This is a genomic window from Actinoplanes flavus (genome assembly GCF_017592555.1).
Taxonomy (GTDB): domain Bacteria; phylum Actinomycetota; class Actinomycetes; order Mycobacteriales; family Micromonosporaceae; genus Actinoplanes; species Actinoplanes flavus.
Genome location: NZ_JAGFNS010000014.1, coordinates 173,014 through 229,891 on the forward strand (window position 1 = coordinate 173,014; position 56,878 = coordinate 229,891).

General features: G+C 70.6%; 53 protein-coding genes (2 of these 53 running past the window's edge). 25 read left to right on the forward strand and 28 right to left on the reverse strand.

The genetic code is table 11. The annotated features are described in order from the left end of the window. Positions 1–205 carry the 5' end (the start) of a hypothetical protein gene (locus J5X75_RS22315; RefSeq protein WP_208469421.1) on the reverse strand. The gene continues 437 nt to the left of window position 1, outside the view, so 205 of the gene's 642 nt are visible here — the first part of the coding sequence; it begins with the start codon at positions 203–205; its stop codon lies off the left edge, out of view. Between the two features lie 115 nt (positions 206–320). Here J5X75_RS22315 and J5X75_RS22320 point away from each other — a divergent pair, with 115 nt between their 5' ends. Both J5X75_RS22320 and lon read left to right on the forward strand, forming a co-directional pair. Then, on the forward strand, positions 321–1,256 hold the full coding sequence (locus J5X75_RS22320; RefSeq protein ID WP_372450928.1) for a TAXI family TRAP transporter solute-binding subunit: 936 nt from the start codon (positions 321–323) through the stop codon (positions 1,254–1,256). Positions 1,257–1,339: 83 nt separating this feature from the next. Further along, complete coding sequence (lon, locus tag J5X75_RS22325) at positions 1,340–3,649, forward strand: endopeptidase La (protein WP_307798204.1); 2,310 nt, start codon at positions 1,340–1,342, stop codon at positions 3,647–3,649. A 49-nt stretch (positions 3,650–3,698) separates the two neighbouring features. Here lon and J5X75_RS22330 read toward each other — a convergent pair whose 3' ends face one another. Both J5X75_RS22330 and J5X75_RS22335 read right to left on the reverse strand, forming a co-directional pair. Continuing rightward, entirely contained in the window at positions 3,699–5,228 is a 1,530-nt protein-coding gene (locus tag J5X75_RS22330) for a ricin-type beta-trefoil lectin domain protein (RefSeq protein ID WP_208469422.1), read from the reverse strand. A 90-nt stretch (positions 5,229–5,318) separates the two neighbouring features. Next, positions 5,319–6,677 (reverse strand): HAMP domain-containing sensor histidine kinase, encoded by a 1,359-nt coding sequence (locus J5X75_RS22335; protein WP_208469423.1) that lies wholly within the window; start codon positions 6,675–6,677, stop codon positions 5,319–5,321. A 185-nt stretch (positions 6,678–6,862) separates the two neighbouring features. Between J5X75_RS22335 and J5X75_RS22340 the strand changes: the two genes are divergently transcribed. Both J5X75_RS22340 and J5X75_RS22345 read left to right on the forward strand, forming a co-directional pair. Continuing rightward, positions 6,863–7,732 carry a hypothetical protein gene (locus J5X75_RS22340; RefSeq protein ID WP_208469424.1) on the forward strand — a complete coding sequence of 290 codons (870 nt, stop codon included), beginning with the start codon at positions 6,863–6,865 and terminating at the stop codon, positions 7,730–7,732. A gap of 202 nt (positions 7,733–7,934) precedes the next feature. Continuing rightward, on the forward strand, positions 7,935–11,819 hold the full coding sequence (locus J5X75_RS22345) for a tetratricopeptide repeat protein (RefSeq protein ID WP_307798210.1): 3,885 nt from the start codon (positions 7,935–7,937) through the stop codon (positions 11,817–11,819). Positions 11,820–11,890: 71 nt separating this feature from the next. Here the strand turns inward: J5X75_RS22345 and J5X75_RS22350 are convergent, their stop codons facing one another. From J5X75_RS22350 to J5X75_RS22375, 6 genes are all read right to left on the reverse strand, one after another. Continuing rightward, positions 11,891–12,550 (reverse strand): response regulator transcription factor, encoded by a 660-nt coding sequence (locus tag J5X75_RS22350; protein ID WP_208469426.1) that lies wholly within the window; start codon positions 12,548–12,550, stop codon positions 11,891–11,893. 219 nt (positions 12,551–12,769) lie between these two features. Further along, positions 12,770–13,072, reverse strand: coding sequence for a hypothetical protein (locus tag J5X75_RS22355; protein WP_208469427.1), 303 nt, complete (start codon positions 13,070–13,072; stop codon positions 12,770–12,772). Positions 13,073–13,097: 25 nt separating this feature from the next. Further along, positions 13,098–13,577 carry a (2Fe-2S)-binding protein gene (locus tag J5X75_RS22360; RefSeq protein ID WP_208469428.1) on the reverse strand — a complete coding sequence of 160 codons (480 nt, stop codon included), beginning with the start codon at positions 13,575–13,577 and terminating at the stop codon, positions 13,098–13,100. A gap of 14 nt (positions 13,578–13,591) precedes the next feature. Further along, positions 13,592–15,823, reverse strand: a complete 2,232-nt coding sequence (locus tag J5X75_RS22365) for a molybdopterin cofactor-binding domain-containing protein (protein WP_238488817.1) — start codon at positions 15,821–15,823, stop codon at positions 13,592–13,594. Then, on the reverse strand, positions 15,820–17,025 hold the full coding sequence (locus J5X75_RS22370) for an oxygenase MpaB family protein (protein ID WP_208469429.1): 1,206 nt from the start codon (positions 17,023–17,025) through the stop codon (positions 15,820–15,822). Before J5X75_RS22370 ends, J5X75_RS22365 begins: the two co-directional genes overlap by 4 nt. Further along, the gene (locus J5X75_RS22375) at positions 17,018–18,253 is read right to left on the reverse strand and encodes an oxygenase MpaB family protein (protein ID WP_208469430.1); all 1,236 of its coding nucleotides are present in this window, start codon (positions 18,251–18,253) and stop codon (positions 17,018–17,020) included. The genes J5X75_RS22370 and J5X75_RS22375 overlap by 8 nt, the downstream gene beginning before the upstream one ends. A gap of 137 nt (positions 18,254–18,390) precedes the next feature. Here J5X75_RS22375 and J5X75_RS22380 point away from each other — a divergent pair, with 137 nt between their 5' ends. Then, a complete protein-coding gene (locus J5X75_RS22380) occupies positions 18,391–19,017 on the forward strand; it encodes a TetR/AcrR family transcriptional regulator (protein ID WP_208469431.1) in 627 nt (208 codons plus the stop codon). Here J5X75_RS22380 and J5X75_RS22385 read toward each other — a convergent pair. From J5X75_RS22385 to J5X75_RS22395, 3 genes are all read right to left on the reverse strand, one after another. Then, a complete protein-coding gene (locus J5X75_RS22385) occupies positions 18,987–19,841 on the reverse strand; it encodes an FAD binding domain-containing protein (RefSeq protein ID WP_208469432.1) in 855 nt (284 codons plus the stop codon). The two genes, J5X75_RS22380 and J5X75_RS22385, sit on opposite strands and share 31 nt — an antisense overlap. 70 nt (positions 19,842–19,911) lie before the next feature. Further along, positions 19,912–20,859, reverse strand: coding sequence for an acetylxylan esterase (locus J5X75_RS22390; protein ID WP_208469433.1), 948 nt, complete (start codon positions 20,857–20,859; stop codon positions 19,912–19,914). Next, positions 20,859–21,881 (reverse strand): LacI family DNA-binding transcriptional regulator, encoded by a 1,023-nt coding sequence (locus J5X75_RS22395; protein WP_208469434.1) that lies wholly within the window; start codon positions 21,879–21,881, stop codon positions 20,859–20,861. The genes J5X75_RS22390 and J5X75_RS22395 overlap by 1 nt, the downstream gene beginning before the upstream one ends. Positions 21,882–22,094: 213 nt before the next feature. Here J5X75_RS22395 and J5X75_RS22400 point away from each other — a divergent pair, with 213 nt between their 5' ends. The 9 genes from J5X75_RS22400 to J5X75_RS22440 all read left to right on the forward strand — a co-directional run bounded on the left by J5X75_RS22400 (position 22,095) and on the right by J5X75_RS22440 (position 32,754). Further along, on the forward strand, positions 22,095–24,425 hold the full coding sequence (locus J5X75_RS22400; RefSeq protein WP_208469435.1) for a beta-xylosidase/alpha-l-arabinosidase: 2,331 nt from the start codon (positions 22,095–22,097) through the stop codon (positions 24,423–24,425). Next, entirely contained in the window at positions 24,422–25,387 is a 966-nt protein-coding gene (locus tag J5X75_RS22405; protein WP_208469436.1) for an ABC transporter permease, read from the forward strand. The genes J5X75_RS22400 and J5X75_RS22405 overlap by 4 nt, the downstream gene beginning before the upstream one ends. Then, entirely contained in the window at positions 25,384–26,253 is an 870-nt protein-coding gene (locus J5X75_RS22410) for a carbohydrate ABC transporter permease (RefSeq protein ID WP_307798205.1), read from the forward strand. The genes J5X75_RS22405 and J5X75_RS22410 overlap by 4 nt, the downstream gene beginning before the upstream one ends. 15 nt (positions 26,254–26,268) lie before the next feature. Next, entirely contained in the window at positions 26,269–27,912 is a 1,644-nt protein-coding gene (locus J5X75_RS22415) for an ABC transporter substrate-binding protein (RefSeq protein ID WP_208469438.1), read from the forward strand. Next, entirely contained in the window at positions 27,912–29,396 is a 1,485-nt protein-coding gene (locus J5X75_RS22420) for a GH39 family glycosyl hydrolase (RefSeq protein ID WP_208469439.1), read from the forward strand. The genes J5X75_RS22415 and J5X75_RS22420 overlap by 1 nt, the downstream gene beginning before the upstream one ends. Positions 29,397–29,453: 57 nt before the next feature. After that, entirely contained in the window at positions 29,454–30,125 is a 672-nt protein-coding gene (locus J5X75_RS22425) for a hypothetical protein (protein ID WP_208469440.1), read from the forward strand. After that, the gene (locus tag J5X75_RS22430; RefSeq protein WP_307798206.1) at positions 30,122–32,107 is read left to right on the forward strand and encodes a beta-galactosidase; all 1,986 of its coding nucleotides are present in this window, start codon (positions 30,122–30,124) and stop codon (positions 32,105–32,107) included. Before J5X75_RS22425 ends, J5X75_RS22430 begins: the two co-directional genes overlap by 4 nt. Before the next feature lie 72 nt (positions 32,108–32,179). Next, positions 32,180–32,359, forward strand: a complete 180-nt coding sequence (locus J5X75_RS22435) for a DUF1349 domain-containing protein (protein ID WP_307798207.1) — start codon at positions 32,180–32,182, stop codon at positions 32,357–32,359. Positions 32,360–32,382: 23 nt separating this feature from the next. Beyond that, the gene (locus J5X75_RS22440) at positions 32,383–32,754 is read left to right on the forward strand and encodes a hypothetical protein (protein WP_208469441.1); all 372 of its coding nucleotides are present in this window, start codon (positions 32,383–32,385) and stop codon (positions 32,752–32,754) included. On the opposite strand, the gene J5X75_RS22445 is transcribed toward J5X75_RS22440, so the two are convergent. Further along, positions 32,730–33,191, reverse strand: a complete 462-nt coding sequence (locus J5X75_RS22445; protein WP_208469442.1) for a MarR family winged helix-turn-helix transcriptional regulator — start codon at positions 33,189–33,191, stop codon at positions 32,730–32,732. The genes J5X75_RS22440 and J5X75_RS22445 overlap by 25 nt on opposite strands. An 83-nt stretch (positions 33,192–33,274) precedes the next feature. Between J5X75_RS22445 and J5X75_RS22450 the strand changes: the two genes are divergently transcribed. Next, positions 33,275–34,363, forward strand: a complete 1,089-nt coding sequence (locus tag J5X75_RS22450; protein WP_208469443.1) for an alkene reductase — start codon at positions 33,275–33,277, stop codon at positions 34,361–34,363. Further along, positions 34,360–34,947, forward strand: coding sequence for an NAD(P)H oxidoreductase (locus J5X75_RS22455; RefSeq protein ID WP_208469444.1), 588 nt, complete (start codon positions 34,360–34,362; stop codon positions 34,945–34,947). Before J5X75_RS22450 ends, J5X75_RS22455 begins: the two co-directional genes overlap by 4 nt. On the opposite strand, the gene map is transcribed toward J5X75_RS22455, so the two are convergent. Further along, a complete protein-coding gene (map, locus tag J5X75_RS22460) occupies positions 34,907–35,674 on the reverse strand; it encodes a type I methionyl aminopeptidase (protein ID WP_208469445.1) in 768 nt (255 codons plus the stop codon). The two genes, J5X75_RS22455 and map, sit on opposite strands and share 41 nt — an antisense overlap. Positions 35,675–35,733: 59 nt before the next feature. Between map and J5X75_RS22465 the strand changes: the two genes are divergently transcribed. Beyond that, entirely contained in the window at positions 35,734–36,000 is a 267-nt protein-coding gene (locus tag J5X75_RS22465; protein ID WP_208469446.1) for a helix-turn-helix domain-containing protein, read from the forward strand. Positions 36,001–36,052: 52 nt separating this feature from the next. Here J5X75_RS22465 and J5X75_RS22470 read toward each other — a convergent pair whose 3' ends face one another. Next, a complete protein-coding gene (locus J5X75_RS22470; RefSeq protein ID WP_208469447.1) occupies positions 36,053–36,892 on the reverse strand; it encodes an SGNH/GDSL hydrolase family protein in 840 nt (279 codons plus the stop codon). Between the two features lie 133 nt (positions 36,893–37,025). Between J5X75_RS22470 and J5X75_RS22475 the strand changes: the two genes are divergently transcribed. Then, on the forward strand, positions 37,026–38,936 hold the full coding sequence (locus J5X75_RS22475) for an alpha-glucuronidase (protein ID WP_208469448.1): 1,911 nt from the start codon (positions 37,026–37,028) through the stop codon (positions 38,934–38,936). A 4-nt stretch (positions 38,937–38,940) separates the two neighbouring features. Here the strand turns inward: J5X75_RS22475 and J5X75_RS22480 are convergent, their stop codons facing one another. Continuing rightward, the gene (locus tag J5X75_RS22480; RefSeq protein ID WP_208469449.1) at positions 38,941–39,987 is read right to left on the reverse strand and encodes a LacI family DNA-binding transcriptional regulator; all 1,047 of its coding nucleotides are present in this window, start codon (positions 39,985–39,987) and stop codon (positions 38,941–38,943) included. Between the two features lie 16 nt (positions 39,988–40,003). Here J5X75_RS22480 and J5X75_RS22485 point away from each other — a divergent pair, with 16 nt between their 5' ends. Continuing rightward, positions 40,004–41,179 (forward strand): MFS transporter, encoded by a 1,176-nt coding sequence (locus J5X75_RS22485; protein WP_208469450.1) that lies wholly within the window; start codon positions 40,004–40,006, stop codon positions 41,177–41,179. Between the two features lie 115 nt (positions 41,180–41,294). On the opposite strand, the gene J5X75_RS22490 is transcribed toward J5X75_RS22485, so the two are convergent. After that, positions 41,295–42,053, reverse strand: a complete 759-nt coding sequence (locus J5X75_RS22490; protein ID WP_208469451.1) for an MBL fold metallo-hydrolase — start codon at positions 42,051–42,053, stop codon at positions 41,295–41,297. A gap of 45 nt (positions 42,054–42,098) precedes the next feature. Here J5X75_RS22490 and J5X75_RS22495 point away from each other — a divergent pair, with 45 nt between their 5' ends. Next, positions 42,099–42,701: a CGNR zinc finger domain-containing protein gene (locus J5X75_RS22495; protein WP_238488821.1), complete on the forward strand. Its 603-nt coding sequence runs from the start codon at positions 42,099–42,101 to the stop codon at positions 42,699–42,701. 45 nt (positions 42,702–42,746) lie between these two features. Here the strand turns inward: J5X75_RS22495 and J5X75_RS22500 are convergent, their stop codons facing one another. The 4 genes from J5X75_RS22500 to J5X75_RS22515 all read right to left on the reverse strand — a co-directional run bounded on the left by J5X75_RS22500 (position 42,747) and on the right by J5X75_RS22515 (position 45,677). After that, positions 42,747–42,923, reverse strand: coding sequence for a hypothetical protein (locus J5X75_RS22500; RefSeq protein ID WP_208469452.1), 177 nt, complete (start codon positions 42,921–42,923; stop codon positions 42,747–42,749). A 247-nt stretch (positions 42,924–43,170) separates the two neighbouring features. Beyond that, positions 43,171–44,151 carry a hypothetical protein gene (locus tag J5X75_RS22505; protein WP_208469453.1) on the reverse strand — a complete coding sequence of 327 codons (981 nt, stop codon included), beginning with the start codon at positions 44,149–44,151 and terminating at the stop codon, positions 43,171–43,173. A 143-nt stretch (positions 44,152–44,294) separates the two neighbouring features. Further along, entirely contained in the window at positions 44,295–44,720 is a 426-nt protein-coding gene (locus J5X75_RS22510; protein WP_208469454.1) for an NUDIX domain-containing protein, read from the reverse strand. A 297-nt stretch (positions 44,721–45,017) separates the two neighbouring features. Further along, a complete protein-coding gene (locus tag J5X75_RS22515; RefSeq protein ID WP_208469455.1) occupies positions 45,018–45,677 on the reverse strand; it encodes a ClcB-like voltage-gated chloride channel protein in 660 nt (219 codons plus the stop codon). 213 nt (positions 45,678–45,890) lie between these two features. Here J5X75_RS22515 and J5X75_RS22520 point away from each other — a divergent pair, with 213 nt between their 5' ends. From J5X75_RS22520 to J5X75_RS22530, 3 genes are all read left to right on the forward strand, one after another. Next, a complete protein-coding gene (locus J5X75_RS22520) occupies positions 45,891–46,919 on the forward strand; it encodes a hypothetical protein (protein WP_208469456.1) in 1,029 nt (342 codons plus the stop codon). 84 nt (positions 46,920–47,003) lie between these two features. Then, positions 47,004–47,372 (forward strand): hypothetical protein, encoded by a 369-nt coding sequence (locus J5X75_RS22525; RefSeq protein ID WP_208469457.1) that lies wholly within the window; start codon positions 47,004–47,006, stop codon positions 47,370–47,372. Positions 47,373–47,740: 368 nt separating this feature from the next. After that, a complete protein-coding gene (locus J5X75_RS22530; RefSeq protein ID WP_208469458.1) occupies positions 47,741–48,511 on the forward strand; it encodes a hypothetical protein in 771 nt (256 codons plus the stop codon). A 178-nt stretch (positions 48,512–48,689) separates the two neighbouring features. Here J5X75_RS22530 and J5X75_RS22535 read toward each other — a convergent pair whose 3' ends face one another. After that, positions 48,690–49,172 (reverse strand): SMI1/KNR4 family protein, encoded by a 483-nt coding sequence (locus J5X75_RS22535; protein ID WP_208469459.1) that lies wholly within the window; start codon positions 49,170–49,172, stop codon positions 48,690–48,692. A gap of 208 nt (positions 49,173–49,380) precedes the next feature. Then, complete coding sequence (locus J5X75_RS22540; RefSeq protein ID WP_208469494.1) at positions 49,381–50,715, reverse strand: IS1380 family transposase; 1,335 nt, start codon at positions 50,713–50,715, stop codon at positions 49,381–49,383. Positions 50,716–50,729: 14 nt separating this feature from the next. Here J5X75_RS22540 and J5X75_RS22545 point away from each other — a divergent pair, with 14 nt between their 5' ends. Then, positions 50,730–50,876 (forward strand): hypothetical protein, encoded by a 147-nt coding sequence (locus J5X75_RS22545; protein WP_208469460.1) that lies wholly within the window; start codon positions 50,730–50,732, stop codon positions 50,874–50,876. Between the two features lie 63 nt (positions 50,877–50,939). Here the strand turns inward: J5X75_RS22545 and J5X75_RS22550 are convergent, their stop codons facing one another. The 5 genes from J5X75_RS22550 to J5X75_RS22570 are packed head-to-tail and all read right to left on the reverse strand — an operon-like array spanning position 50,940 to position 56,504. Beyond that, positions 50,940–52,538 (reverse strand): beta-N-acetylhexosaminidase, encoded by a 1,599-nt coding sequence (locus J5X75_RS22550; RefSeq protein ID WP_208469461.1) that lies wholly within the window; start codon positions 52,536–52,538, stop codon positions 50,940–50,942. A 5-nt stretch (positions 52,539–52,543) separates the two neighbouring features. Next, on the reverse strand, positions 52,544–53,350 hold the full coding sequence (locus J5X75_RS22555) for a carbohydrate ABC transporter permease (protein ID WP_208469462.1): 807 nt from the start codon (positions 53,348–53,350) through the stop codon (positions 52,544–52,546). Next, on the reverse strand, positions 53,347–54,252 hold the full coding sequence (locus tag J5X75_RS22560; protein WP_307798208.1) for a carbohydrate ABC transporter permease: 906 nt from the start codon (positions 54,250–54,252) through the stop codon (positions 53,347–53,349). Before J5X75_RS22560 ends, J5X75_RS22555 begins: the two co-directional genes overlap by 4 nt. Next, complete coding sequence (locus J5X75_RS22565) at positions 54,249–55,568, reverse strand: extracellular solute-binding protein (RefSeq protein WP_208469463.1); 1,320 nt, start codon at positions 55,566–55,568, stop codon at positions 54,249–54,251. Before J5X75_RS22565 ends, J5X75_RS22560 begins: the two co-directional genes overlap by 4 nt. A 12-nt stretch (positions 55,569–55,580) precedes the next feature. Then, on the reverse strand, positions 55,581–56,504 hold the full coding sequence (locus J5X75_RS22570; RefSeq protein ID WP_238488823.1) for a MurR/RpiR family transcriptional regulator: 924 nt from the start codon (positions 56,502–56,504) through the stop codon (positions 55,581–55,583). Between the two features lie 86 nt (positions 56,505–56,590). On the opposite strand from J5X75_RS22570, the gene J5X75_RS22575 reads away from it, so the two are divergent. Next, positions 56,591–56,878, forward strand: partial view of an N-acetylglucosamine kinase gene (locus J5X75_RS22575; protein ID WP_208469465.1) — the beginning only. Its footprint extends 606 nt past the window's final position; the window shows 288 of its 894 coding nt (coding positions 1–288); it begins with the start codon at positions 56,591–56,593; its stop codon lies off the right edge, out of view.

The window sequence follows — 56,878 nt, forward strand, 5'->3', positions numbered from 1 at the left end:
CCAGGTCGGTGAGCAGGAAGGCGAGCCGGTCGGCCGCCTCCGCGCGGTCGAACTCCGCCAGGGCCTCACCGGACCGCGGGACCGGCCTCAGCGGCGACGGCCGCTGCGGGCGGGCCGTGTCGACGCATTCCACGAGGCAGGCCGATTCGAAGGCGGCGGGCAGCGCACGTGCGAGTACGACCGTGCGTGTCGTCGTCTGGTCCATCGGCTTCTCCCTCCCGCGGTTATCCGACACCGTGGCCGATCCGCCCGTTCGGCCGGTACTCCCCCGGCGAAGACTTGAGGGAAACTTGCGCGGACCCCGCTCTCCCGCGTAGGGAATCAAGGTGCCTCTCCGTAGCAGCCGACGCGCGACACTCGCCGGGCTGCTCGCGCTCCTGGTGGTCACTGCCTGTGACGATGGCGCGACGCAGGATCGGCGGGTGCGGATCGCCACCGGCAGCCCGACGGCGGTCTACCACGCGATCGGCACCGCGCTGGCCGGCGTCGTCGAGCGGGAGCTGCCGGGCGCCGACGCGGAGGTGCTGGTCACGGCGGCGTCGGCGGAGAACGTCGAGAAGGTGTCGCGGGGCACCGCCGAGATCGGCTTCACCCAGGCGGATGTCCTGGTCACCGGTGGGGCGCCGGCTCCGACGGTGGTCGCTCTGGCCCGGGTGTACGACGATCTGCTGCACCTGGTGGTCCGCGCGGACAGCCCGATCGCGACCCTGGAGGGCCTCAAGGGCAAGCGGGTGTCGGTGGGCGCCCGCGGCTCGGGCACGACCGTGACGGTGGACCGGTTGCTGTCGGTGGCGGGCATGTCGCACGCGATGTACCGGCGGCAGCTCAGCCTGGACGACTCGATCCGCGCGCTGCGCGACGGCGAGATCGACGCGTTCTTCTTCTCCGGCGGGCTGCCGGTCACCGGGATCAAGCAGCTCGGCGCCGAAGTGGGCATCCGGGTGGTGGACCTGTCGAAGTGGGCGGGCGATCTGCGGCGCGCGTACAGCGACGTGTACGTGGTGCGGGACGTGCCGACGTCGGCCTATTCGGTGCCGCCGGTCGCCACCATCGCGGTGCCGAACCTGCTGGTCGCCTCCGAGTCGATGCCGGAGGACCTGGCGTACGAGCTGACCCGGCTGCTGATGGAGCGGCGTGAGGTGCTGGCGTCGGCGCACCCGGCGGCCGAACGGCTGGACCCGCGGACCGCGATCTCCACCCTGCCGGTGCCGCTGCATCCGGGCGCGGCCCGCTACTACCGGTCGGTCAAACCCTGACCCTGTTCGCCGACAGTGAACGGCGGAAGATCCTCCGGGCCGGTGAAGTTGAGTCCGTCGTACTCAACTCCCCGGAGGTAAACGTGACCGGCAAGCGACTTCCTGTGCTGTTCCTCGACGACGTCGTCCTGCTTCCGGGCATGGTGGTCCCGGTCGTCCTCGACGAGGCCGCCCAGGCCGCCGTCGACGCGGCCCGCACCTCGGCCGGCTCCGAGCTGCTGATCGCCCCGCGACTGGAGGACCGGTACGCCTCGTACGGCGTGGTGGCCGCCGTCGAGCAGGTCGGCAGATTCCGCGGCGGCTCCCCGGCCGCCGTCCTGCGCACCGGCACCCGGGCCCGCATCGGCAGCGGCGTGACCGGTCCCGGCGCGGCCCTGTGGGTGGAGGCCGAGCCCGTCCCGGCCGGCGCACCGGGCCCGCAGGTGCGGGAGCTGGCGGACGCGTACAAGAAACTGGTCGTCTCGGTGTTGCAGCGCCGCGAGGCGTGGCAGGTGATCGACTCGGTCAGCGCCATCGACGACCCCAGCGATCTGGCCGACACCGCCGGCTGGGCGCCCTATCTGTCCAACGACCGCAAGCGGGAGCTGCTCGAGACGCCCGACGTCGAGGCCCGGCTGCGGCTGCTGATCGAGTGGACCAAGGACTTCCTGGCCGAATCCGAGGTCAACGAGACGATCGAGAAGGACGTCCGGGAGAACGTCGAGAAGCGCAACCGCGAGTACCTGCTGCGCGAGCAGCTCAAGGCGATCCGCAAGGAGCTCGGCGAGGGCGAGGCGGACGGCACCGGCGACTACCGGGCCCGGATCGAGGCCGCGGACCTGCCGGAGCCGGTACGCGAGGCCGCGCTGACCGAGGCCGGCAAGCTGGAACGCGCCGGTGACCAGAACCCGGAAGCCTCCTGGATCCGGACATGGCTCGACACGGTACTGGACCTGCCGTGGAACGCCCGTACCACCGACAGCACCGACCTGGCGGCGGCCCGGGCCGTCCTCGACGCCGACCACCACGGTCTGGACGAGGTCAAGGACCGGATCGTCGAATACCTCGGCGTCCGCGCCCGGCGCGAGTCCCGTGGCCTGGCGACGGCCGGCGGCCGCGGCTCCGGAGCGGTGATCCTGCTGGCCGGCCCGCCCGGGGTCGGCAAGACGTCGCTGGGCGAGTCGGTGGCCCGCACGCTGGGCCGTAGGTTCGTCCGGGTCGCCCTGGGCGGGGTCCGCGACGAGGCGGAGATCCGCGGCCACCGGCGGACGTACGTCGGCGCGCTGCCCGGCCGCATCGTCCGGGCGATCCGGGAGGCCGGTTCGATGAACCCGGTCGTGCTGCTCGACGAGGTGGACAAGGTCGGCAGCGACTACCGCGGCGACCCGGCCGCCGCCCTGCTGGAGGTCCTCGACCCGGCGCAGAACCACACGTTCCGCGACCACTACCTGGACCTCGACCTGGACCTGTCGGACGTGCTGTTCATCGCCACCGCCAACGTGCTGGAGACGATCCCGCAGGCGCTGTTCGACCGGATGGAGCTGATCGCCATCGACGGCTACACCGCGAACGACAAGGTGGCCATCGCCCGCGACCATCTGGTGCCCCGCCAGTTGGAACGCGCCGCCCTCTCGCCCGGCGAGGTGACCGTCACCGAGGCGGCGCTGCGCGAGATCGCCGCCGATTACACCCGCGAGGCGGGCGTACGGTCGTTCGAGCGCCTGCTCGCGAAGGCGTTCCGCAAGGTGTCCCTGGGGGAACTGCCGGCCACCATCGACGCCGGTGACCTCCGGGACCTGATCGGCCGTCCCCGGTTCACGCCGGAGTCGGGCGAGCGCACCGCGGTCCCCGGCGTGGCCACCGGACTGGCGGTCACCGGGATGGGAGGCGACGTCCTCTACATCGAGGCGTCGCTGCTGCCCGGCAACACCGGCGGGCTGTCGGTGACCGGCCAGCTCGGCGACGTGATGAGGGAGTCCGCGCAGATCGCCCTCTCCTGGGTCCGGGCGCACGCCGGTGAGCTGGGCATCTCGCCGGAGCAGCTGGACCACCCGATCCACCTGCACGTGCCGGCCGGCGCGGTGCCCAAGGACGGGCCGTCGGCGGGCGTCACCATGACGACCGCGCTGGTGTCGCTGCTGCTGGGCCGCAACGTGCGCGCGGAGGTGGGGATGACCGGCGAGGTGTCGCTGACCGGCCGGGTGCTGCCGATCGGCGGGGTGAAGCAGAAGCTGCTCGCCGCCCAGCGGGCCGGGCTCACCGAGGTGTACCTGCCCGCCCGCAACGAGCCGGATCTCGACGACGTCCCGGCCGACGTGCGGGCGGCGCTGACCGTGCACATCGTCTCCGACGTACGGGAGATCCTGCGCACCGCCCTGGAGCCGGTGGGCGCCGACACGGTGGCGGTGGCCTGAGCCGCGCCGGCCGATCCCGTCGCGGTGACGGGATCGGCCGGTCGTCAGGTCAGCCGCGGCGCCACTTCTGGTTGGCGGTGCCGGCGCACTCCCAGAGCTGGATCTGGGCCCGGTCCTCGCCGTTCCAGTCCTTGATGTCGAGGCACTTGCCGGCCTGCGGGTTCACCAGGTCGCCGGCGGCGCTGAGCACCCACTGCTGGGCCGGGTTGCCGCTGCAGTTGGCGATCTGGATGATGACGCCGTTGGCGGTGGAGCCCCACGGCACGTCCAGGCACTTGTTGTTGCCCGAGCGCAGCGTGCCGTTGACCGCCTCCCACTTCTGCGCGTCGGAGCCGTTGCAGGTCCACATCTGCACCGGTACGCCGTCGGAGAAGTCGCCGCCGGGCACGTCCAGGCACCTGTTGTTCCAGTTGCTGACGATCGCGGTGCGGGTGCCGCCGCCGCTGGTGGTGAGGCTCAGGCCGTACACCTGAAGGATCTCGTTGACCGGCTGGAACCACATGGTGCCGCTGGTGGTGCAGTTGCCGGTGCCGCCCGAGGTGACCCCCTGGGCCTGGTTGCCGGAGATCCACGAGCCGCCGGAGTCGCCCGGCTGGGCGCAGGCGTTGCTGCGGCTCAGGCCGGACACCGCGCCCTGCTGGTAGTTGATCGTCTCGTTCTTGCCGAGCAGGGTGCCGCAGCGCCAGCCGGTGGTGCGCCCGGACCGGCAGATCGAACTGCCGACCGCAGCCTCCTGCGAGCCGGCGACCAGCACGTTCCCGCCGGCGTAGTTGTTGACCCACGGTTGCGGCGTCCAGTTGCCGTTGGTCCGCACCCAGGCGTAGTCGTTGCCGGGGAAGGACGATCCGGCGAACGTGCCCTGCGCCTGGTTGTTGAAGCCGAGCGTCGGGCTGCCGGCGCCGCCGCAGTGACCGGCCGTCACGAAGCCGCCGGCCACCGCGAAACCGACCGAGCAGAGCGTGTTGCCGTTGATCACGAACTGGTCGCCGCCGCGGATGTCGAACATCGGCCGGGGCGCGCCGGCGGCGGTCCGGACGGTGACCGGGCCGGCCCCGCTGTCACGGGCGAACCGCTCGGCGGCGGCCTCGGCGCCCGGTGCGACGGTGACGACGACGCTGTTGGTGGCCGGATCCACGTACCAGCTGCGGATCTCGTCACCCGCCTCGGCACTGTTGCGGTCGAGCCTGGCGCGAGCCGCGTCGAGGGCGGCCGCCGAACGGGCGACGATCTTCGGGACGGCGCCCTCCTCGCGTACGACGGTGGCGTCCGCCGGGTCGGTCACGGCGACGGTGAGGCGGCTGCCGCCGGCCGGGATCCAGGCGCCGGCGAAGTCCCGGCCCAGCCGTTTCCGCAGGCGTTGTTCGACGACCGGCGCGGCCGCCTCGGTGGTCAGCCGGTCGGCGATCTGGGTGTCGGTCAGCCCGAGGTCGCTGCGCATCGCGTCGAGCATGCCGGGCGCCAGGTCGAGCCGGACCGGGGCGGGTTCCGGGGCGGCGGGTTTCGGGGCGGCGGAACTGACGGCCGGGGTCGCCGCGACGACCGCCAAGGCCACGACCACCTGGAGGATCGGACGTTTCATGGGGATATTCCTTCTCAGCGCAAGAACGGGGAGAGCGCTCTCTGGCCGAGCTTTCTATCGACGTTCATAACTGTCAAGAAGGTTTTAAATTTATGCCGCGAACCAGATCGTCGCGGCCAGGCCGCCGGTCGCCGCGGGCGCCAGCGTGAACCGGCCACCGGACGCCTCCACCAGCACCGACACGATCGATAGGCCCAGACCGGCGCCGTCGACGTTCTGCGCGTCCGGCGCGCGCCAGAAGCGTTCGGTGGCCCGGCGCCGCTGCTCCTCGGTCATGCCGGGACCGGTGTCACGGACCGTCACCTCGGCCCCGCCGTCGCGGGCCGCGACCTCCACCTCGACCTTCCCGCCGGCCGGCGTGAACTTCAGCGCGTTGTCGATCAGCGCGTCCAGCGCCTGATCCAGCGCCGTGGCGACCATCCGCGCCGGCAGCCGCTCCTCGGGCAGGACCGCGACCAGCTCGATGTCGCGGCGCTCGGTGAGCGGCCGCCACGCCTGCACCCGGTTGCGGGTCAGCGCCACCGCGTCCACCACCTCGACCCGCTGCTGACCGCGTTCGGCCCGGGCCAGGGCGAGCAGCCCGTCCAGCACGTCCGCGAGCCGGTCGGTCTCCTCCAGGGCGATCTCGTGATCGGCGCGCAGATCCTCGTCGTCGAGACCGCCGCCCAGATCCTCGATCCGCAACCGCAGCACGGTCAGCGGATTACGCAGCTGATGGCTGGCGTGCGCCACGAACGACCGCTGCCGCTCCATCGCCTCGGCCACCGCGTCCGCCATCTCGTTGAAACTCGCCGACAACCGGCGCAACTCCGGCGGGCCGAGGCCGGGCTGCACGCGGGCCGCGCTGTCCCCCGCGGCGATCTCGTGGGCCGCCGCGTCCAGCCGGGTCACCGGCCGCAGCACCCAGCCGGCCAGCCGGTGCGCGGTCGTCAGACACGCCGCCACCGCGATCGCGCCGACCATGGCCAGAACCAGCCAGACCACCAGCACGGCGCGCCGGTTACGGTCGGTGGGCGAGACGGTCAACACCACGCCCAGTACGGCGCCGCCGTCACTGACCGGAACGGCGACCACCAGGGGCTCGGTCGTCCACGGCCACAACGTCTCGGGGCTGCCGACCTGGTGCCCGGCGAGAGCACCACGGATCGCCCCGGCCGCGGCGGCCGGCCGTCTGCCGAAGACGCTGAGCACCCGCTGATCCTGGTCGACCAGCATCGTGCCGATGCCGTACAGCTCCTGGTAGCGGCGCAGCTCGTCGGTGAGCGCGTCGAGCTCCCCGCTGCGCACGGCCGGCGCGGCCAGCGAGGCGAACCGGGTGGCGTCGGCCATCCGGTCGGCGACCGCACGGTCGGTCTCCCGGCTGGCGACGGTCACGGCGAGCGGGATGGCCAGGGCGAGCAGCACCATGCAGAGCAGCAGGAGGTAGGTGACCACCAACCGCCTGCGCACGGGCGCTCCCCCGATCTGCTCCTTACCCAGCGGGCAAACGGTAGCCGACCGCACCGGCCGCCGACACGGGTCCGTGGTCACCGAATGGTCACGCGGCGGGTCGACCTCGTCACCGGGCGACAACGACGCCCGTCACCCTGTCGAGCGACTACCCTTCATAGAGCATCTAGCCCTACGCTAACCCCATGCCCTCACAAGCGCACGAGGTCCTCATCGAGATGTTTCGGAACCGGCCGTCCCTAGCCGCCGAGCTTCTCGACGGGCCACTGCACGACCACCTCCCGCCCTTCGACGAAGCCCTCCTCACCTCCGCCGAGCTCAACGATGTCGCCCCGACCGAGTACCGCGCCGACGCCGTCGTCACCCTGAACCGGTCCGGCGCCACCGTCCTCGCCGTCGTCGTCGAAGTGCAACGCCGCATCGACGGCAGAAAACAGCGCAGCTGGCCCGCCTACGTCGCCACGCTCTACGCCCGGCTCGGCTGCCCCGTCGCCCTGCTCGTGGTCTGCCCCCATCAACCGGTCGCCGACTGGGCCGCGCAGCCGATCGCGATCGGCATGCCACCGGCGAGCATCGTCCCGATGGCGTTCGGCCCCCGGCAGATCCCCGTCATCGGCACGCGCGACGTCGCCCGCCGCCTCCCCGAACTGACCGTGCTCTCCGTCCTCGCCCACGCCGCCCACGCCGAGCCGCATCCGCTCTTCGGCGCCCTGTTCGCCGCGCTCGACGTCATCGAACCCGACACCGCCACCCTTTACCATGACTTCATCCTCACCGTGCTGCCCGCCGCGACCCGAAAGCTGCTGGAGGACTACATGACCACCACCGACTACCCCTACAAGAGCGAGTGGTCACAACGGCAGTTCGCCGCCGGCAAGGCGGAAGGCGAGACTCGGGCGGTTCTCACCTTCCTGGAGGCGCGCGGCGTGGAGATCTCCGACAAGGCCCGGGCGACGATCACCGGCTGCACCGACCTCGACCAGATCGAACAGTGGGTCCGCCGGGCAGCCACCGCCGAGCGGGTGGAAGACCTGGGCGGTCCCCTGCTCGACTGACGCCGCTTCCCGGATCGACAAGCCCCGCCACCTGACGCATCGTCGCCGCTTCGGAAGCAGGAGCCGATCGCTGTCCGCCAGATAGTGGTGACGGCTGACAGTGCTGCGGGGCTGTCGGTGCCGGGTCAGGAGGTCTGTGCGGGTGGTTACCGGTCTGGTTCTGGATGCTGCCGGGTTCGAGGTGCTGGTCGCCGGAGAGCGGGTGGGTCCTCCCCGGGCTCTGGAGACCTCTGACGTCGAGCTGCTGCGGGATGTGACGGGCCGCTATGTGGACGCGATCCACGCGCATGCCGATGACGGCGTTTTCCTCGGTCTGGGCCGGGAGCTGTTCGCGTGGCTCGACGGCGGCCGGCGGCAGTTGACCCTGCTCCTGGACCGGGCCGCGACACCGTTGACATTCGAGATTCAAGGACCGCGGGCGCCGTCCTCAGCCGGCTGGGCGATGTTGCGCGCGCCGTGGGAGGTGCTGGCCGACCAGGGTGGGTTTCTGGCCGCGGATGCGCTTCGCCGGTTCGAGGTGGTTCGCCGGCTGGGCAGGGCGGCGGCCGCTCCACCGCTCGACAGGTTCCGGCTGGGGCTGATGTTCATGGCCTCGGCTCCGGCCGGGCAGCACGAGCTGGACTTCGAGGCCGAGGAGTCGGCCATCCTGACGGCGGTCGCCGACGCGGGGGTGGACCTGGTCGTGGAGGACACCGGGGATCCCGACCAGCTGCGGTTGCGGTGGGCGAACCTCGACGGGCTCCCGGTGCTGCATCTGTCCTGCCACGGGGTGAACAACTGGCCCGCGCCCGCGGGTGGGCCCCGGGTGCCGGTGCTCATGATGGAGAACGAGGTCGGCGACGGCCGGCCCGTCACGGCGGCCGAACTGGTCGAACGGTTGTCGGTGATGCCGCGGTTGATGGTCGTCTCGGCGTGTTTGACGGCTACGCCGGCGGACGCGACCGGGTATCTCGCGCCCGGCCCCGACCATCGCTCCACGGGCACCGAGGCGGGTGCCGAGGTGGTGGTGCCGGTGGCGCATTCCCTGGCCACCGAACTGGTGACCGCCGGGATCCCGGCGGTGGTGGGCTGGGACGGGTCGGTCACCGACGGCGCCGCAACCCGGTTCGCCCAGCATCTCTACCAGCAGTTGGGGTCACGGCAGGATCTGGCGCTGGCGGTCGGTGACGCCCGCCGCAAGTTGCTGGCCTGTGATCAGCCACCGTTGCGGGCGGACTGGCATCTGGCCCGGATCTGGCTCGGCCCGGGCGGCGGCGGACCGGTCGTCGCCGGAGCCGTGAAGCGGCAGAAGGTGTCGGCCGTACACGGGACGAAGACGTTCCTCGACCTGAAACGCCAGCACGTGCCGGTGGCCTCGGCGGACATGTTCGTCGGCCGGCGGCGGGAGATGCGGCGGGCGTTGCGCGTACTGCGTGGTAGCGAGCAGGCCGGGGTGCTGCTGCACGGGCAGGGCCGGCTGGGCAAGTCGAGCCTGGCGGCCCGGCTGGCGGACCGGTTCCCTGATCGGGCGGTCGCGGTGGTCTTCGGCGACTACACCGCGCTCGGCGTGCTGGACGCGATCACGACAGCGGTGCAGGACAATCCGGATGCGCGCACCATGATCGAGGCCCGGCGAGCCGAGGTGCGGGAGCGGCCGGAGGCGCTGCGGTGGATCCTGGTCGATCTTCTGGGCGGTCCGTGCACGCAGAACGGCGAAGATCATCAGCGGCCCCTGCTGCTGATCATCGATGATCTGGAGCAGGTCCTCGAACCGCGAGCGGATGGTCCGCACCGTGTGGCCGCCGGGTTCGCGCCGGTGCTGGCGGCCGTCCTGCAGGCGTTCGATCCGGACCGAGGTGACAGCCGGCTGGTGGTCACCAGCCGGTTCGTGTTCGCGTTGGACGGGCTGGAGGCCCGGTTGACACCGGTGCAGTTGGCCCCGTTGTCGGAGGTGGCGCAGCGCAAGCTCGCGGTTCGGCAGCGGGCGGCGTCGCCGGAGGAGCTGCGGGAGACGCGGGCCGGACTGGCGGTGCGGGCGATGGCTCTCAGCGGAGGCAACCCCGGTCTCCAGGATCTGGTCGGATTGCGGCTCGTCTACAGCCCGGAGGTCACACCCGACCGTGCCGAGCAAGCCGTCACCGACATGGAGACCTACCTGAAACAGGGGGATCTGCCCAGCGACGGCGAGGTGCGGGCGTTCGTGGAGAACCTCGCCCTGGACGCCCTGATCGACCAGGCCGGGGCCGACCACATCGCCCTCCTGCGAGCGCTGACCCTGTTCGACCTGCCGATGCCGGCTCCGGTCACGGACCTGCTCGAAACCCGGACCGGCGGAACGGTCCGGCGACTGTGCGGGCTGGGGCTGGCCGACACCTTCCCCGACCCCTACAGCGAAGCGGCCACCGCCGTGGCGGTCAATGCTCTCGCCGCCGGTCGGCTCACCCCACTGACCGAGCCGGAGCAGGTAGAACTGGCGACGGCAGTGGTTGAGCCTCTGGCTGCGGCGTGGACCGACCCAAAACTCCGGAATCCGGCCCTGGACCTGCAGCTGACCCGATTGGCGGTCCTGGCAGACGATCCGACGGTGATCACCGTGAGCGCTGCGGACGCGGTGTGGACCTTGCGTTCCGGGCCCGCCGCGCAGGCTCTGGCACTCGGGCAGGCGGCCATCTCGATACTCGACCGGCACGGCAGCCCGGTACCGGCCCTACTGCTACGGCGGGTCGCCGACGCGGCGCAGGTCAGCGGCGACGGCGACGCCGCCGCCGCACTATTTGACCGGGCGGTCAAGCAAGCCACATCGGAAGGTGCCGCAGCCGACCTACTGGAACATGCTCGGGTCATCGCCGAATACGCCCGCCTGCTGGTAACCCGTGGTGAACTGGATCGGGCCGAGCAATTGTTCCATCAGGCCCGGGGCATGTTCACCACTTCCCATTCGGATCACGAAACCGCCGTAACCTGGGGAAACATCGCCGACATCCTCCACCGGCGCGGCGACTACGACGAAGCACTCCGCATCCGCCACGAAATCGAACTTCCCGTCTACCGACGCCTCGGCGACAGCCGCTCCACCGCCGTCACCTGGGGCAAAGTCGCCGACATCGTCTACCAGCGCGGCGACTACGACGAAGCACTCCGCATCCGCCACGAAACCGAACTTCCCGTCTACCGACGCCTCGGCGACAGCCGCTCCACCGCCCTCACCTGGGGCAAAGTCGCCGACATCGCCTACCAGCGCGGCGACTACGACGAAGCACTCCGCATCCGCCACGAAACCGAACTCCCGGTCTACGAACGGCTCGGCGACACCCGCGCCACCGCCATCACCTGGGGCAAAATCGCCGACATTCTCTACCGACGCGGGGACTACGACGAAGCACTCCGCATCCACCACGAACGCCAGCTACCCGTCTACCAACGCCTCGGCGACACCCGGGAAACCGCCGTCACCTGGGGAAACATCGCCGGCATTCGCTACCAGCGCGGGGACTACGACGAAGCACTCCGCATCCACCACGAACGCCAGCTACCCGTCTACCAACGCCTCGGCGACACCCGGGAAACCGCCATCACCTGGGGAAACATCGCCGACATCCTCTACCAGCGCGGCGACTACGACGAAGCACTCCGCATCCACCACGAACGCCAGCTACCCGTCTACCAACGCCTCGGCGACACCCGGGAAACCGCCATCACCTGGGGAAAGATCGCCGACATCCTCCGCCAGCGCGGCGAACACGACGAAGCTCTCCGTATCCGCCAAGAGGAGGTGCTGCCAGCTCTCGAGCGGTTGAACGACTTGGACGGCATCGCGAATGCCACCTGGGGTATCGCGGAGATCCAATTGGGCCGCCAGGAATTCGAAGCCGCGGTACCAAACCTGGTCAAAGCATTTCAGATCCTCGAACACCTGCAACGACCCGACGGTCTCGCGGTTGTCGGCAACACTCTTGGTCAGATCCTGATGGCCTATGGCGAAACGGATGCCGCGCGGCAGGTTCTGGAGACGAGCCGTGCCGCAGCCCGCAAGATCGCGGCTACCGCGCTGGAGCAGCATTTGGGCAGATTGCTGCGGAAGCTCGATCAGGATCCCGAGGAGGAGTAGATCGCTCTACTGATGACCCGGAGCCTTGGCGGCGAGGGGACAGCCAGGTCGGCCGTGATTGTCGCTTGGGGTCAGGTGGAGCGGAGGCGGTAGCCGACTCCGCGGACGGTCTGGACCAGGTCGGGGTCGCCCAGCTTGTTGCGCAGCGAGGCCACGTGCACTTCGAGGGTGTGCTTGCCGGACCACGTGGTCTGCCAGACGTCGAGCATGATGCGTTCCCGGGTGAGGGCCACGCCCGGCTGCCGGGCCAGAGAGGCCAGGATGTCGAATTCCTTGCGGGTGAGGTTGACCGGCTCGCCCGCGACCGCGACCGTGCGGGCGGCCACGTCGATGCGCAACGGCCCGACCTCGATCACCTGGGCCGGCGCGGGGGCGGAGCGCATCGTGCGCCGTAGGAGGGCCTCGATGCGGGCCTGCAACTCGGCCATCGAGAACGGCTTGACCACGTAGTCGTCGGCTCCGACGCGGAGGCCGGTGACCCGGTCGCGTTCCTCGCCCCGGGCGGTGACGGCGATGATGCCGAGGTTCTCGTTGCGGGCGCGCAGCACCCGGCACACGTCGATGCCGTCGCCGTCGGGCAGGTTGAGGTCCAGCAGCACGAGGTCGCAGGGAGCGGCCTCGAGCGCCGCGGTGGCCGTGGCGGCGTGTTCCACCGCGTAGCCGCGCCGTTGCAGCATCGAGGTCATCACCGCGCCCACCCGGCGGTCGTCCTCCACCAGCAAGATCCGCATCGGTTACCGGCCTTCCATCGTTCGAACGCCGCACGGTAGCCGCTCAACGTTACCGGCGGCCACTCGGAGGATATTGGCCCTTGACAACCGGGCGCCGGTTTTGTCGGTGACCCGGCAGCTCCGCCCGGTGGGTGCGGCACCGGGCGGACCCGGCAGTGAGCCGGGCCTGAGCTGCGGGAACGGCCGTGGTTGCGGTTGGCGACCGCGGCGTCCGTACCCCTAAGAAGTCATTCTGAGGAGTGCGTTGCCGCCGAGCATGAGCACGTCGGCGCCGGCGACGAAGGCCATGCACCGCCGGTAGAGGCGGTCGGCGAGTTCCGGGTCGGCGGTGGCGCCCCAGGCGCGAAACAGCAGGATGACGGCGCAGATCACCAGCGGGACCCCGCCGATGACCAGCAGCCAGCCCTCGCCGGGTGTGGTGCCCCGGGCCACCAGCATGGTCACCATCACTGCCGGGAGGATCCCGAAGAACACCACGGCGAGTACGGCGTACCAGCGCAGCGGTGTGATCGCGTTCGTCATGTGCCACCTTTCGGTCCGCGCGATCCTAACCGCCGGACGCGGCGGCCGCCCTGATCGCCTCCCGGATGCGGGCGTAGGTGCCGCACCGGCAGATGTTGCGGATGCCGTCCAGGTCGGCGTCGGTGATCTCCCGGCCTTCGGCGGCGACCCGGCGCACCAGATCGACGGCCGCCATGATCTGGCCAGACTGGCAGTAGCCGCACTGCACCACGTCGTGGTCGAGCCAGGCCTGCTGCATCGGATGCAGGTCGGCCCCGGCGGTGGCGGCCAGCCCCTCGATGGTGGTGATCTCGTCGTCGGGTCCCAGGTCGCGGACCGGTACGGCGCACGGGTTGAACGCCCGCCCGTTGAGATGGCTGGTGCAGGCCTTGCAGACGTTGATGCCGCAGCCGTACTTCGGGCCGGTGACGCCGAGGATGTCGCGCAGCACCCACAGCAGGCGCACGTCGCTGTCGACGGTCACGGTGACCTGCTCGCCGTTGACCCGAAAGGTGTGCTCAGGCACGCGGACCCCCTGTTTCAGCGGACATGGTCGAGTCCGTCGACCGGGGAGGCGGGAATCGGTGGGACGGTTGGTTTCGGGACGAACGACAGTGTGCCGTGGTTGATCGGGAAGGTGGTGGGCATGGTGCCGGTGGCCCGCCCGTAGGCGCAGGCGACCGCCGCCATGGCCGCCGACACGCCCAGTTCGCCGGCGCCGCCGGGCTGGTCGGAGTCGCTGGGCATGATGATGATCCGCAGGTCGGGTGGGGTGTTCCACTGCCGGGTGTAGAAGTAGTTGTCCCAGCTCGCCTCGAGGAAGTAGCCGTCACGCAGGTGCAGGCTGGAGGTGAGGGCGAGCGCGATGCCGTCCATCACGCAGCCCATCATCTGTGCCTCCAGGCCGAGCGGATTGACCGCGAGGCCGACGTCGACGGCGAAGACGGCCCGGGTCACCCGGGGTCCGGCCACGCCGTCGCGGATCGGCCGGTTCACCGTCTCCGGCCGGCAGTCGATCTCGACGAGGCAGGCGCTGACCCCCTTGTACTCGGCGTGGAAGGCGATGCCCTGCGCCACCCCGGTTGGCAATGCGCGCCCCCAGCCGCCGGTTTCGGCCACGGCGCGCAGGACGGCCCGGGAGCGGTCGCCGCGGAGCAGGTCGTGCCGGAACCGGTACGGGTCGCGGCCCATCCGGGCGGCGACCTGGTCGACGACGAGTTCCCGGGCGCAGGTGGTGTCGGGTGAGTAGACGTTGCGCATGCTGCCGGTGTTGAAACCCTTGCCGGTCTCGCTGAGCAGCCGGCTGTGCAACCCGAAGTCGTACGGCGAGGTGTGGCTGAACTGGAAGAACGTCTGGGCGAACGCCTTGTCGCCGATCGGCAGTTTCGCGGCCATCGCGGTGAACAGCTCACCGAGCCCGTGGCCGAGGTCGGTGGTGACGCTGGTGTGCCGCTGTTCGAAGCCGAGGACCAGGTTTCCGGCGTAGGCGATGCGCACGCGGGAGGTGGCCATCGGGTGGGTGCGGCCCTGCCGGGAGTCGTCGGCGCGGTGCCACATAAGTTTCACCGCCTTGCCGATCCGCTGGGACAGTTCGGCGGCTTCCAGGGCGGCGTCGAAGAACAGTTTCCGGCCGAACGAGCCGCCGCCCTCGGTGACGTGGACGGTGACGGCGCCGACCGGCAGCCCGAGGCGGGCCGCGATGCTCTGCCGGGCGACGATCGGGGATTTCAGGGCGGACCAGATCTCGGCGCGGCCGTCGCGGACGTCGGCGATCGCGCAGTTCGGCTCGAGGGCGCTGTTGCTGCGGAAGTGGAAGGTGAACCGGCCCTCCACGTACGGGGTGATGGGCCGCGGCCCGAGGGGCAGTTCGGCCGATGCCAGCTCGCGCAGCACGGTGGCGTCCGACTGTCCTTCGACGGTGCCCGGCTTCCAGGTGACGCGCAGCGCGCGGACCGCGTCGATGCACTGGCCGAACGTGTCGGCGCGGACCGCGACGCCGGTGGAGATGGTGACCACGTCGGTGACGCCCGGCATGGCGCGGACCTGGTCGAGGTTGGCGACCGTGCCGGGCTTGCCGTTGATGGTCGGTGGGCGGCACACCATGGCCGGTTTGGCGCCGGGCACCGTCACGTCCATGGCGAACCTCTTGCGCCCGGTGACGGCGTCGCGGGCGTCGACGCGGCCGTGCGGGCGGCCGATGACGGTGAAGTCGTCCTTCGCGGTCAGTTCCACCGGTACGGCGAGGGTGCGCGGGCTGGCCGCCTTGGTGGCCAGTTCACCGATGCCGATCCGGCGCCCGTCGCGGGTGCTGATCACGCCGTCGGCGAGCCGCAGGTCGCTGGAGCCGAACTCGGTGGCCGCCGCCGCGAGCAGGCGCTGGCGGGCGACCGCCGCGGCCACCCGGATCGGGGTGTACGTCGAGATCGTCGTGTTAGAGGCCCCGGTCAGCTGGTTGAACAGCAGTTCCGGGCGGGCGTCGGCCAGGGTGACCTTCACCCGGTGCAGGGGTACGGCCAGTTCCTCCGCGATGAGCATGGCCGTGGAGGTGGTGATGCCCTGGCCCACCTCCGCCCGGGGCAGGGCGAACGACACCGTGCCGTCGGCGTTGATCTCCACCGCGATCAGCCCGGAGGTGGGCAGCGCGGCGGCCGTCATGATGTCGTTGAGGTCGAGCAGCTCGGCCGCCTGTGCCTCGCCCGGGGAGGCGGCGGCCACCAGGACGGGGGCCGCCAGCACATATCCCAGGAACCGTCGCCGGGATGTCGTCATCATTCGGGCCGGTTGATCGTCGGAATCTCGATCTTGGTCTCCTTGGCCTTGGTCAGGAACAGGAGGATGTACTGCCGGGCGGCCTCGTCCAGCACCCAGGCGACCTCGGGCACCAGCGGCAGCGGGATGAGCTTCTCGCGGAACTTGACCAGCAGCGGCCAGGCGTTCGCGATCAGCGGCTCCCAGATCGGCTCCCGCTTGATCTGGTCCCAGTCGGACACCTGGTCGCCGACCAGGTAGCGGGCCAGGGCGTTGACCAGCGGCCGGCTGATGCTGGCCGGGCTGGTCTGCTCGGCCAGCTGGCTGAGCAGGATGTCGGTGAGCTCGACGCCCTCCCGGGTGGGTCCCATGTTGGGCGGCAGCACCTGGTCGGACTGGGCGTTGGCGGCCGCCCAGGTGGCCGGGATGTACTCGTCGCGCACCCCGAGCAGGTTTGCGGTGACCTGCCAGACGTGCAGGTAGGCCTGGGAGTCGGCGGCGCTGATCGGCACCTGCCACTCCCGCAGCTTGCGCATCGCGTACGTGGGCAGCGTGTGCCAGGTGACCAGGATGTCCTCCTGGCTGATCGGGACGCCCCACTTCCAGTGCGGCGACTGTTGCAGCAGGTGCCGCACCGCTGCGTGGACCAGTCGCGTCTTGACCGCCTGGACGATGCAGTCGCCGTCCGGCCGGTACGCGTTGAGCGATCCGACCGAGAAGCCGAGGAGGCTGGTCTTGGCGACCCGGTCCTCCATGTCGGCGCCGCCCTTGGAGTAGTAGACCGACCACGCCTCCTTGGGGATGGCCGTGCTCAGCATGCCGCCGCCGACACCGTTGAGCAGGTTGAGATAGAGCCCGCGTGACTTGTTGAAGGTGGCCGCCGTCTCGAGTTTGGCGCGGTCCGCCCAGGACGGCAGCTGCCGCGCCTCCTCGATGAAGTCGACGAGGTATCCGGGCAGTCCGCCGGGCAGCGGCTGGTCGTTGCGGTTCCAGTTCCACAGCAGCCGGTTGACCTCGGGGACCGCGCCGCTGTCGAGCAGCTCGGCGGAGACCGGGTCGGCCTCGGTGTCCCAGATCTGGCGCGGGTCGGCGCCGGTGCCGCTGCCGGCGATCGAGGCGGTCGGCGACCAGGTCCAGGGCGAGACCTCGCGGGACACCGGCGTGACGAGGCCGAGCGCGCCGAACGCGGTGGAGGCCAGGACCTGCCGTCTGCTGAGCTCAGCCATGTGCGGTCTCCGGGCGGTTGGTCAGCGGGATCTCGATGCTGATCGGCTTGGCCTCGGACAGGAACAGCAGGGCGGCCTTGCGCAGGAACTCGTCGAACAGCCAGTAGGCCTTCGGGGCCAACGGGAAGGGCAACAATCCTTCGCGTACGGCGATGAAGGGTCCCCACGCGGTCCGCAGCAGCGGGTCCCAGATCAGCTCGCGGGGGATCTTCAGCCAGTTGGCGATCTCGTCGCCGAGCATGAACCGGGTGAACGCGCCGAGGATCGGGGCGCTGAGGATGCCGGCGTCGATCGGGGCGCCGAGGTTGAGCAGGATGTCGGCGAGCTTGATGCCCTCGGGGGTGGGCCGCAGGATCGGGTCGAGGACCTGTTCGGCCTGTGCGTTCGCCTCGGTCCAGGAGTTGGGGATGTACTCGTCCTTGACGCCGAGCAGGTGTGCGCCGACCTGCCAGGAGTGCAGGAACGCCGCGGACTCGGCGGCCGGGATCGGCACCTTCCACTCGGTCAGCTTCCGCATGACCGTGGTGGGCAGGCTGTGCCAGGTGACCATGATGTCCGCCTGGCTGATCGGGATGTCCTCCTCGGCGACCGGCGTCCAGTACGGCGACTGCGGCAGCAGGTGGCGGACGGCGGCGTGCACGAGCCGGGTCTTGACGGCGGTCACGATCATCTCGCCGTCGGGCTTGTAGGCGTTGACCGCGCCGATGTCGTACCCCAGTTTGGCGGTCTTGGAGATGCGGTCCTTCATGTCCGCGCCGCCCTGGGAGTAGTAGACGGCCAGGGCCTCCTTCGGGATGACGGTGCTCATCATCCCGCTGGCCAGGCCGTAGAGGACGCCGAGGTAGAGGCCGCGCTTCTCGTTGAACTTCACGGCCAGGTCGAGTTTGGCCGGGTCGGCCCAGGACGGCAGCCGACGGGCGCGTTCCATGAAGTCGCGCAGGTCGGCCGGGAGCCCGGCGGGCAGCGGCTGACCGTTCTTCTTCCAGGTCCGCAGGAGGGCGTTGACCGCCGGCACATCGCCGCGCTCGATGAGGGACGCGACCAGCGGGTCGGCCTCGTCGTCCCACACCCATCGGGGGTCGGCCCCGGCGCCCGCGCCGGCCACGGATCCGGTGGGCGACCAGGTCCACAGTGACTGCGCCTGTGCCGGCGCCGCGATGCTCATGGCGCCGAGGGCGCCCAGGGCGCCGCCGGCTCTCAACATGTTGCGCCTGCTGAGTGGTTCCATGCTTCACTCCAGCCTTGATACGGTGAAACACGAACTGCTTCGGTGTATCAGCCATGAGAGCACAGGGTGACCGTATTCACAAGAGTGAATTGATACACTGATACACAACGTGTAAACACATATCGGGGAGGACGCCCATGTCGATGCTGGGACGTGCGCTGGCCGAGGCCTTCGAGCCGGACGATCCTGCCGACGAGGTCACCGCCCGGCTGCTCGACGCGGCCTACGAGCAGTTCTGCCGGATGGGCATCCGCCGTTCCACCATGGAGGACGTCGCCCGCCGCGCCGGCGTCTCCCGGATCACCGCGTACCGCCGCTTCGCCACCAAGGACCTGCTGGTGGAGCAGGTGGTCCGGCGCGAGTTCCGGCGCTACTTCGACCAGTTCCTGCTCGACATCGCCGAGGCCCGCACCGCCGCCGACCGGGTGGTGGTCGGTTTCGTCAGCTCGTTGCAGGCGTTCCGGAGCAACCCGCTGATCGGCGGCCTGATGTCCGCCGAACCCGACCTGCTGGTCCCCTCGATGATCAGCGACGGCGGCGAGACCCTGTCCACCGTCCAGCAGTTCGTCGCCGGCCAGCTACGCCGCGAGCAGGAGGCCGGCTACATCTCCGACCGTGTCGACGTGAACCTGGTGGCCGAGATGTGGACCCGCCTGTCCGCCTCGTTCCTGGCCATCCCGAGCCGGGTCGTCGACCTCGACGACACCGAGCAGCTGCGCGTCCTGGCCCGCCGCTACCTGGCCCCGATGCTCGAAGCACCCTGACAACGGTCCCGGGCCCGGGTCAGCGCCCGGCGGGTCAGCGTCTGGAAGGCCCGCCGATCGGCGGTGGTGGCGTCGGCCTCCGCGGCCGCCTCGGCGGCGGCCGAGATGGCCGCGTCCGAGAAGTCCGTCCCGGTCAGCGCCCGCTCGGCGGCCCGCCCCCGGACCGGGCACGGGCCGGCGTTGACCAGGCCGATCGACGCCGCGCTGACCACGCCGCCGGTCACCGTGACCGCGGCCATGGCGGCCGCCTGCGGATAGACGGTCGTCCGGCGGTCCTCGGCGTAGCCGATGCCGGTGCCGGTGACCAGCACCGGCAGGCGGGCCTCCAACAGCAGTTCATCCGGACGGCGTACGGTCGTGAACGGCCCGGTGAAGAACTCGCCGGCCGCTATGGTCCGGCAGCCCCGCGGCCCGATCAGCTCCAGTTGCGCGCCGACCGCCACCGCCAGCGCGGGCCACTCGGCCGCCGGATTCGCGTTCGCGAGACTCCCCAGCATCGTGCCGCGCGCGCGTATCGGCGGATGCCCGATGTGCCGCACCACGCAGCGCATCAGTTCGCCGAGCGCTCCGCCGATCATGTCCGACTCGAACTCACGGTGCCGGATCAGCGGCCCCACCCGGACGAACCCGCCGGACTCGGTGAGCATGTCCAGCCCGGCCACCTCGTTGATGTCGACCACCCGGCGGGGCGCCGCCTCCTGCGCGGTCAGCTCCAGGATGAGGCTCTGACCGCCGGCCAGCACCGCGGTCTCCCCGTCGGCCAACGCGGCCAGCACCTCCTCCAACGTGCGCGCGGCGACGTACTCGACGACCGCAGGTCTCATCGCATGTCCTCCACCGGCTCGGGCCCCGCCAGTCTTCCGAGGCCCGGGGTGGATGGGGAGCGGCGTCCTTCTATCGAGGGACAAAGTGGCGGAGCCACCGGACCTGGTCGCGTACGTGGTACGCCTCGCCGCCCTCGTGGCCGTTGAACGGGTACACCCGCATCTCACGCTCCGGGCGCCACCGGTTGTAGGCCGCGAACCCGGTGCTCGGCGGGCAGACCGTGTCACGCAGGCCGATGCCGAAGTGGGCCGGGGCGGCGGCCCGGCGGGCGAAGTGCACACCATCGAAATGCGACAGGGTGTGCCACACGGTGTCGGCGGCGTCGCGGTGCACGGACAGGTAGGTGGCGATCGCGCCGTACGGCTCGGCGCCGGTGAGGTCGACGGCACGGCGGATGTGGCAGAGGAACGGGGCCGAGGTGAGCACCGCGGTCAGGTCGGGGACGAGGCCGGCGACGGCGATCGCCAGGCCCCCGCCCTGACTGTTGCCGGCCACCACGACCCGCGCCGGGTCCACGCCGGGCAGGGCGCGGACGGCGTCGACGGCCCGGACCGCGTCGGTGATGAGCCGGCGGTAGTAGTAGTCGTACGGGTCGAGGATGCCGCGGGTGACCGGGCCGGGACCGCCGGAGGAGTACGGGCGCGGGTCCGGGGTGTCCCCGCCGCAGCCGTACTGGTCGCCCTGCCCGCGCACGTCCATCAGCAGGTGGGCGTAGCCGGCGGCGGGCCAGGTGAGCCGTTCGAACGGCAGGCCCCGGCCGCGGCCGTAGCCGACGAACTCGACCACGGCCGGCAGGTCGGCGGCGTCCCCGGCGGGCCGGGTGTACCAGGCCCGGATCGGGTCACCGCCGAACCCGCCGAAAGTCACGTCGAAACATTCGAACAGCGGCAGGTCGTCCGGCCCGGGTGTCACGTCGAGCAGCGCCGGGCCGCGGGCGGTGTCCAGGGTGGCCTTCCAGAACGCGTCGAAGCCCTCCGGTTCGGCCACGGCGGACGTCTGCGGGTCGACCGCGGCCATCACGAGCTCCGGGGCGGCGCGGTGCTCTCCCGCACGACCAGCTCGGTGACCAGGTCGATCCGGGTCATCGGGACGGGCACGCCCTGGGCCAGGTCGAGCAGCATCCGGGCGGCGGTGCCGGCCATCGTCTGCACGTGCTGGTCGACGGTGGTCAGCGCGGTGGCCGACCAGGCGGCCATCGGCACGTTGTCGTAGCCGACCACGGACAGGTCGGCCGGGACCGCCAGGCCCAGCTTCCGGGCGGCCCGGATCACGCCCATCGCCTGCATGTCGGAACCGGCGAAGATGGCGGTCGGCGGGTCCGGCCGGTCCAGCAGCTCCAGGCCGTGCTGGTAGCCGGTATGGCCGGTGAACAGGCCGTAGCGCACCAGCTCCGGATCGACCGGCAGGCCGGTTTCGTCGAGTGCCGACCGGTAGCCGGCCACCCGGGCCCGGCTGCACAGCACGTCCTGGGGCCCGGAGATGACGGCGATCCGGCGATGGCCGAGCTCCAGCAGGTGACGGGTGGCGAGCAGGCCGCCGTTGAAGTTGTTGGAGCCGACCGTGGGCACGCTGGCGGCGGTGGCGCTGTCGGTGTCCAGCACGACGAACGGGATCCGCTGCCGTTCCAGCTGGCGGCGCTGGGTGTCGGTGAGGCTGCACAGCACCAGCAGCACGCCGAGCGGGCTGCGGCCCAGCACGTCGTCGGCCCAGTGCGGGGGCGGCCGGTGCCTCCCGCCGAGCTGGGAGACCACCAGCTCGACCCGGGCCGGGGCGGTGACCGCCTCGACGCCCTGGATCACCTCCATCGCCCAGGCCGAGTCGAACTCGTGGAAGACCAGGTCGATGTGCCCGGTGACGGCCGGCAGCCGCCGGCTGCGGCGCCGGTAGCCGTGCCGCTCCAGGCTCTCCTCGACCCGGGCACGGGTCCGGGCGGCCACGTCGGCGCGGCCGTTGAGCACCTTCGACACGGTCGCCGCGGAGACGCCGACCTCGTCCGCGATGACGGCGATGGTGGCGGGCCCGGACTCCGAATCGGTCATCGAAACATCACGCCCCAGCCTCGGATTTTTCGAGATCAACTGTCGTCATCGACGAGCACGATACTCGTAGCGCATCGATGTAGTCCACATTGAGCGCCATCAGGCTTGCCAGGTCAAGGCCCTTGACATGACCGAAAACCGGGGCTTACCTTCGCCGCCATACATGCCGTAACTTCGATGAAACTTTCGGAGAATCTACCGACTTGAGGTGGCATGAGTATCACTTCCGGACTGGACGCACGCTGGCACGATCCGCGCCTCTCTCCCATCGAGCGGGCCGGGATTCTCGTGCCCCTGATGACCGTGGAGGAGAAGATCGCGCAGCTCGCCGGGGTGTGGGTGGGCGCCGACGCCGACGGCGGCGGAGTGGCCCCGCACCAGGCCGACATGACCGGCACGACACCACCGCTGGACGCGCTGATCGGCAGCGGCCTCGGGCAGCTGACCCGGCCGTTCGGCACGGTTCCGGTGGAGCCGGCGGCCGGGGCCCGGGCGCTGGCCGCGTCGCAGGAGCGGATCCAGGCGGCCAACCGGTTCGGCATCCCGGCGCAGGTGCACGAGGAGTGCCTCACCGGGCTGGCCGCCTGGAAGGCCACGGTCTACCCCTCGCCGCTGAGCTGGGGCGCGTCGTTCGACCCGGACCTGGTCGAGGAGATGACCGGGCGGATCGGCCGGAGCATGCGGGCCGCCGGCATCCACCAGGGGCTGGCCCCGGTGCTCGACGTGACCCGCGACTACCGGTGGGGCCGCACCGAGGAGACCATCGGCGAGGATCCCTACCTGGTCGGGACGATCGGGGCGGCGTACGTGCGGGGCCTCGAGGGCGCCGGTGTGGTGGCGACCCTCAAGCACTTCGCCGGGTATTCGTCGTCGCGCGGCGGCCGCAACCACGCGCCGGTGTCGATGGGCGCCCGCGAACTGGCCGACGTGGTGCTGCCGCCGTTCGAGATGGCGCTGCGCCTGGGTGGGGCCCGGTCGGTGATGAACTCGTACGCCGAGATCGACGGCCTCCCGGCGGCCGCCAGCGCCGGGCTGTTCACCGACCTGCTGCGCGACGACTGGGGTTTCGCCGGGACGGTGGTGGCCGACTACTTCGCGATCCGGTTCCTGGAACGGCTGCACCGGGTCGCCGGGGACGCCGTCGAGGCGGCCGGGATCGCCCTGGCCGCCGGGATCGACGTGGAGCTGCCGACCGTCGACACGTTCGGCGCGCCGCTGGTCGAAGCGGTTCGGGACGGGCGGATCGACGAGGCGCTGATCGACCGGGCGCTGCTGCGGGTGCTGACCCAGAAGGCCGAACTCGGGCTGCTCGACGACGACTGGAAACCGCTGCCGGACGACGCCGGCGACCTCGCCTTCGACGACGCCGACAGCCGGGACCTGGCGCTGCGCCTGGCCCGCGAGTCGGTGGCCCTTCTCCGCAACACCGGCGGGATCCTGCCACTGGATCCCGGCCAGCGGGTCGCGCTGGTCGGCCCGGTCGCCGACGACCCGCTCGCGATGCTCGGCTGCTACTCGTTCCCGGTCCACGTCGGCCAGCACCATCCCGGCCACGACACCGGCGTCGCGATCCCCACCCTGCGCGCGTCGCTCACGGCCGTCGTTCCGGAGTTGGCGTACGCCCAGGGCTGCGCGATCACCGGCGCGGACACCTCCGGGTTCACCGCCGCCGTGGCGGCCGCCGCCGCGAGCGACGTGTGCGTGGTGGCGGTCGGCGACCGGGCGGGACTGTTCGGGCGGGGCACCTCGGGCGAGGGCTGCGACGCCACCGGGCTGCGGCTGCCCGGGGTGCAGACGGAGCTGGTCCGGGCGGTGCTGGCGACCGGGACCCCGGTCGTGCTGCTTCTGCTGGCCGGTCGCCCGTACCCGATCGATGTCGATTTCGATGGGGTCGCGGCGATCGTGCAGAGCTTCTTCCCCGGCCAGTGCGGCGGGCCGGCGCTGGCCGAGATCCTGACCGGCGCCGTGAATCCGTCCGGGCGGCTGCCGGTGAGCGTGCCCCGGGACGCCGGTGGCCTGCCCGCCACCTATCTGACCCCGCCGCTGGGCGGGCGCACCGAGGTGTCGTCGGTGGATCCGACGCCCGCCTTCGGTTTCGGTCACGGCCTGAGCTACACGACGTTCGACTGGACCGGGGACGAGCCCGGCGAGCCGGTCGCGTGGCCGGCCGACGGCGACGCCACGGTGGGTGTCACGGTCCGCAACACCGGCGACCGGGCCGGGACCGAGGTGGTGCAGCTCTACCTGCACGACCCGGTCGCGCAGGTCACCCGGCCGGTGCTCCGGCTGATCGGCTTCACCCGGGTCGATCTGGAACCCGGGGAGACGGCGCGGGTCACCTTCACCGTGCCGGCCGATCTGACGTCGTTCACCGGTCTCGACGGGCACCGGATCGTCGAGCCGGGTGAGGTGGAGCTGCGGTTCGGCCGCTCCAGCACGGACATCGCGGCCACCGTCCGGCTGCGAATCACCGGCGGGCAACGGCGTGTCGGCCACGACCGTCGTCTCCAGCCGGAGTGTGCCGTGGAAGGGGTGCGGCCATGACGCTGACCCGCGCCCCGCACCGGGTGGCCGAACCGCCCACCACCGGGCTGCGGCCCCGCCGGCGGACCTGGGGACAGGCGCTGCGGCGGGACTGGCAGTTGTACTCGCTGGCCGTACTCCCGCTGTTGTTCTTTCTGATCTTCCGTTACCTGCCGATGATCGGGAACGTCATCGCGTTCCGGCGCTACGAACCCGGCGGCGACCTGCTCGGCGAGTACTGGGTGGGCCTGCGCTACTTCGAGATGTTCCTGAACGACCCGACGTTCTGGCAGGTCTTCGCGAACACGGTGATCATCGGTGGGCTGACCCTGCTGTTCTGCTTCCCGCTGCCGATCGTGCTGGCGCTGCTGCTCAACGAGGTCCGCACCCGCTGGCTCAAGGGGTTCGTGCAGACCATCTCCTACCTGCCGCACTTCCTGTCGATCGTGGTCATCGCCGGCCTGGTCTTCCAGACCCTGGCCGTGGACGGCGTGGTCAACCAGGGGCTGCGGGCGCTCGGGCAGGATCCGGTGGCGTTCATGCAGGACCCCGCCTGGTTCCGGACCATCTACGTCTCCTCCGAGGTGTGGCAGACCGTCGGCTGGGGCACCATCCTCTACCTGGCCGCGCTCACCACCATCGACAGCGACCTGTACGAACAGGCCAGGGTGGACGGCGCGAACCGGTGGCGGCAGACCTGGCACGTCACGCTGCCCGGCATCCGGCCCACCATGATCACGCTGCTGATCCTGAACATCGGCACGTTCCTGGCGGTCGGCTTCGAGAAGATCCTGCTGCTCTACAACCCGCTGACGTACTCCACCGCCGACGTGGTGGCCACCTACCTGTACCGGGTCGGCATCGTCTCCGGCAGCTTCAGCTACGCGGCGGCGATCGGCCTGTTCGAGTCGCTGATCGGGCTGGCGCTGGTGCTCGGCGCCAACACCATCTCGCGCCGCACGGTCGGGACGAGCCTGTGGTGAGGCCCACCCGGGGGTACCGGGTCTTCCAGGCGGTCAACGGATTCGTGCTGGCCGGGGTGGTGGTCGTGACACTGTTCCCGTTCGTCAACATCGTGGCGCGGTCGTTCAGCGGCGAGCACGAGATCCGGTCCGGGCAGGTGACGCTCTGGCCCAAGGGGTTCAACCTCACCACGTACCAGAACGTCATGTCCGACCCGCTGTTCTGGATCAACTACCGCAACACCGTCGTCTACACCGTGGCGGCCACCGCCATCTCGCTGGTGCTGACCACCTGCTACGCGTACGTGCTGTCCAAGCACCGGCTGCGCGGCCGCGCCCTGCTGGTCGGCGTCGCGGTCTTCACGATGTTCTTCAACGGCGGCCTGATCCCCAACTACGTGCTGGTCAGCTCGCTGGAGCTGCGCAACACGCTCTGGGCGATCGTGCTGCCGAACGCCATCAACGTGTTCAACCTGCTGGTGATGAAGGCGTTCTTCGAGAGCCTTCCCACCGAACTGGAGGAGGCCGCCGCGGTCGACGGCCTCGGCACCTACGGCATCCTGGCGCGGATCGTGCTGCCGCTGTCCAAGGCGGTGCTCGCCACGATGCTGCTGTTCTACGCCGTCCAGTTCTGGAACTCGTGGTTCGCCGGGTTCCTCTACATGGACCGGCAGGAGCTGTTCCCGGTCACCGTCTACCTGCGCAACCTCATCGCCGGCGCCACCGCCGGCACGGACATCACCGCGTCCAGCGAGACCGCGCTCCAGGTCGCCGCCAGCATCCAGGCCGTCACCATCGTCCTGACCATGCTGCCGATCATGCTCGTCTACCCGTTCATCCAGCGCTACTTCGTCTCCGGCGTCATGCTCGGCGCCGTCAAGGGATAACCGAGGAGTCCTCCCATGGTTCAGCTGACCCGACGACACCTACTCACCGCGTTCGGAGCCGCCGCCGTCACCACCGTCGCGGGCTGCGGTGACGGCGAGGAGTCCACCGAAGGACTGGACGGCAAGCGCGCCGGCGCCATGGACGGGTTCAAGGTGGGTGACCAGTTCAAGGCCACCGAGCCGATCACCTTCTCGATCATGATGCTCAGCAACCAGGGCTACCCGTACAAGGCGGACTGGCCGTTCTTCGCCGAGCTGACCAAGCGCACCAACGTGACGTTGGAGTCCACCGCGGTGCCGGGCAGCGACTACAACCAGAAGCGCAGCGTCATGGTGAGCGCCGGCGACGCCCCGATGATCATCCCGAAGACGTACCACCCGGACGAGGAGGCGTTCATCGCCAGCGGGGCGATCATCCCGGTCAGCGACTACATCGACCTCATGCCGCACTACAAGGAGAAGGTCGCCCGCTGGAACCTCCAGCCCAACCTGGACGGGTTCAAGGCACAGGACGGCAAGTACTACCTGCTCCCGGGCCTGCACGAGAACGCCTGGCAGGACTACTCGCTCGGGGTGCGCACCGACGTCATGGAGAAGCTGGGGCTGTCCCAGCCGCAGACCTGGGACGAGCTGACCACCGTGCTCCGCGAGATGCGCAAGGCCCACCCGGACGTCTACCCGCTCTCCGACCGGTGGAGCACGCCGCCGCAGCCCGGCGCCAACAACCTGCTCAACCTGGTCGCCACCGCGTACGGCACGCACGCCGGCTGGGGTTACCGGCCGACCCACTGGGACGCCGCCGCCGGGAAGTTCGTGTTCACCGGCGCCATGGACGAGTACCGGCAGGTGCTGCAGTACCTGAACACCCTGGTCGCCGAGAAACTGATCGACCCGGAGAGCTTCACCCAGACCGACGACATCGCCCGCCAGAAATTCGCCAACGGGAAGTCGTTCGTGATCAGCGTCAACGCGCAGACCCTGGTGAACGAACTCCGCAAGGACATCGCCAAGATCCCCGGCGCCAAGGTCTCCAAGCTGATCCTGCCGACCGGCCCGGCCGGCGCCACGCTGCCCGGCGAGTCCCGCCTGGAGAACGGCATCATGATCAGCAAGAAGGCCCTGGAGAGCAAGAACTTCGTGGCCATGATCCAGTTCATCGACTGGCTCTGGTATTCCGACGCCGGCCTGATGTTCAGCAAGTGGGGCATCGAGGGGCAGACCTACACCGGCAAGGTCGACGACGGCAGCTTCGCACTCGACCCGGGCGTCAAGTGGGGCGGCCTCAACCCGGACGCGCCCAAGGACCTCCAGGTCGACTACGGGTTCTTCAACGGCGTGTTCGCGTACGGCGGCAGCACCGCGATGCTCAACTCGCAGTTCTCCGAGGAGGAGAAGACGTTCCAGGCCGAGATGAACAAGCGCGAGATCCGCCCGGTCGACCCGCCCGCGCCGCTCAACGACGTGGAACGCGAGCAGGTCACCCTGTGGGCGTCGGCCCTCAAGGACCACGTCAACCAGCAGACGCTGCGGTTCATCCTCGGGCAGCGGCCGCTCAGCGAATGGGACGCCTACGTCAAGGAGCTGGAGGGCAAGAACGCCACCCAGTACGTGGACACCGTGAACAAGGCCTACGAGCGGTACAAGAAGGAACACGGCTGATGAGCCGCTTCCCCACCGCGTGGCGGGAATGCGTCGGCACCGGCCGGATGGAACTCGCGCTGCGGCGTGACTGTCAGGAGTCCCTGGCGCTGGTGCAGCGGGAGATCGGTTTCCGCCACCTTCGCGGGCACGGGCTGTTCAGCGACGGGATGGGCATCCACCGGCCGTACGTCCTCGACGGCGAGCGCCGGGTGCGGCACGCGTTCACCTACCTCGACCAGGTCGTGGACGCCTATCTCGAGCTGGGCGTGCGGCCCTTCCTGGAACTCGGGTTCATGCCGTCCGGGCTGGCCTCCGGCGACCAGACCGTCTTCTGGTGGGGCGGCAACGTCACGCCACCGGCGTCGCACGCCGAGTGGGCCGGCCTCATCAGCGCCACGTTGCGGCATCTCATCGGCCGCTACGGCATCGACGAGGTACGCGGCTGGCCGATCGAGGTGTGGAACGAGCCGAACCTGCCGCAGTTCTGGCAGGACGCCGACGAGGACGCCTACCACCACCTGTACGAGGTGTCCGCGAACGCGGTCAAGGACGTGGACGCCTCGCTCCAGGTGGGCGGGCCGGCCATCTCCCCCGGCGACGACAAGTGGCTGGAATCGTTCGCCGCGTTCGTCTCCCGCCACGACGTGCCGATCGACTTCGTGAGCCGGCACGCCTACACGTCCGGCCCGGCCCGGCACGTCCCGTTCGGCGTGCACCAGAGCCTGGCGCCGGCGTCCGCGCTGCTGGAGCAGTTCGCGCTGCCCCGGCGGCAGCTGGCCGGAACACCGCTGGAGGGGCTGCCGGTGCACATCACCGAGTTCAACTCGTCGTACCGGCCGGACAACCCGGTCCACGACACCGCCTTCCACGCCGCCTACCTGGCCCCGGTGCTGGCCGGCGGCGGCGACCTGTGCGACTCGTTCGCCTACTGGACGTTCAGCGACATGTTCGAGGAGGAGGGCGTGCCCACCGCGCTCTTCCACGGCGGATTCGGCCTGCTGACACACCGTCAGATCAAGAAGCCGATCTTCCATCTGTACGCCTTCCTCGCGCGCCTGGCGCCCGATCTCGTCTCGCGGGGACCCGATCACCTGATCACCGCCGACGCCTCGGGCCGGGTCACCGTCCTGGCCTGGGCGCCGGTCGACCACACCGACGCGGCCAACTCGCCGGCCACCCACCACGTGCTGCTGTCCGTCCCGGCGCCCGGCCCGGCCGTGTTCCTGCTGCGGTCGAGCGTCGACGACGAGCGGGGCAACGCGTGGTCGGCGTGGCGGGAGATGGGGCGGCCGCTCGCCCCCTCGCCACGGCAGGTGGACATGCTGCGGGACGCCGCGGAACCGGCCCGGGTCCACCGGAGCGTTCCGGTCGTCGACGGCCGCGTCGAGATCGAGATCGTCCTCGCCCGGCACGAGGTCACCCTGCTGGAGCTCACCCCGGTGGCCGACGAGACGCCGCCCTGGTGGGACGACAGCCGGCTGGTGTCCGGGGAGGAGCCATGAGCGAGCTTGCGAGCGCGTCATCAGGCTCGGTCCGGAACGCGAAGCGGAGGTGACGGCATGAGCCAGCTCGCGTTCGGCGCCGGACCGCTGTCGCGGACCGCCGCGATGGTGCACAACCTGCTCGTCGTCGAGGCGCTGCTTCTGGTCACCACCCTGCCCGGGCTCGTGACGCTGCTGCTCGACCGCGACGTCGGCAACCTGCCGCTGGTCGCGTTGTGCGCGCTGCCGGCCGGGCCCGCGCTGTCGGCGGCACTCTACGCCCTGCACCACCGCAGCAACGACCTGACCGATCTGCGGCCCACGGCGGCGTTCCTGCGCGGTTACCGTCTCAACGCCCGGGGCGCACTGCTGATCTGGGCGTTCTGGCTCGGCTGGATCACGGTGCTCGCCATGAATCTGGCCAACCTGGGGGCGGCCGGGCTGCCCGGCTGGTGGGCCGGGCCGATCGTGCTGGTCGCGGCGGGCGCGACAGGGTGGATGCTGAACGCTCTCGTGATCACGTCACTGTTCGCGTTCCGTACCCGTGACGTGGCGCGCCTGGCCGCGTACCTCGTCATCCGGACGCCGGGCGTGAGCCTCGGCAACGCCTGTCTGGTGATCGTGGTTCTCGGCGGCGTGCTGGCCAGTTCCGAGGCGGTCGTGGCGCTGGCCGGATCGGTGCTGGTGCTGGCGCTGCTGCACAACAGCCGGCGGTTGATCGCCGTCGTCCGGAAGGAGTTCACCTGGTGAAGATCGGCTACGGCGGCGACTACAACGCGGAGCAGTGGCCGGCGCCCGTCTGGGACCAGGACCACAAGCTCTTCGGCGAGGCGCACATCGACACCCTCACGGTCGGGGTCTTCACCTGGGGACTCACCCAGCCCGGCCCGGACGTCTACGACTTCACCGTGCTGGACCGCATCGTCGAGCGCGCCGCCGCCGAGGGCCGCCGGATCTGCCTGGCGACCGGAACCGGGGCACACCCCGCCTGGCTCGCCAAAAGGCATCCGGAGGTGACCCGCACCGACTTCGAGGGCCGCAAGCACCGGTACGGGCAGCGGCACAACTCCTGCCCCAGTTCCCCGGTCTTCCGCCGCCTGTCCACCGAGATGGCGCGCCGTCTCGCCCAGCGCTACGGCGGGAACCCGGCGGTCATCGCGTGGCATGTCGGCAACGAGTACGGCGGCGCCTGTTACTGCGACCTCTGCGCCGACGGATTCCGCGGGTGGCTGCGCCGGCGCTACGGCACTCTGGAGGCGCTGAACGCGGCCTGGTACACCACGTTCTGGTCGCACACGTTCACCGGCTGGGACCAGATCGAGCCGCCGTCCGCGCTCACCGAACACTGGCGCGGCCCCGACCACACCGCCTTCCCGGGCATCACCCTCGACTACCTGCGGTTCATGTCGGACGCGATGCTCGCCAACTACCGGGACGAGAAGGCGGCGATCCGCGAGTCCGACCCGCACACCCCGGTGACCACCAACTTCATGGGCCTGTACCGCCCGATCGACTACCACCGCTGGGCGCCGCACCTGGACTTCGCCTCCTGGGACAACTACCCGCCGGACGACCGCTCACCGGCCCGGATGGCGCTCGCCCACGACCTGATCCGCGGCCTCAAGGACGGGCAGCCGTTCTGGCTCATGGAGCAGACCCCGAGCGTCACCGCCTGCCGCGACGTCAACCCGCTGAAACGGCCCGGCGTGATGCGGCTGTGGAGCTGGCAGGCGGTCGCGCACGGCGCCGACGCGGTGCTGTTCTTCCAGATGCGGGCCGGGCGCGGGGCCAGCGAGAAGTACCACGGCGCGGTGATCGGCCACGCCGGCCGCGCGGACACCCGGGTGTTCCGCGAGGTGGCCGCCCTCGGCGCCGAACTGTCCGCCCTCGGTGGGGTCACCCTCGGCGCGCGGACCCCGGCCCGGGTGGCGCTGCTGTTCGACTGGGACTCGTGGTGGGCGCTGGAGATCTCCGACGGCCCGTCCCGGCTGGTCCGCTACCTGGACGTGGTCACCGCCTACCACCGGGCGCTGTGGACGCTCGGCGCCGACCTCGACGTGATCGGGGTGACGGCGCCGCTGGACGACTACGACGTGGTGGTGGCGCCGGCCCTGCACATGGTCAAGGGCGACCTGGCGGACCGGCTGTCGGCGGTCGCGTTCCGCGGCGGCTCGGTGCTCACCACGTTCCTGTCCGGGCGGGTCGACGAGAACGACAACGCGTTCCTCACCGACGTGCCCGGCCCGCTGGGCACGCTGCTCGGCATCCGCGTGGACGAGTGGGACGCCCGCGAACCCGTCTACGTCAACCGGGTGCGGGTGGGCGACGCGACGTTCCAGTCCCGGCTGCTGTTCGAGCTGGTCCTGCCGCAGGGCGCCGAGGTGGTCGGCCGGTACGAGGAGGACTGGTACGCCGGCACGGCCGCGATCACCCGCAACGACTTCGGCGCCGGCCACGGCTGGTACGTGGGCGCCGGCCTGGATTGCGCCGGCGTCACCTGGGTGGTCCGTCAGGTGCTGCGGCGGCACGGGCTGCTCGGCCCCTACCCGGACCTGGGCGAGGTGGAGACCGCGGTCCGCGTCGCCCCGGACGGCTCCCGCCTGCTGTTCATCCTCAACCACGGGTCCTCGCCGGTCGACCTCCCGGTGGTCCCCGCCGGAGAGGGTCTGCTCCCCGGAGATCCACGAACCCTCGAACCCTATGGCGTGCGGATCGTCAATATGATCGCGTGATGTCGATGTCCTGGCTCAACGAGCCGCCCCGGTGGTCCGACGAGGACGGCGTCATCCGCGTGGTCACCGGCTGTGTGCGTGCACCGCGGCGACCCGGACGGCTCCTGGCATCTGGTCCGGCTCGGCCACCTGGACCTGCCGGAGACCGTCGACGTCGGTGTCATGTGCTGCTCCCCGCAGCGCGAGGGCCTGGAGGTCACCTTCCGCGACTTCCGGGTCGGCGCCCCGATCCCGCGCGAGGGTCTGGAATAGCCTCGACCGGCTACCGTGACGACGTGATGGACAGCCGGGACGACCGTATCGTCGCCGAGTACGGTGACGGCCACACCGTGGAGGACATCGCGGCACGCTACGGCCTCACCGTGGCCCAGGTCTACCTGGTGGTCGAGCGCGAGCTCCGCTTCGACGCAGCGCCGCAGCCACCGCCTCCGGCCTACTTCACCGCGCAGCCTTCCCACTACTACACGCCGCCCGCCTACACCCAGCCGCCGCCGGTTCCGCCGGGCTACCGGGACGTGGACACCATCGTGGCCGAGTACGCCGCCGGCTACGACGTGCAGTGGATCGCCTTCCGGCACGGCCTCAGCGTCGACTGGGTCTACTACCTGGTCCACCAGGCCGTTCAGGACGGCTCCTCACCGACCTGAACAGCTCCCGCGGCCCCACCGAGCGCCTTGCGCAGGAGTCCGGCCAGTTGGGCCTGCTCCTCGAGGGTGAGGTTGGAGGCGGCCGCGCGGGCGAACTCGAAGGTCTTCTCGAAGGCGGCGTTGAGCTCGTCCCCGGCAGGGGTGCGGGTGAGCCGGCGGGACCGGCGGTCGTGCGGGTCGGCGTGGCGTTCGACGAGGTCCCGGGCCTCCAGGCGGCTGACGATCTGGGTGATGTTGGAGGCGTCGCAGCCCAGTTCGTCGGCCAGCTCCCGCATCCCCCGCGGCCGGGCGATCCGGCCCAGCACGCAGGCTTGCGCGACGGTCATCCCGTGCCGGTCGGCGGCCATCTCGTAGGCGCGATCGTAGGCGTCGACGAAGTCGAACATCGCGCGCTCGGCCTCGGTCGACGGGGAGACGGGACCGGAAGGGACGGCCATGCCCAAACTCTAACACTTGATTGACTCAAGCAATTGTGCCAGGGTGATGCTTGAGTCAATCAAGCATTCCCGGAGGTCTCCTCATGCCCACACTCTTCGAGCCGGTGACGCTCGGCAAGCTGCACCTGCCGAGCCGCCTGCTGATGGCCCCGATGACCCGGAGCCGCGCCTCCGCGGACGGCGTCGTCACGGCGCTGACCGCGGAGTACTACCGGCAGCGCGCCGGAGCCGGCCTGATCGTCAGCGAGAGCATCCAGCCCAGCGTGATCGGGCAGGGCTACCTGCTGACCCCGGGGCTGCACACCGCCGAGCAGGTCGACGGCTGGCGTGCCGTCACCGGCGCGGTCCACGAGGCCGGCGGCCGCATCGTCGCCCAGCTCACCCACACCGGCCGGATCGGTCACCCGGTCCTCTACCCGAACGGGGAGCTGCCGGTGGCCCCGTCCGCGGTCGCCTCCGGTGAGCAGCTGTTCAGCCTCGACGGGATGCTCGACCACCCGGTGCCGCGCGCGCTCACGGCCGAGGACATCCACGCCACGGTCGCGGATTTCGCCACCGCGGCCGGCAACGCCATCGACGCCGGGTTCGACGGTGTGGAGATCCACGGCGCCAACGGCTACCTGATCCACCAGTTCCTCGCCGACAACACCAATCTGCGCACCGACGCGTACGGCGGGACGGTGCCGAACCGGATCCGCTTCGCCGTCGAGGTCGTCACCGCGGTCGCCGACCGCATCGGCGCCGAGCGCACCGGCATCCGGCTGTCCCCGGGCAACCCGTTCAACAACGTACGGGAGGCCGACCCGGCGCCGGTCTACCTGGCTCTGCTGGCGGCGCTGGCCGGGCCGGGCCTGGCCTACGTGCACCTGATCGAGGGCGGCGACCGGGACCTGACCCGGCGACTGCGCGCCGCGTGGCCCGGCGCCCTGGTCCTCAACCCGCACCCGTCGCCGGAGGCGTACCCGGCCTCACCCGAGTCCGCCGTGGAGGCGGTCGAGTCCGGGGTGGCCGACGCCGTGGCGCTGGCGACCCTGTGGCTGGCCAACCCGGATCTCGACGTCCGGATCCGGGCGGGCGGGCCGTACAACACCGCCGACCCGGCGACCTACTACGGCGGCGACCACACCGGCTACACCGACTACCCGGTGCTCGGCGAGGGAGGTTCCGAGTGAGCCGGCCGCACGCGCTCGTCGTCCTCGCCCACCCGCGCGCGGACTCGCTGACCGCGGCCACCGCCGCCCGCGCCCGCGACGCGCTGACCACCGGCGGCTGGACCGTCGATTCCCTGGATCTGTACCGGGAGGGCTTCGACCCGGCGCTGGGTCCCGACGACGAGCCCGACTGGACCGACGCCGCCAAGGAGTACTCGGCCGAGGTCCGGGCGCACATGGCCCGGGTCACCGCCGCCGATCTGATCGTGGTGGTCTTCCCGGTCTGGTGGTGGGGGCTGCCCGCGATCGCCAAGGGGTGGGTGGACCGGGTGTGGAACCGGGGATTCGCCTACGAACCGTCCACCCTGCACGGCAAGCGGATGCGCTGGGTCGGGCTGGCGGCCGGCTCGGCGGCCCACTACGCCACCCACGGCTTCGACAAGGCCCTCGACCTGCAACTGCGGGTGGGGATCTCGGAGTACTGCGGAATCACCGACGCGACCGTGCATCTGATACACGACACCCTCGCCGAGCCGGATGTGACCGGCATCGACGAGGCCCTGGCTAGTCGCGCCGGGTCAGCACCTGCGGGCCGGATTCGGTGATGGCGACCGTGTGCTCGGAGTGGGCGGTACGGGAGCCGTCGGCCGAGCGGATCGTCCAGCCGTCCTCGTCGTACCGGATCTTGTCGGTGGTGCGGCAGAACCACGGCTCGATGGCGATGGTCAGGCCCGGGTCGAGGCGGATGCCGCGGCGGGCCCGGCCGTTGTTGGCGACGTGCGGGTCCTCGTGCATGGTGCGGCCGATGCCGTGGCCGCCGAACTCGCCGTTGACGCCGTAGCCGTACGAGCGGGCGGTCTCGCCGATCACCGCGGAGATGTCGCCGAGGCGCCCGCCGGGCTGTGCGGCCGCGATGGCGGCCTCCAGGGCGACCTCGGTGGCCTCGATCAGCTTGAGGTCGGCCGGGTCGGGCGTGCCGACGATCACGGAGACCGCGGAGTCGGCGACCCACCCGTCGATGCCGACCGCCATGTCGATGCTGAGCAGGTCGCCGTCGCGCAGCACGTAGTCGTGCGGCAGGCCGTGCAGCACCGCGTCGTTGACCGAGAGGCAGAGCACGTTGCGGAACGGCCCGCGGCCGAACGAGGGGGCGTAGTCCCAGTAGCAGGACTCCGCGCCACGCTCCTTGATGCGGCGGCGGGCGTGGTGCTCGATGTCCATCAGGTTGACGCCGACGTCGGCGACCCCGCTCAGTTCGGCGAGCAGTTCGCCGACGAACCGGCCGGTCACCGCCATCCGGCCGATCTCCGCGGCGGACTTGAGTTCGATCACGACAGCCTCCCCTTCGGTATTTTTATACCACGCTGCCGAGGGAGGGATATTCTGCTGGCATGGTTCGCCAACCGCTCACCGCCGAACAGATCGCCGCGGGCCGGCGCCTCGGTGCCGCACTGCGGGCCGCACGCGGTGGCCGCGGCCTCGTCGAGGTGGCCGTGGCGGCCGGCATCTCGCCCGAGACACTGCGCAAGATCGAGGCGGGCCGGTTGCCGGCGCCGGCGTTCGGCACCGTGGTGTGCCTGAGCCAGGCGCTGGGCGTACCCCTGAATGATCTTGCCGATGTCTGGCTGGCCGACATGCAGGTCCCGCAGGCGTCGTGAAGGACCGCGCCCGCGCCCGCCGGGAGGACGACCCGGCGGGCGCGGGCGGCCGTCAGGGACGGCCCGCGAGACCGGCCTCGACCAGGGCGGGGAAGTAGCCCTTGGCCTGGCCCGCGGCGGTGGGGTGCAGGACGGTGTCGTCGCGGATGCCCTCGGTGCCGATCAGCCAGGGGCGTGCCGTGCACAGCTCGTGCCCGGCGAACGGCCGCGCCACGTCGGCGTAGCGGACCCGCGACTGCCGCGCGGCCTCGGCGATGGCCACGTTGAGCCGGTGGATCACCTGGTTCGAGCGGGTCCGCAGGGCCGGCTGGACCGGTACGCCGGCGCAGCGCCGGGTCCGGGCGAACGGCAGCGGGTACCCGGTCACCACGATCTGGGCCTTCGGCGCGGCGGTGGTGACCGCACGCATCATCCGGGCGAGATCGCGCGGCAGGGTCGAGGACAGCCGGCGGTCGATCGCGGCGTAGCCGGTACGGCAGGCGGCCGTCCGGGCCGGGCTCTGGCAGGCCAGCAGGACCTGCTTGACGCCCAGGTCGTTGGCGCCGGCGGTGATGGTGACCAGATCCGTCTCCGGGCTCAGCGTGGTCACCTGCCGGGTGGCGACATCGATGGTGGTCGCGCTGACGCAGGCGGCGAAGCGCAGCGTGATGGCGCCGCGCGCCTGCCGGGCAAGCAGGGCCGGGTAGGCGGCGGAGCTGCGGCCGCAGGTGTCGCGGGTGTCGGCGGCCCCGTATCCGGCGGCGACGGAGTCGCCGAGCGCGACGTACTGGAGCGGGTCCGGCGCGGTGGCACGGGCGGCGACGGCCGCGGGGGCGGCCCAGGCGGTCGAGGTCATCGCCATGGCCGCGCAGGCGGCGACGACTCGGCGGAAGATCGCAGTGGGGTAAGGCATGACGGACTCCGGGTGGGGGATCGCAAACGGACATCAGGAGCATAAGGGAGCATTCACCCCACTAGAACGAGGCGCGGCAGGAGACGGCACGGTGTCCGATATCGTGGAGCGTCGATGAGTTGCGGAGGCGCGCATGATCCACCCGGCCTGGTTGCCGCCCGAGGCGTTCCGGGCGGTCGGCTCCCGGCGGGTCCTGGTCCAGGGCACCGGGCCGCTCGCCGACACGGTCCGTCACGAGATCGCCCAGGCCTGCGCCCGTTTCGGCGGCTCCGTCGTACCGGATCGGGAGACCGCGGAGCTGATCCTGTCGATCGCCGGCCCGGGCGGCGAGGGTTTCCGGCTGGGACGCCGCGGCGGCGCCACGATGATCAGCGCGGACGGACCGCCGGGCCTGCTCCACGGCCTCTTCGAGGTGGTCCGGCGCGGCGAACGCGCCTTCGACCCGGCCCTCGCCGACGAACGGCACGTGCCCGTGCTGGCCCGCCGCATGCTCGACCACTGGGACAACATCGACGTGCACCCGGTGATGGGCCAGGTCGAGCGCGGCTACTCCGGCGGCTCGCTCTTCTGGCACGACGGGCGGCCACGCGATCTTGGCCGGATCCGCGACTACGCCCGGCTTCTCGCCGCCTCCGGCGTCAACGCCGTCGCGATCAACAACGTCAACGTCCACAGCACCGAGACCCACCTGCTCACCGATCGGCTCACCGAGGTCGCGGGTCTCGCTTCAACCTTTCGGGTGTACGGGATCCGCGTCCACCTGTCGGTCAACTTCGCGGCTCCCGTGATCCTCGGCGACCTGTCCACCGCCGACCCCGCCGACGAGACCGTCCGCGCCTGGTGGAAGAGCACCACGGCACGGGTCTACGAGGCGGTCCCCGACCTCGGCGGCTACCTGGTGAAAGCCGACTCGGAGGGGCAGCCCGGCCCGTTCACCTACGGCCGCAGCCACGCCGACGGGGCGAACATGCTGGCCGAGGCCCTGGAGCCGTACGGCGGGGTGGTCCACTGGCGGGCCTTCGTCTACAACCACCGGCAGGACTGGCGGGACCGGTCCACCGACCGCGCACGGGCCGCCCACGACCACTTCGCGGGCCTGGACGGCGCGTTCCGGGACAACGTGATCCTCCAGGTCAAGCACGGTCCGATGGACTTCCAGGCGCGCGAGCCGATCTCCCCGGTGCTGCTCGGCATGCCGTCCACCCGCCTGGCCGTGGAGTTGCAGGTCACCGGCGAGTACACCGGCCAGCAACGGCACGTCTGCTACCTGCCGCCGATGTGGAGCGAGGTGCTACGGGCGGTCGCCGGTCACGTGTCCGGCCTGGCCGCCGTCTCGAACGCCGGCGACGACCCGTTCTGGACCGGCCACCCCCTGGCCCAGGCCAACCTGTACGCCGTGGGCCGGCTCGCCTGGAACCCCGCCCGCGACCCGATCGCGATCCTGGACGAGTGGATCGACCTGACCTTCCCCGGCGCCTCCGGCGAGTTGCGTGACATCCTGCACGACCTGATGGACGAGTCGTGGCAGACCTACGAGCAGTACACCGCCCCGCTCGGCGTCGGCTTCATGGTCCGCCCCGGCCACCACTACGGCCCCGACGTGGACGGCTACGAGTACACGCCGTGGGGCACCTACCACTTCGCCGACCGTGACGGCGTCGGCGTGGACCGGACCGTGGCCACCGGGACCGGCTTCACCGCCCAGTACCCGCCCGCGTGGGCCGACCGCTACGAGTCCCTCGCCACCTGCCCCGACGAGCTGCTGCTCTTCTTCCACCACGTGCCGTACGGCCACGTCCTGCACAGCGGCGTCACGGTGATCCAGCACATCTACGACACCCACTTCGCCGGCGCCCACCGGGTCGCCGCCATGCGCGAGCGCTGGCAGGAGGCGGCCGGCCTGGTCGACCCGGCCCTGCACGCCCGCGTCACCGAACGCCTCGACGAACAGCAGCGCAGCGCCGACGAGTGGCGCGACCAGATCAACACCTACTTCCACCGCAAGTCCGGCGTCCCCGACGCCCACGGCCGCCGGATCCACTGACCGCTCAGGGCGTGGTGGTGCGCGTGACCACGTGCCAGGCGTCCCGGTAGGACGTCCGTGTGGGCCGGCCGAGAGCCGCCCGCGCGCAGTCCGCGCCCTGGTCGCGCAGTGACTGGGCCACCGTGGTGAGACCGGCCGGCGCGGCGGCGTCGCTGTCGTCCCAGCCGGTCACCGCCACGTCGGCGGGCACCCGCAGGCCCGCGGTCGCCGCGGCCCGCAGCGCGCCGAGGGCCAGTTCGTCGCTCATCGCGGCGATCGCGTCCGGTGGATCGGTGCCGCGGAACAGGTCGGCCGCGAAGTCCTCCCCCGCACCGGTGTGGTTGACCGGGCACACCGCCAGGCGCAGGTCCGCCGGCGCGTGAACCCACGCCTCCCGGAAGCCCTCCCACCGCCGGCGGGTGACGTGGTAACGGATCTCCCCCACCTGGTCGCCGGTGAGCAGCTGCCGGGTCCGGACGCGGTCGAGCGGGAACCCGAGCACCACCGGCCGCCGTGCCACCGCGAACGCCACCCCACCGATCGCGACGGCCGCCGCCCGGTCGTCGACGCCGATCGCCGGCAGGCCGGGGCGTTCCGGTCCGGCGTGGATGATCGCGGGCAGGCCGGTGCCGGTGACCGCGTCCAGGATCGGGTCGTCGTCGCTGGTCGTCCAGACGACGAAGCCGTCCACCGCGGCCTGCGCGACCCGCTGCGCGTCGGTGGCGGCGCCGGTCACCGGGACCAGGGTGAGGCCCACCCCTTCGGCCGCGCACACGTCGGACACCCCGGCCAGGAAGCGGGCCGCCTGCGGGTCGTCGAACGCGTAGCTCAACCGTTCGCCGAGCACCACGCCGAGCGAGCCGACCCGGCCGCGGCGCAGCGACCGGGCCGCCGGGTGCGGGCCGGGATAGCCGAGCCGCCGGGCGGCGGCACGCACCTTCTCGGCGGTCTCGGCGGACACCCGTTCCGGTTGGGAGTACGTGTACGACACCGACATGGGTGACACCCCGGCAGCGCGGGCGACCTCGCCCATGGTCGGTCGTCGTCGGGAGTTGCCGGGATCACGTGCCATGCCGCAGACTCTACTTGTGTATCGTTACACAGGTATCGTCCGGGACGCGCCCACCGTCCTCTCCTACGCGGTGCTCGGCTCCTTCACCTTCTGGCTGTACGCGTTCGGCCCCGCCGTCACCCTGCTCCGCGACGAGCTCGGGTTCTCGTACACGTTGCTGGGTTTCCACTCGGTGCTCTGGTCGCTGGGCTCCGCGGCCGCCGGCGCCGGATTCGCCCTCGCGGCCCGCCACCTGCCCCGCACCGTGCTGCTCTGGGGCTCGGCCGCGATCAACACGGTCGCGGCGGCGATGTTCACCCTCGGCCGGGGCGTGCCGGTCACGCTGTCCGCCGCCGTCCTGTTCGGCGTGGGTGGCGCCGCCCTGGTCGCCGTGACCCAGGCGATCCTCTCCGACCGGCACGGCAGCCGCCGCGACCAGGCGCTGACCGAGGCCAACATCGGCGCGGGCGCGTCCGCCGTGTTCGCGCCACTGATCCTGGGCGCGCTGGCCGCCGGCGCCCTCGGCTGGCGGGTGGCGTTCGCCCTCCCGGCCGTCTGCCTCCTGGCGCTCTACCTGCGCTTTCGCGGCGTCGCACTACCACCTGCGGCGCAGCGCCACGACAGCGGCGAGGCCGGCCGTCTACCGCTGGCCTGCTGGCTTTTCGCCGTGCTGACCGCGATGAGCGCGGCCATCGAGTTCTGCCTCCTCTATTTCGGCCCGCAGATGCTGTTGACGACCGGCCTGTCCGCGACGGCCGCCAGCACCGCGCTGAGCGCCAACTATCTCGGCATCCTGATCGGGCGCACGCTCGGCGCGGCGGTCACCCGCCGTCCCGGGCGGAGCATCCCCCTTCTGTACGCGTCACTCGCGCTCACCGGCGGCGCGTTCCTGCTGTTCTGGCTCGCCGACCACCCGGTTCCGGCCATCGTGGGCCTGTTCCTCTGCGGCGCCGGCGTCGCCAACCTATACCCGCTGGCCGTCGGTCTCACCCTGGACGCCGCGCCCGGCCAGGGCGACACCGCCAACGCGCGATCCCAGGTGGTGCTCGGCCTGGCCACGGCGGCGTCGCCCTATCTGCTCGGCACTCTCGCCGACCGGTACGGGTTGAGCGCGGCCTTCGTCCTGGAACCGGTGATGATCGCGCTGTCCGCGGGCCTGCTCTGGACCGGGTTGCGCACCCGCCGCCCGAATCCAGTCGAGCCCGCCCGATGACACCGGCCCCGGCTTTTCACCACTTTCCGCCTTCGCCGCGCCCGCTTTCGCCGCTTCCGCTTTCGCCGCGTCAGTCTTCGCCGCTTCCGCTTTCGTCGCGCCTGCTTTCGCCGCGTCAGTCTTCGTCGCGGCCGGGTCGGTCGAGCTGGACGCGGTCGATGAGGCCGGCCGCCGTGAATGCCTTGACCAGGGCGTCACGGCCCTCGGTGAAGTGCGCCCAACTGTCGAAGTGCACCAGGACGATCCGCTTCGCCCCGAGGATTCGCGCGGCCTCGGCGGCCTGCTCACTGTCCAGAGTGAGCAGCGCGCCGTCGAACAGTGGCGTCCGCACCGCCCCGGCGAACAGCAGCGCCGTGTCGATCGGGCCGAACCGCTCGGCGATCTGCTCGACCAGTTCCAGGGCGGCGTTGTCCCCGCTGACGTAGACCGATGGCAATCCGTCGCCGGTCAACACGAATCCGGTCACCTCGCCGGTCATCGGCTCGCAGCCCACCGGGCCGTGCCGAGCCGGGACGCCGGTGATCGTCACCGCGCCGACCTGGACGGACTCCCACGGGGCGAGGCCGCGGGCGGCGCCGCCGAGCCGTTCGGCGCCGCTGACCGTGGTGAGGGTGAGCGGGATGTCGGCGAGCAGGGCCCGGCCGGAGTCGTCCAGGTTGTCGGCGTGCTGGTCGTGCGAGAGCAGCACCACGTCGATCGGGCCGAGGGAGTCCGGCGTGGCCGCGGGCGGGGCCAGCTTGGTCAGGGTGTTGCCGCTGGGCGAGGTGTAGCTGCCGGGCTGATCGAAGGTGGGATCGGTGAGCAGCCGCAGGCCGCCGTACTCGAACAGGGCGGTAGGGCCGCCGAGGGTCCGGACAGGGAACGCGTCAGACATGGGAACCTCACGGATAGAAGGGCTGTCATCCGTGAAGCTAGCCGTTTGTCACGGATAAACGCAAGCTGTACCGTGAGACCCGTGATTCCCGCAGCACCCGGCGCCGACCGGCACCCCGGTCTCGACCTCGCCAACAGCCGGCTCTCGATGCCCGGCGGTCAGGTCACCGACCTGATCGGCACACCGCGGGAGGCGGCCCGCTGGCTGATCGAGCGGGATCTGGCCCCGGCCGGCACCGTCCTGCACGAGATCTGCGCGGGCCGGCTGCGCGCGCTACGGGAGCGGATCCGGGAGCTGTTCGCGGCACACGTCCACGGTGCCGAGCCGCCCGCGGAGGCCCTGGCCGCCGTCAACACGGCGCTGACCCGGGTGCCGACCGCCGCCGAGCTGCGCTGGGATCCGGCCACCGGACTGCACCGGTCCGCGCCGCACCCGACCGACCAGGCCGTCGACCACGCCCTCGGTGTGCTCGCCGCCGACGCCGCCGACCTGCTCACCGGCCCCGACGCCGCCCGCCTGACCGCCTGCGACTCCAGCCCCTGCATGCGCTACCTGCTGCGCACCGGCCGCCGCCACTGGTGCTCGGTCCGCTGCGGCGACCGCGCCCGAGCGGCCCGCGCCTACGCCCGCCGCGCCGACCGCATCTGACGACAGCGCCCCACGGCTCATCACGCCGCAGAAGTCGCGCGACGATCAGTCGAAATCGAAAATGCTGTTCTTGTCGTAGAAGTGGAGAACGTAGCGACAGCGGACACAGATCATCAAGGTCATGCGATGACTGGTGAATCCCCACCGGCTGTCCTGGCGAGACTCCTCGTGCTGGAATTCCGTTCCGCGACACAGCGGGCAGGCGAGCTGCGGTTCCGTCACACCGACCACCGTAGCGGGACGACGCGATCCCGCAGGCCCGTCTGCGTCAGAGCCGGGAGCGGGACCCCGTGGGGTGATCGGCAGAATCTGCTCACAGTTGCCGGTGCCGACCGCTTTCCTCTCGACGAACTGCCCCGCGCGGGGCGCTGAGCAGGGCCGGGCTCGTGGTGCTGGCGAGGCCGAACTGTCCGGTGTGCGGCAGCGACGACCCGGCCGGTGCCGACGCTGCCGCACGCGGTGCACGGGTTCAGCCGGTCCGCGCCTGCTGTCCGTTGACCGACCTGCGGGTCGCCATGACATATCCGGCGGTGGTCACGCCCACGGCCACGCCCCAGCCGAGGAAGACCAGCAGGGTGGCGACCGTCGCCCAGCCCTCACGAACCTGCGCCCAGCTCTGCTCCCCGTCCAGCACCTTCCCGGCGAACACCCCGAAACTCAACACACTGTAGGTCACCAGCGTGATCGCCACGGTCCCCGCGGGCAGCACCGCGAGCAGCCGCGGAACCCGCCGGCCGCCCCACCCCGGCACCCACCGCGGGAAATGCTGCCCCCACCGCTGCACCAACCCGAGCACCAGCAGCCCGGCCAGGGGCGGCACCACGGCGATCGCCACCCCGGTCGCGTTCGACAGGTCTCCGTCGGCGCTGCCCAGCTTCTGTTCCGAGATCCCGAACGGCACCCCGAGCACCCACAGCCCGTGCGGCACGGCCCAGCCCACGATCGGCACCGCCACCGCCACATGGGCCCAGTGTCGCGCCCACCCCGGCACCGGCCGGAACTCGGTCGGCGCCGGCCCACGCGGCCCCACGGCGTTCGCCAGCCCGGCGAAGGCGATACCACCGGCCAGCAACGCGACCCGGCCACCGATGTCCCGCCAGTCGGTGGGATGCCCGGCGACCCCCGCCGGAATCTCGAAGAACAGATGCAGCGGAAACGCCAGAACCAGCAGGATCACGGCCGCGATCCAGGTCACGGCACCTTTCCAACGATCCGGGTACGCGATGAGCACCGCAAGCACAACGAAGAGGCCGAGCGCGCCCCACCCGGCCGCGAACGGCACCGCGGCAACCTGGTCGGCGCCACACCCGCCGACTGGATGATCTCCGAGGTCGGTCCGGTCACAGGCGGTGTACCCCCAGCGGCCACCAGCGATCCAGGACAGCCGGAGCACCACCTCACCGACGACGAACACCGCACAGGCGACCGCGAAAACACGACGTAGCGACATGCATCGATCCTGTGATAAGCCGGCTGTGAACCGGCTGAACCGTCCTCAGCCGGTTCCCAGCCCCCTATCGGTACGAGGCGTGCTCAGCCTGGAACCTTCCGGTCACCATCGAGGCCTTCATTGACCGATGACGGTGCGCCCGTTCAGGTGCCCTGCCCAGAGAGTGCCCCGGTGAACCTCGCAAGGTAGCTGTCGTGGGCCAGAAGCAGTCCCCCGAGTTCGTCCTTCGAGAACCATCCGATGGCATCGTGTTCGTCCGGAGCGAGGTTGGCCGGACTTCCGTCCCAGTTCTCGATCAGCCAGATCCGCATGTGGAACGCATCGGCATGGATTTCGTGCATCGGCTCCCCCGCCGGCGGCGCGACCACTATGCCCAGCTCTTCCCGTACCTCCCGAGCAAGCGCAACGCCCGGCGGTTCTCCAGGCTCCACGTGACCGCCCGGCAGATCCCACACGTCGGGAAACCGGAGCCGGTGCGGGGATCGGTGACACAACAACACCCGGCCACCGTCCCGAATGAACGCGGTGACGATGCGGGCCCGGCCAGCGCTCCCAGAAGCGATCGACATGCGCGCATTCTGTCAGCGTGGTGCGCCTGGCGACTTCCGTGGAGGATTTCCTGGTCGATCTGGCGGAGGGAGCAGCCGAGTCATACGACGAGGGAACCTCGTTCGGTGACTACTTCGTGTTCTTCCTGACCGGAGCAGACGAGGCCGGCCGGTTGTCGGCGAGCTCGCGCGTGGCGGCTCTCGACGGCATGCCGGCAGGGTCGTTCGCCATGGTCACCGACACCGAAGCTGAACTGCCGACGAGAGGGCGTCGCCGTTACCCCGCAAACAGGTCCGGCGAGTGGTCTCCGTGCCCGCCTATCGTTCCGTGCCCTTCTGGTGGATGCGGCTGAGCGTCTCCTGCCACACATCCGGCCCGGCCTGATCCGCCTTCTTGGTCGTGAAGTAGTCACCGTGCCGGATGACGGCCCAGGCGAGAACCACCAGACAGGTCAGCGACAGGGTCAGGAGAAGGCCTTGGGCGATGTCTTCCACCCACGAATACCAGTCGGGGTAGAGCAGCGCGTTGATCTCGGGAATGCGCGCAGCGAATCCCGCGCCGGCCAGCTCGTCGAAATAGGCCGGGAATCCGGTCAGGACGCTGCCGTCGGCGCCGACGGAGAAGATTCCCCACAAGGTCAGAGCCGCGGTGGTGACCAGAATCGTGGTGCGAGCCCAACGACGGCCGCGCAGGACAAGCGGCGCGAGAACACCGCAGGCCACACCGACCGCACCCATCACGAGCAGCTCGATCGCACCGCCGTGACCGCGCAGCATCATCGGCGGCGTCGGCCCGTCCTGATCGGCGATGTCAGCGAAGATCGCCGTCAGCTTCTCCGGCGCGGAGGTGCCCCACCACCGCAGTTCCACCACCGCGACGACGACGAGAAACAGACCGGTCACCGCCAGCACGCCGAGCAGAATCGACGACAGCCGGACCAAGCGCGGCGCACCCGTGATTTCCATGATCAAGAGCATAGGGTTTCGCAGATCCTCCGCTTTCGGAACCTTCCGATCAGCCCCAGCCGCCGAACCCCCTGCACCCTTCTCTCGCCGCGAATTTGTCATGGATTGGCGATGTTCACCGTCCGGCGCCACGGGTCAACCCGGCGCGCTCATCCAGCCGCCGACAGTGCTCGCGGTGCCGGAATCCATGTTGCATCGTCGGCCTGCTGGTCTAGCCTTCGCTGGATGTCCATGCAGCCGTCGGCGTTGCCTTCCGCCGTCGATGTTCCGCCGCCGATCGGCAGCGCCGCCTGGGATCGAGAGCTCGTAGCGCTCGGCACCGACCGCGCAACAGTCGATAGGGCGTTGCATCTGGTTGTCGAAGACGCCGTTGACGGCGGAATCGTCGAACCTGACGGCCACGATGTGTATCTGGATGACGCGTCACCGGTGACGGCGGCGGTACTGGTCCTGTTCCATCAGGAGCGCCCTTCGTACTCGGCCCTGATGTACTTGCGGTTCGTATGGAACGACGGCGACGTCCGGCTACGCGACTGGATCGTGCGCCAGTACGCCGCCATGCTGGTCCACGGCCCCCAGCCGGTCGCCGATTCGGCCGAGTACGGGTTGGTGATGGACTACTTCGAGGCCTACCAGGAGGCTCCCGGCGTTCTCGCCGCTCTTCTGACGCAGGTGCCGGCCGACCATTGGGGTGGGATCCTGCGCGTCGCGGGGCCGCTGGCATGGCCTGTGAAGCGGGACCTATTCCTGGCCGCCGCGGAGATGCCGGCACTGCACGCGCCACTCGCGGAGGGAATGGCCGGCTCCTTCTACGGCCTATACGGCGACATCGACGCCCCCGAGGCGGCCGAACTGGTGGGCCGCATAACCATCGCCGACGACCTGGTCCGTGCACATCTCATCGAGGCCACCACCCAGCCGATGCTGATGCAGTCCGGATCAGCGATCGTGGTGACCGACGCCCGCTGGACCCACCCTGACAGCTTCCTGCTGGAGATGACCGTCACGAGCGGCCTGCGGCGGTGGTCGCACCGGTCCGAGCTGGTCCTCGACGGCCAGTCCCGCGGACGGATCGCCCACTGGGCTTTTCCGTTCCGGCGAGAGATCGAGCACCTGGTACTGCCAGGCCGGACGCTGATCAAGTCGCAGTTGCACCGGATCGAAGGTTCCCCGAACGATGCGGCGGATCTCGTCGATCGGGAACTGGAACTGTGGCCGGCTGGACTGCGCGCTCATCTCGCGCGGCATCACTGAACATTGGGACGCACGCCGCGGCGCGTCTGGTTCAATACCGCAGTGCCCGAACGTCCCTCGCCTACGCCGCCACAAGTGACGGTGGTGGCAATCCTGCTGTATATCGGTGGCGGGCTGGTCATCACGTTCGCGATGTTCGGTTGGGGTGGCTCGGTCGGAGGCCTGACCAACATGCTGCCGGTCTGGGGCCAACTGCTGTACGGGGCGTTCTACGTCGTGCTGGCACGATCCTTGCAACTGGGCCTCCGCTGGGGGCGGCTGACGGTGGTGGTCCTTTGCTGGATCGGACTGGGCATCGCCGCGTTGGCTGCACTTGCCTTCAGTCCGGCGGAAGCCTTCCAGCAGGCGATATGGCCAGTCGTCTACCTCATTCTCGTGAGCCGGCCGAGCGTCCGCGATTGGTTTGCTTCGAAGACCGCAGCCGCCGGCGAAGACGTGGACGGCGCACCGTGACCGGCCTCGCACCGTCCACGGCGATTCGCAGAGGTGTGCCGAAGCCCAGGTGTGCGTCGGGCGAACGGCTGTGACGGCAGGTCACCACCTCGAGCAGGCGGCGGGGCCCGCCCGGAAGCACGGGCACGCTCTGCTTGAATCGAGGCGTGACAGAGTGGGCGTCGCTGCGGGACACATACGGGTCCGCCGAGCAGGTGCCCGCCTTCTTGGCGGCTGCCGCAGCCGCGGAAACCGAGACTGACGAAGCCTGGGCGAATCTGTGGACCCGTTTGTACCACCAAGGCGGGGTCTGTAGCGCAAGCTACGCCGCGCTTCCCGCGCTCGCACAGATGAGCCGTGAGCGTGGACCCCGCGGGTACCTTGCCGCGTTGCACCTTGCAGCCGCGATCGTCGCGTCCGTTGACGGCCCGGAGGATCCGGCGGCTGTGCGGCAGCGCTACGCGAACGAGCTGGCCGCTCTCCACGCCGTAGCCGTCAGGAACCTTCGATACGCGACCAGTGACATGGAATTCGTCTACGTGCTCGAAGCGCTCATGGCGTTCGAGAATGGCGGCGTTTGGCAGCGGAACCTTCACTGGCTCGCCAGCGGTGAAGCAGAGATCGACTGCCCGTCCTGCGGCGAGCATCTGGTGCTGGATCTCGAGGGCCCGGATTTCCTGATGGCGAGCTTCACGGATCCTTTCCTTGCGCCGACAACGGTAGCGCCCGTCGAGCATGCCGAGGCGACAATGGAAAACCGGCTGCTGGTCCTCTCGCAGGCTCATGGCCGGCCAGCCGTCGCTGGCAAGCTCCCGCGTCTTTCGGGCGCGCAACCTGCCCACGCTGCGGAGCGCCGTTCCACGTACCCCAAGCGCTCGAGTGAGACCGGAATCACCTGCAAGCGCAAGCATTCCTCATCGGACGGGAAGCCCACACGTCATTTGCCGCGATCCGTTCGCCGCCGTAACGGCTGCCGGGGCGTCGCCGGTGACCGGAGGCGCATCCAGCTGAGTTGCTCAGACAGTGGCGCACGAGCCATTCAACGATCGGCCTCGAAGGGCAACTGGTCGAAGACGAGTCCGCTTCCAGATCCGCGCCGACGCTCGACCCGTCCGATTACGTACCGCCGCCACCGGCGAGAAGTCGGCCATGATCGCTGACTGGGAACTCGACTGAGCGCCATACCCGAAGGCGGCACGAAAACAGCAACCGTCGCCGCTGGGCTGTCATACGGAGTGCAACGAAAACTCGATGACACCGTCCATCGGCCGGTTCTGCCAGGCCTCCGCACGCAACGGGCCGCAGTCCGCGTTCCCGAGTGAAGGGCCTCCGGCTGGGTTACTTCCGCCGTTCCAGTGCCCGATCAGCGCAACTCTTCAGCCCGTACTCGGCTATGAACTCCAGGAAATCCGCTGCGACGAGATCGTCGTCGTCGACGTCGTGGTAGTGACACCAGACCTCGTCGAGGCAGCGACCGTCGATCACCGGAAAGCCCCAGTAGTCGCCGGTGCCGACCGGGGCGACGGCGAGGAAGCTGCGGTCGGGAAACTCGCTGTCGTTGATGGTAGCGAGATCGTCGTAGGTGCCGGGCGTAGCCACGATCGGAAACAACTCGACGTAGCCGAACGTACCGCCGCCGAAGCGCATCATGAAGGTCTTGTACTTGGCCGGGAAGGTCACCGCCATGTCGAGCTCGAGGTTAGCGATCTCGTCCGCGGAGGCGGTCTGACCCTCGATCAGGGCGAATCCGTACGTGGACCGCGTCTCAGCCGATTTCTGGCGTAGCGGTTCGGCCAGCGCCTCGAACTCAGCAAGATCCATGGACGGATCTTACGCACTTTCAGCCTGAGCCTCGATCCACCGACGCGGTTCGTCGCGTGAGTGGGTGAATGGTTTTCGAGGCCGGCCGGGTCTGGGAATGCAGAGGTCGCCGATTGCGTGATCGGCTTGCTCCGGGATGCGGTCGCTCGGGGCGGGAGAGGGTTGTGGCCTGTGGTCGGGCCGCCTGGTTTTAGCCGGTGTGGCCTGTTCAGCCGGGTGCGGGGTGGACTGCGGTGTGCAGGTTCTCGAACGCTGCTTGCCAGGGCCAGTGCTTGGGTAGGTGCAGGTGGATGGTGCGGGCCCGGTGGGCGAGGCGGGCAGCGACGTTGATGATCCGGGTTCGGATCGTGGTGTTGCGGGCGGTCGTGAAGGTTCCGGCGGCGAGGTGCCCGGCGGCCCGGGTGAGGTTGTGGGCGAGTCCGGCGCAGGTCAGCCAGGCGTCGTTGGCCGAGAACCGGCCGGACGGCAGGTGGGTGAGTGGTCCGGCGATCAGATCGGCGTTGACCTGCTCGATGACAGCGTGCTGGCGGTGTTGGGCTTCGGCCTGGATCAGGGTGAACGGGCTGTCGGTGAACACTGTGTGATAGCGGTAGGCAGGAATGAGTTCCTGCTGGCCCGGGGCTTGTCGCGGGTCGTCGCGGCGGATCCGGCGCACGATCAGCCGGGCGGTCACCGCGTGACGGCTGCCGGCGAACGCGGTGTATGTGGTTTCGGCGATCTGGGCGTCGGAGATCCAGCGTTGTTCGTCTTCGTCCCAGACCGCTTGCGGATACCGGATGTCGGTCCACTGGTCTTCGGTGATGCCGGCGCAGGCGGTGCGGATCTTCGCGTCGATGCGGGTGGTGACCGAGAACCGCACCCCGCGGCGTCGGCAGGCGGCGATCATGGTCTTGGCGTAGAACGCCGAGTCGGCGCGGACGACGATCTCGCCGGTCGCGCCGCACGCGCGGGCGATGGTGATTGTTTCCGCGATCATGCTGGCCGCGCCCCGGCTGGAGCCGGTGTTGCCCGAGCGCAGCCGGGTCGCGGCCACGACCGGCGGGGACAGGGGCGTGGACAGGGTCGTGACCAGAGGGTTGTAGCCGCGCAGCCAGACGTTGTAGCCGCCGATCTTGGCGTGGCCGAACCCGACGCCCTGTTTCTGTTTGCCGTAGACCCGGCGCAGCATCGAGTCGATATCCACAAAGCACAGCGTGTCGGCGCCGGTCAGGATAGGCGTCCGGGCGGCTAGGCCGATCAACGTTCGGCGGGCCGCCGCCTGTAGTTGCCGGACGTGTCCGTGGGTGAACGTGCGCAGGAACGAGCCGAGCGTCGAGGGCGCGAACACGCCGCCGAACAGCGACCGCATGCCGCCGTGCCGGGCGATGCCGAGGTCATCGATGCTGTCCGCGCCGGCGAGCATCCCGGCCACGACCGTGGCGACCTTCCCGGCCGGGTTCGCGCCTTTGTCCGTCGGCAGGCGCACCAGATCGGTGACCGCATCGAGCAGACCGGCCTGCTCGGCCAGCCGCATTACCGGCACGAGCCCGGCGCACGACACCAGATTCTGCCATCCTCATGGCCTGCGTCGGGCTGGCCCAGGAGCGAAGCGGACACGGACTCGACGGCGCCATGACCATGCAGTTCGGGAGCATCGTCCACGAGTTGCTGGCCGACGAATCGACCGGCTACTGCAACGTCTGCGACACCGACCCCGAGAGTTGAACCGTCCGGTTGTTTGACGGGCGGATGGGCAGACCCGGCTGGAATGGCCGGGCGTACCGGGGGTCATGGGTTTTGGAAGGCGGCCACCAGGCGGGCTATGTGGGCGGCTCGTTGTTCGCGGGTGGCGGGGCGGCCCGGGATGCCGGGGCGTTGCTGCCAGGGGTGCGGGCCGTCGGGGTGGCGGTGTTCGACGCCGAAGGCGGTCAGGCGTTCGCGGTGACGGGTGAGGCGGCGGTCGAAGTCGGCGTAGTCGCCGCCGGGTGGGCTCCACAGTGTCTCGGCCACCGCGCACAGGCGGGGGAAGAGCAGGTAGTCGACGGTTCGCGGGGAGTCGGCGTGTTCGGTCCACAGGTTGGCCTGGCCGCCGAGGATGTGGCGGGCCTCGTCGGCGGTCAGCGACGGTGGGATCGGGTCGAAGGCGTAGACGTCACGGAGGGTCAGCGGGATGGACACCGGGATCGGTTCGGTCGGCAGCTCCGACTGGCGGTAGTCCAGGTAGACCATGTCGTCGGGGCAGGAGACCACGTCGTGGCCGCGACGGGCGGCGGTCACCGCGCCGGCGGTGCCGCGCCAGGAGGCGATCACCGCGCCGGGGACCGGGTCGCCTTCGAGGAGTTCGTCCCAGCCGAAGGGGCGACGGCCGGCGGCGGTCAGGTGCGCGCCGAGGCGGCCGACGAACCAGGCCCGCAGGTCGGTGACGCCCAGCTCGGCCATCCGGCGGCGGCTGCGCGGGTCGGCCAGCCACTGGTCCTGGGGGCATTCGTCGCCGCCGACGCCGATGTAGCGGGACGGGAACAGGTCCATGATCTCGTCGAGGACGCCGGTGAAGAACGCGACCGTGGACTCCTCGGCGTTCAGGACGTTGCGGTTGACGCCCCAGCGGGTCCACACCTCCAGCGGCTCCCCGGTCACTCCCAGTGAAGGGTAGGCGGCCAGCGCGGCCTGCACGTGCCCGGGTGTCTCGATCTCCGGGACCACGGTGACGAAGCGTTCGGCCGCGTAGGCGACGATCTCCCGGATGTCGTCCTGGGTGTAGAAGCCGCCGTGCGGGCGGCCGTCGGGCCGGCCGCCGGACGCGCCGACCTGACTCTCCCGGCGCCACGAGCCCACCTCGGTCAGGCGGGGGTAGCGGCGGATCTCGACCCGCCAGCCCTGGTCGTCGGTGAGGTGCAGGTGCAGCGTGTTCAGGCGGTGCAGGGCCATCAGGTCGATGATCCGCAGCACCTCGTGCTTGGGCAGGAAGTGGCGGGCCACGTCCAGCATCAGGCCGCGCCAGGTGAAGCGCGGCTGGTCGTACACCTGAATCGCCGGAAGCGACCATCGGAGGCCGGCCACCGGGGCTCTGCGGTGGATGGCCGGCGGCAGCAGCTGGAGCAACGCCTGGCAGCCGTGGAAGACGCCGGCCGGCGCGCCGCCGGTGACGGTGACCGATTCGGGGGTGACCTCCAGCCGGTAGGCCTCGGCGCCGAGCGTGCCGTCGAGGGCGAGCGTGATGGTGGCCGGATCGGCCTCGCGCAGCGGTAGCCCGGTGGCCGGGCGCAGCGCCGCCCGCAACATGGCGAGAACACCGGCCAGGGACGCCGGAGCGCCGAGGGTGGTGCGGTGATCGAGGACGAGTTCGCCCCGGCCGGGGACGACGGTGAGCGGACGGGGAAGGAACAACGGACTCAGCCCTTCACGGCGCCGGCGGACATGCCGGCGACCAGGTTGCGCTGGATGAGCAGGAAGAACACGATCACCGGTACGGAGAAGAGCACCGACGCCGCCATCTGCGCGCCGAAGTCGGTGCCGGTGTGCGGGTTGGTGAACGAGGCGAGCCAGACCGGCAGCGTGTAGCGGCTCTCGTCCGGCATGAACGTGTAGGCGATCAGGTAGTCGTTCCACGCCGCGATGAACGCGAAGATGCCGGTGGCGATCACCCCCGGCGCGACCAGCGGGAACAGGACGCTGACCAGGATCCGCCAGGTGCCCGCGCCGTCGATCTGGGCGGCCTCCTCCACCTCGGCCGGGATGGCGGCGAAGAAGCCGCGCATCACCCAGATCGAGAACGGCAGCACGGTCGCCACGTAGGCCAGGATCAGGGCGAGGTACGTGCCGAGCAGGTCGAGGCTGTTGAACATGGTAAACAGCGGGATGAGCATGGCGGTGGCCGGAAGCATCTGCACCGCCAGGATCACGACCAGGATCGTCCGGCGGCCGGGGAACCGGAACCGGGACAGCGCGGCCGCCGCGAAGATGCCGAGCACGATCGACGCCAGCACGGTCGCCGCAACCACGACGACGCTGTTGCGCAGGTCGGTCAGGAACTGCGGTTGGGTGACGGCGGCGGTGAAGTTGTCCAGGGTCGGCTGGTGCGGCCAGAAGTGCGGGGTCGGTGTCATCACCTCGGGGCGCGGTTTGAGGGCGGTGTTGACCATCCAGTAGACCGGGAAGAGCCACACCAGGCAGAACACGGCGGCGACGGCGTTCTTCACAGGTCTTCGCCCGCTCTCAGGAGGTTGCGGATGTAGACGGCCGTCAGGGCCAGCAGGAGCAGGGTGGTCACCACCGAGACGGCCGCGCCATGACCGACCTGAAAACCGACGAAAGCCGTCTTGTACGTGTAGACGCCCAGCGTCGACGTGGCGTCTCCCGGGCCGCCCCGGGAGATCAGCCAGATCTGGTTGAACACGTTGTAGTCCCAGATCACCGACAGGATGGTCACCAGCAGCAGGGTCGGGCGCAGGAAGGTCAGCGTGACGATCCGGTAGACGGCGAACTCGCTCGCGCCGTCGAGCCGGGCCGCCTCCTTGTACTCGTGCGGGACCTGGGTCTCGGCCGCGTACAGGGTGAGGGCGATGAACGGCACCGCCTGCCAGACGATCAGCAGCCAGATCGACACGTAGGCGAGCGCCGGGTCCTGCGCCCAGTTCAGGCTGGTGGTGTCGCCGAAGATCCGGAGCTGGGCGAGCATCCAGTTGGCGACGCCGTACCCGGGCTGGAAGAGCCAGTTCCAGACCAGGGAGGACGCCACGTTGGGCATCGCCCAGGCGACGATCAGGACGACGGTCACCGTGTAGCGCCATGCCCGCCCGAGGCGGGTCGACAGGTGGGAGACACCCATGCCGATCAGTACGCTGCCGGCCACCATCGCCGCGGTGAACAGCACCGTCCGCACGAGCGAGGCCCAGAACGCGCCGCTGCGGAGCAGGGTGACGTACTGGTCGGCGCCGACGAAGGTGTAGACGCCGGTGAACAGGGTGCGCTGGTTGTAGTCGGTGAACGAGGTGAAGACCAGGAAGCCGATCGGTGCGAGCGTCACCACGGCCAGGACCAGGCCCGCCGGGCTGAGCAGCCACAGCGGGGCCAGGTCCCGTCGGTCGAGCCGTGCGGTCACTGCCCGGCGGCCAGGGTGGATGCGAGGTGGGCGTCGAACTCCTTGCCGGCGGCCTCGGGTGTCTTGGCGCCGGAGGCGACGGCGGAGAAGACCTGGTTGATGCTCTTGTCGCCCTCGATGGTGGGCCACTGCGCGGCGGCCGGGGTGGCCTTGGAGGACAGGGCGCCGGCGAAGAAGCCCTGCTGCTGCTCGGTGAGTCCCTTGGCCTGGGCGGCCTGGATGCCCTCGGTGCTGTTCGGGATCCAGCCGTCGGCGCCGAAGACGAACTCGTCCTGCACGGCCGGGCTCGCGGCGATCTTCACCCATTGCAGGGCCAGGTCGTGGGCGTCGCTCTTGGCGGCGATGCCCCAGTCGGAGCCGCCGAGCATGACCGGCTGGGTCTTGCCGGAGGTGCCGGGGAACGGGAAGGTGCCGATGTCCTCGCTCCTGATGGCCGGGTTGGCCTTCTGGATCAGGCCGATCGAGCCGCTGGTGGCCAGGATGGCGGAGGTCTTGCCGTCGGCGAACAGCTGCGTCTGGTCGGGCGTGATGGTGTCCAGGGTCCGGGACGCGGGCGTGGAGTAGGTGTTCTGGAAGGTCGTGAACTCGGTGAGGCCCTTCTGCCCGGCCGGGGTGGAGAAGCCGCCCTTCCAGGCGCCGCCCTCGTTGGTGGCGATCTCACCGCCCGCGTCCCAGAGGAACTGCAGGCCGGCGAACCAGTACTGGCCGGGCAGGTAGAACGGGGCGAAGTCGGCGGCCGGGTTCCCGGATTTGATCTTGTCGAGGGCGTCGGTCAGTTCGGCGTACGTCTTCGGCGCGGCCGTGACCCCGGCGGCGGCCCACGTCTTCTTGTGGTAGATGACCGCCCGCGCCCCGGCGAAGCCGGGGGCCGCGTAGAGCGCGCCGTCGACCGTGGCCGGATCCTCCAGACCGGCCAGCCAGGTCCGGCCCTGCTTGAGATCATTCCGGTACGGGGTGAGGTCGAGCAGTCCCCCGTTGGCCGCGAAGCCGGGCACCTGGGTGTTGCCGAGGTCGAGGATGTCCGGGGTGCTCGTGGTGGACAACGCCGTACTGATCTTGGTGGTGATGCCCTCCCACTGCTGGACCTGGAGGTCCACCGACGCCCCCGTGGCCTCGGTGAACTTCTTGTTGATCGCCTGGAGGGTGGCGTCGGTGTAGTCACCGTCCATCACCCACACGGTGATCGTCTTGCCCTCGCCGCGGACGGCCGGGACTGCCTGCGGCGATCCGTCCCCGCCGTTGGACCCGCCACCACCGGAACAGGCGGCCAGACTCAGCACGGTGGCAACGGCGACGGCGATCCTTCTCTGTGACATGTGCGCTCCTCATCAGGGGTTCGGCCGGCGCGGCCGCCGTCGCGTGGGCGACTTCTCGGGAAGGCGGTGGGCCTCGACCGCGCGGACGGTGAGTTCGAGGGCTTCGGCGGTGCGCTCGTAGGTGCGCTGGGCGACCGCCACGTAGATCAGGTCGAGGATCAGCAGCTGGGAGTGCACCGAGGAGAGGGCCGCCAGACGGAAGGTGGTCTCCTGCACGACCGTGGCGAAGACGACGTCGGCCACCTCGGCCAGTGGCGAGCGGCTGAAGCTGGTGACGGCCACAGTGAGCGCGCCGTGGTCGGCGGCCTCGGCCAGGGTCTCGATCACCTCCCGGGTGCGGCCGGAGTGCGACAGCCCGATCGCCACGTCACCGGGCCCCAGCAGGGCGGCGTTGGTGAGCGCGGTGTGCGAGTCGGTGCGGTGCCACACCGGGACCCGGATGCGCTCCAGCCGGAACGCCATCTCGCGCGCCGACGTGCCGCTGCTGCCCAGGCCGAAGATCTCCACCCGGCCGGCGCCGGCGATGGCGCCCGCGACCCGCTCGACGGCGGCCACGTCGATGCCGGCGGCGGTGTCCTGGATCGCCCGGGTGTCGGCCGCGGTGACCACGCCGAGCACGTCGGTGAGCGCGTCGCCGGGGGCGATGTCGCCGCTGATGTCGGTGTCCCACCGGGCCTGCTCGGCCCGGCCGGTCTCGGTGGCGACGGCCACGCGCAGGTTGGCGTAGCCACGGAACCCGAGCGTCCGGCTGAACCTGGTCACCGTCGCCGTCGAGGTCCCGGAACGCTCGGCCAGGTCGACGATGCTCAGATGGGCGGCCGTCTCCGGGTCGGCCAGGATCGTCTCGGCGATCCGGGCGAGCGCCTCGGGCATGCCGGGCCCCTCGATGCGCAGTCGTCCGAGCAGTCCGCCGCTCTCACCCGTCACGTCGGTCATCCTTTTCATCGATTGCTGTTGCCGATGAAAATTACGACCACCGCGAGGGCTAGTCAACAACTGTTGCCTATGTTTCGATTTCCACCATGGAGCTGGTGGCCGGGGTCGACGCGGGCGGCACGTCGTCGCGCGCCGTGGTCGCCACCGTCCGCGGCGAGATCGTCGGGCGCGGGCTGGCCGGACCCGGCAACCCGCTGGCCCACGGGCCGGAACGGGCCGCCGCCGAGGTCGCCGCCGCCGTCCGGCAAGCGCTCGGCGGGCACTCCCCCACCCTCGTCCGGGCCGCCACGCTCGGCATCGCGGGACCCGCCGCGGCCTGCGCGTTCGGGGCGGCGCTCGGCGTCGGCGGGCCGGTCACCGTGGTCGGCGACGCG

What these genes read in the sequence shown, in the direction of transcription:
- J5X75_RS22480 (WP_208469449.1), bottom strand. Translation starts at nt 39,987, where the DNA reads ATGGCACGTGATCCCGGCAACTCCCGACGACGACCGACCATGGGCGAG.
- J5X75_RS22355 (WP_208469427.1), bottom strand. Translation starts at nt 13,072, where the DNA reads ATGACGAACGCGATCACACCGCTGCGCTGGTACGCCGTACTCGCCGTG.
- J5X75_RS22390 (WP_208469433.1), bottom strand. Translation starts at nt 20,859, where the DNA reads ATGGCCGCGGTCGACCCGCAGACGTCCGCCGTGGCCGAACCGGAGGGC.
- J5X75_RS22385 (WP_208469432.1), bottom strand. Translation starts at nt 19,841, where the DNA reads ATGAGACCTGCGGTCGTCGAGTACGTCGCCGCGCGCACGTTGGAGGAG.
- J5X75_RS22545 (WP_208469460.1), top strand. Translation starts at nt 50,730, where the DNA reads ATGGCCTGCGTCGGGCTGGCCCAGGAGCGAAGCGGACACGGACTCGAC.
- J5X75_RS22425 (WP_208469440.1), top strand. Translation starts at nt 29,454, where the DNA reads ATGAGCCAGCTCGCGTTCGGCGCCGGACCGCTGTCGCGGACCGCCGCG.
- J5X75_RS22535 (WP_208469459.1), bottom strand. Translation starts at nt 49,172, where the DNA reads ATGGATCTTGCTGAGTTCGAGGCGCTGGCCGAACCGCTACGCCAGAAA.
- J5X75_RS22465 (WP_208469446.1), top strand. Translation starts at nt 35,734, where the DNA reads ATGGTTCGCCAACCGCTCACCGCCGAACAGATCGCCGCGGGCCGGCGC.
- J5X75_RS22405 (WP_208469436.1), top strand. Translation starts at nt 24,422, where the DNA reads ATGACGCTGACCCGCGCCCCGCACCGGGTGGCCGAACCGCCCACCACC.
- J5X75_RS22490 (WP_208469451.1), bottom strand. Translation starts at nt 42,053, where the DNA reads ATGTCTGACGCGTTCCCTGTCCGGACCCTCGGCGGCCCTACCGCCCTG.
- J5X75_RS22370 (WP_208469429.1), bottom strand. Translation starts at nt 17,025, where the DNA reads ATGGCTGAGCTCAGCAGACGGCAGGTCCTGGCCTCCACCGCGTTCGGC.
- J5X75_RS22400 (WP_208469435.1), top strand. Translation starts at nt 22,095, where the DNA reads ATGAGTATCACTTCCGGACTGGACGCACGCTGGCACGATCCGCGCCTC.
- J5X75_RS22450 (WP_208469443.1), top strand. Translation starts at nt 33,275, where the DNA reads ATGCCCACACTCTTCGAGCCGGTGACGCTCGGCAAGCTGCACCTGCCG.
- J5X75_RS22395 (WP_208469434.1), bottom strand. Translation starts at nt 21,881, where the DNA reads ATGACCGATTCGGAGTCCGGGCCCGCCACCATCGCCGTCATCGCGGAC.
- J5X75_RS22375 (WP_208469430.1), bottom strand. Translation starts at nt 18,253, where the DNA reads ATGGAACCACTCAGCAGGCGCAACATGTTGAGAGCCGGCGGCGCCCTG.
- J5X75_RS22570 (WP_238488823.1), bottom strand. Translation starts at nt 56,504, where the DNA reads ATGACCGACGTGACGGGTGAGAGCGGCGGACTGCTCGGACGACTGCGC.
- J5X75_RS22445 (WP_208469442.1), bottom strand. Translation starts at nt 33,191, where the DNA reads ATGGCCGTCCCTTCCGGTCCCGTCTCCCCGTCGACCGAGGCCGAGCGC.
- J5X75_RS22415 (WP_208469438.1), top strand. Translation starts at nt 26,269, where the DNA reads ATGGTTCAGCTGACCCGACGACACCTACTCACCGCGTTCGGAGCCGCC.
- J5X75_RS22470 (WP_208469447.1), bottom strand. Translation starts at nt 36,892, where the DNA reads ATGCCTTACCCCACTGCGATCTTCCGCCGAGTCGTCGCCGCCTGCGCG.
- J5X75_RS22365 (WP_238488817.1), bottom strand. Translation starts at nt 15,823, where the DNA reads ATGATGACGACATCCCGGCGACGGTTCCTGGGATATGTGCTGGCGGCC.
- J5X75_RS22475 (WP_208469448.1), top strand. Translation starts at nt 37,026, where the DNA reads ATGATCCACCCGGCCTGGTTGCCGCCCGAGGCGTTCCGGGCGGTCGGC.
- J5X75_RS22520 (WP_208469456.1), top strand. Translation starts at nt 45,891, where the DNA reads ATGTCCATGCAGCCGTCGGCGTTGCCTTCCGCCGTCGATGTTCCGCCG.
- J5X75_RS22350 (WP_208469426.1), bottom strand. Translation starts at nt 12,550, where the DNA reads ATGCGGATCTTGCTGGTGGAGGACGACCGCCGGGTGGGCGCGGTGATG.
- J5X75_RS22330 (WP_208469422.1), bottom strand. Translation starts at nt 5,228, where the DNA reads ATGAAACGTCCGATCCTCCAGGTGGTCGTGGCCTTGGCGGTCGTCGCG.
- J5X75_RS22510 (WP_208469454.1), bottom strand. Translation starts at nt 44,720, where the DNA reads ATGTCGATCGCTTCTGGGAGCGCTGGCCGGGCCCGCATCGTCACCGCG.
- J5X75_RS22505 (WP_208469453.1), bottom strand. Translation starts at nt 44,151, where the DNA reads ATGTCGCTACGTCGTGTTTTCGCGGTCGCCTGTGCGGTGTTCGTCGTC.
- J5X75_RS22340 (WP_208469424.1), top strand. Translation starts at nt 6,863, where the DNA reads ATGCCCTCACAAGCGCACGAGGTCCTCATCGAGATGTTTCGGAACCGG.
- J5X75_RS22380 (WP_208469431.1), top strand. Translation starts at nt 18,391, where the DNA reads ATGTCGATGCTGGGACGTGCGCTGGCCGAGGCCTTCGAGCCGGACGAT.
- J5X75_RS22565 (WP_208469463.1), bottom strand. Translation starts at nt 55,568, where the DNA reads ATGTCACAGAGAAGGATCGCCGTCGCCGTTGCCACCGTGCTGAGTCTG.
- J5X75_RS22420 (WP_208469439.1), top strand. Translation starts at nt 27,912, where the DNA reads ATGAGCCGCTTCCCCACCGCGTGGCGGGAATGCGTCGGCACCGGCCGG.
- J5X75_RS22515 (WP_208469455.1), bottom strand. Translation starts at nt 45,677, where the DNA reads ATGCTCTTGATCATGGAAATCACGGGTGCGCCGCGCTTGGTCCGGCTG.